At 70.0% G+C, this 55,903-nt stretch carries 50 protein-coding genes (2 of these 50 running past the window's edge); 25 read left to right on the top strand and 25 right to left on the bottom strand.

From position 1 onward, the window contains the following. From odhB to QWY80_RS13540, 5 genes are all read left to right on the top strand, one after another. A protein-coding gene (gene odhB / locus QWY80_RS13560; protein ID WP_290232394.1) for a 2-oxoglutarate dehydrogenase complex dihydrolipoyllysine-residue succinyltransferase crosses the window boundary here: on the top strand, positions 1-1,250 show its 3' portion. It extends 289 nt beyond the left edge of the window; only the last 1,250 of its 1,539 coding nucleotides appear in the window; its start codon lies off the left edge, out of view; its stop codon occupies positions 1,248-1,250. A gap of 58 nt (positions 1,251-1,308) precedes the next feature. After that, positions 1,309-2,748, top strand: coding sequence for a dihydrolipoyl dehydrogenase (gene lpdA / locus QWY80_RS13555; protein WP_290232391.1), 1,440 nt, complete (start codon positions 1,309-1,311; stop codon positions 2,746-2,748). A 140-nt stretch (positions 2,749-2,888) separates the two neighbouring features. Then, positions 2,889-4,055 (top strand): ADP-forming succinate--CoA ligase subunit beta, encoded by a 1,167-nt coding sequence (gene sucC, locus QWY80_RS13550; protein WP_290232389.1) that lies wholly within the window; start codon positions 2,889-2,891, stop codon positions 4,053-4,055. Then, positions 4,055-4,927, top strand: a complete 873-nt coding sequence (gene sucD, locus QWY80_RS13545; RefSeq protein ID WP_290232386.1) for a succinate--CoA ligase subunit alpha — start codon at positions 4,055-4,057, stop codon at positions 4,925-4,927. The genes sucC and sucD overlap by 1 nt, the downstream gene beginning before the upstream one ends. 173 nt (positions 4,928-5,100) lie before the next feature. Next, entirely contained in the window at positions 5,101-6,849 is a 1,749-nt protein-coding gene (locus tag QWY80_RS13540; RefSeq protein WP_290232384.1) for a sodium:solute symporter family protein, read from the top strand. Between the two features lie 171 nt (positions 6,850-7,020). On the opposite strand, the gene siaD is transcribed toward QWY80_RS13540, so the two are convergent. The 4 genes from siaD to siaA are packed head-to-tail and all read right to left on the bottom strand — an operon-like array spanning position 7,021 to position 10,793. Continuing rightward, positions 7,021-7,809, bottom strand: coding sequence for a biofilm regulation diguanylate cyclase SiaD (siaD, locus tag QWY80_RS13535; RefSeq protein WP_290232382.1), 789 nt, complete (start codon positions 7,807-7,809; stop codon positions 7,021-7,023). Then, complete coding sequence (siaC, locus tag QWY80_RS13530) at positions 7,806-8,204, bottom strand: biofilm regulation phosphoprotein SiaC (protein ID WP_290232379.1); 399 nt, start codon at positions 8,202-8,204, stop codon at positions 7,806-7,808. The genes siaD and siaC overlap by 4 nt, the downstream gene beginning before the upstream one ends. An 8-nt stretch (positions 8,205-8,212) precedes the next feature. Continuing rightward, entirely contained in the window at positions 8,213-8,746 is a 534-nt protein-coding gene (gene siaB / locus QWY80_RS13525) for a biofilm regulation protein kinase SiaB (RefSeq protein ID WP_290232377.1), read from the bottom strand. A 46-nt stretch (positions 8,747-8,792) separates the two neighbouring features. After that, a complete protein-coding gene (gene siaA, locus QWY80_RS13520; RefSeq protein ID WP_290232374.1) occupies positions 8,793-10,793 on the bottom strand; it encodes a biofilm regulation protein phosphatase SiaA in 2,001 nt (666 codons plus the stop codon). 252 nt (positions 10,794-11,045) lie between these two features. Between siaA and QWY80_RS13515 the strand changes: the two genes are divergently transcribed. Together QWY80_RS13515 and QWY80_RS13510 are read left to right on the top strand one after the other, a co-directional pair. Continuing rightward, positions 11,046-11,387 carry a YbjQ family protein gene (locus QWY80_RS13515; RefSeq protein WP_290232373.1) on the top strand — a complete coding sequence of 114 codons (342 nt, stop codon included), beginning with the start codon at positions 11,046-11,048 and terminating at the stop codon, positions 11,385-11,387. A gap of 32 nt (positions 11,388-11,419) precedes the next feature. Further along, positions 11,420-12,208 (top strand): M48 family metallopeptidase, encoded by a 789-nt coding sequence (locus QWY80_RS13510; protein WP_290232371.1) that lies wholly within the window; start codon positions 11,420-11,422, stop codon positions 12,206-12,208. A gap of 58 nt (positions 12,209-12,266) precedes the next feature. Here QWY80_RS13510 and QWY80_RS13505 read toward each other — a convergent pair whose 3' ends face one another. Beyond that, positions 12,267-14,207: an exoribonuclease II gene (locus QWY80_RS13505; protein ID WP_290232369.1), complete on the bottom strand. Its 1,941-nt coding sequence runs from the start codon at positions 14,205-14,207 to the stop codon at positions 12,267-12,269. A 231-nt stretch (positions 14,208-14,438) separates the two neighbouring features. Here QWY80_RS13505 and QWY80_RS13500 point away from each other — a divergent pair, with 231 nt between their 5' ends. From QWY80_RS13500 to QWY80_RS13475, 6 genes are all read left to right on the top strand, one after another. After that, positions 14,439-15,173 (top strand): GntR family transcriptional regulator, encoded by a 735-nt coding sequence (locus QWY80_RS13500; protein WP_290232367.1) that lies wholly within the window; start codon positions 14,439-14,441, stop codon positions 15,171-15,173. Between the two features lie 14 nt (positions 15,174-15,187). Then, positions 15,188-16,291 (top strand): N-acetylglucosamine-6-phosphate deacetylase, encoded by a 1,104-nt coding sequence (nagA, locus tag QWY80_RS13495; protein ID WP_290232365.1) that lies wholly within the window; start codon positions 15,188-15,190, stop codon positions 16,289-16,291. Beyond that, the gene (locus tag QWY80_RS13490) at positions 16,291-17,310 is read left to right on the top strand and encodes an SIS domain-containing protein (RefSeq protein WP_290232362.1); all 1,020 of its coding nucleotides are present in this window, start codon (positions 16,291-16,293) and stop codon (positions 17,308-17,310) included. Before nagA ends, QWY80_RS13490 begins: the two co-directional genes overlap by 1 nt. Positions 17,311-17,353: 43 nt before the next feature. Continuing rightward, complete coding sequence (ptsP, locus tag QWY80_RS13485) at positions 17,354-19,936, top strand: phosphoenolpyruvate--protein phosphotransferase (protein WP_290232361.1); 2,583 nt, start codon at positions 17,354-17,356, stop codon at positions 19,934-19,936. Beyond that, on the top strand, positions 19,933-21,636 hold the full coding sequence (gene nagE, locus QWY80_RS13480; protein WP_290232360.1) for an N-acetylglucosamine-specific PTS transporter subunit IIBC: 1,704 nt from the start codon (positions 19,933-19,935) through the stop codon (positions 21,634-21,636). The genes ptsP and nagE overlap by 4 nt, the downstream gene beginning before the upstream one ends. 115 nt (positions 21,637-21,751) lie before the next feature. Then, positions 21,752-22,549, top strand: a complete 798-nt coding sequence (locus QWY80_RS13475; protein WP_290232359.1) for a Cof-type HAD-IIB family hydrolase — start codon at positions 21,752-21,754, stop codon at positions 22,547-22,549. Here QWY80_RS13475 and QWY80_RS13470 read toward each other — a convergent pair whose 3' ends face one another. From QWY80_RS13470 to QWY80_RS13450, 5 genes are all read right to left on the bottom strand, one after another. After that, on the bottom strand, positions 22,550-22,990 hold the full coding sequence (locus tag QWY80_RS13470; protein WP_290232358.1) for a universal stress protein: 441 nt from the start codon (positions 22,988-22,990) through the stop codon (positions 22,550-22,552). A gap of 100 nt (positions 22,991-23,090) precedes the next feature. Further along, on the bottom strand, positions 23,091-24,143 hold the full coding sequence (locus QWY80_RS13465) for a TIGR01620 family protein (protein ID WP_290232356.1): 1,053 nt from the start codon (positions 24,141-24,143) through the stop codon (positions 23,091-23,093). Then, positions 24,140-25,531, bottom strand: a complete 1,392-nt coding sequence (locus QWY80_RS13460; protein WP_290232354.1) for a YcjX family GTP-binding protein — start codon at positions 25,529-25,531, stop codon at positions 24,140-24,142. Before QWY80_RS13460 ends, QWY80_RS13465 begins: the two co-directional genes overlap by 4 nt. A gap of 23 nt (positions 25,532-25,554) precedes the next feature. Then, entirely contained in the window at positions 25,555-26,733 is a 1,179-nt protein-coding gene (locus QWY80_RS13455; protein WP_290232351.1) for an MFS transporter, read from the bottom strand. 14 nt (positions 26,734-26,747) lie between these two features. Next, positions 26,748-26,933 (bottom strand): hypothetical protein, encoded by a 186-nt coding sequence (locus QWY80_RS13450; RefSeq protein WP_290232349.1) that lies wholly within the window; start codon positions 26,931-26,933, stop codon positions 26,748-26,750. Positions 26,934-27,012: 79 nt separating this feature from the next. On the opposite strand from QWY80_RS13450, the gene QWY80_RS13445 reads away from it, so the two are divergent. Both QWY80_RS13445 and QWY80_RS13440 read left to right on the top strand, forming a co-directional pair. Beyond that, positions 27,013-27,564, top strand: a complete 552-nt coding sequence (locus tag QWY80_RS13445) for a DUF924 family protein (protein ID WP_290232347.1) — start codon at positions 27,013-27,015, stop codon at positions 27,562-27,564. 41 nt (positions 27,565-27,605) lie between these two features. Then, the gene (locus QWY80_RS13440) at positions 27,606-27,848 is read left to right on the top strand and encodes a GlsB/YeaQ/YmgE family stress response membrane protein (RefSeq protein WP_290232345.1); all 243 of its coding nucleotides are present in this window, start codon (positions 27,606-27,608) and stop codon (positions 27,846-27,848) included. A 60-nt stretch (positions 27,849-27,908) separates the two neighbouring features. On the opposite strand, the gene QWY80_RS13435 is transcribed toward QWY80_RS13440, so the two are convergent. The 3 genes from QWY80_RS13435 to QWY80_RS13425 form a co-directional block, all read right to left on the bottom strand. Then, positions 27,909-28,508 (bottom strand): hypothetical protein, encoded by a 600-nt coding sequence (locus tag QWY80_RS13435; RefSeq protein ID WP_290232343.1) that lies wholly within the window; start codon positions 28,506-28,508, stop codon positions 27,909-27,911. Positions 28,509-28,706: 198 nt separating this feature from the next. Further along, entirely contained in the window at positions 28,707-29,999 is a 1,293-nt protein-coding gene (gene gabT, locus QWY80_RS13430; protein ID WP_290232341.1) for a 4-aminobutyrate--2-oxoglutarate transaminase, read from the bottom strand. 34 nt (positions 30,000-30,033) lie between these two features. Continuing rightward, entirely contained in the window at positions 30,034-31,479 is a 1,446-nt protein-coding gene (locus QWY80_RS13425) for an NAD-dependent succinate-semialdehyde dehydrogenase (protein ID WP_290232339.1), read from the bottom strand. 197 nt (positions 31,480-31,676) lie between these two features. On the opposite strand from QWY80_RS13425, the gene QWY80_RS13420 reads away from it, so the two are divergent. Both QWY80_RS13420 and QWY80_RS13415 read left to right on the top strand, forming a co-directional pair. After that, positions 31,677-34,142 carry a DUF1266 domain-containing protein gene (locus QWY80_RS13420; RefSeq protein ID WP_290232338.1) on the top strand — a complete coding sequence of 822 codons (2,466 nt, stop codon included), beginning with the start codon at positions 31,677-31,679 and terminating at the stop codon, positions 34,140-34,142. Between the two features lie 348 nt (positions 34,143-34,490). Beyond that, entirely contained in the window at positions 34,491-35,120 is a 630-nt protein-coding gene (locus tag QWY80_RS13415; protein WP_290232336.1) for a C40 family peptidase, read from the top strand. Here QWY80_RS13415 and QWY80_RS13410 read toward each other — a convergent pair whose 3' ends face one another. Beyond that, positions 35,121-36,008 (bottom strand): LysR family transcriptional regulator, encoded by an 888-nt coding sequence (locus tag QWY80_RS13410; protein ID WP_290232334.1) that lies wholly within the window; start codon positions 36,006-36,008, stop codon positions 35,121-35,123. 106 nt (positions 36,009-36,114) lie between these two features. Here QWY80_RS13410 and QWY80_RS13405 point away from each other — a divergent pair, with 106 nt between their 5' ends. Continuing rightward, positions 36,115-37,380 (top strand): MFS transporter, encoded by a 1,266-nt coding sequence (locus tag QWY80_RS13405; RefSeq protein ID WP_290232332.1) that lies wholly within the window; start codon positions 36,115-36,117, stop codon positions 37,378-37,380. Here the strand turns inward: QWY80_RS13405 and msrA are convergent. After that, positions 37,308-37,919 (bottom strand): peptide-methionine (S)-S-oxide reductase MsrA, encoded by a 612-nt coding sequence (gene msrA / locus QWY80_RS13400; RefSeq protein WP_290232330.1) that lies wholly within the window; start codon positions 37,917-37,919, stop codon positions 37,308-37,310. The genes QWY80_RS13405 and msrA overlap by 73 nt on opposite strands. A 149-nt stretch (positions 37,920-38,068) precedes the next feature. On the opposite strand from msrA, the gene QWY80_RS13395 reads away from it, so the two are divergent. Then, positions 38,069-40,297: a dihydrolipoyl dehydrogenase family protein gene (locus QWY80_RS13395; RefSeq protein WP_290232327.1), complete on the top strand. Its 2,229-nt coding sequence runs from the start codon at positions 38,069-38,071 to the stop codon at positions 40,295-40,297. After that, a complete protein-coding gene (locus tag QWY80_RS13390) occupies positions 40,297-40,929 on the top strand; it encodes a CDP-alcohol phosphatidyltransferase family protein (RefSeq protein ID WP_290232326.1) in 633 nt (210 codons plus the stop codon). Before QWY80_RS13395 ends, QWY80_RS13390 begins: the two co-directional genes overlap by 1 nt. A 55-nt stretch (positions 40,930-40,984) precedes the next feature. On the opposite strand, the gene QWY80_RS13385 is transcribed toward QWY80_RS13390, so the two are convergent. Then, positions 40,985-41,467 carry an FKBP-type peptidyl-prolyl cis-trans isomerase gene (locus QWY80_RS13385; protein WP_290232324.1) on the bottom strand — a complete coding sequence of 161 codons (483 nt, stop codon included), beginning with the start codon at positions 41,465-41,467 and terminating at the stop codon, positions 40,985-40,987. 236 nt (positions 41,468-41,703) lie between these two features. Between QWY80_RS13385 and QWY80_RS13380 the strand changes: the two genes are divergently transcribed. Then, entirely contained in the window at positions 41,704-41,985 is a 282-nt protein-coding gene (locus QWY80_RS13380; protein WP_290232323.1) for a hypothetical protein, read from the top strand. A gap of 78 nt (positions 41,986-42,063) precedes the next feature. Here the strand turns inward: QWY80_RS13380 and QWY80_RS13375 are convergent, their stop codons facing one another. Further along, on the bottom strand, positions 42,064-42,531 hold the full coding sequence (locus QWY80_RS13375; protein ID WP_290232320.1) for an outer membrane lipoprotein: 468 nt from the start codon (positions 42,529-42,531) through the stop codon (positions 42,064-42,066). Positions 42,532-43,151: 620 nt separating this feature from the next. Between QWY80_RS13375 and QWY80_RS13370 the strand changes: the two genes are divergently transcribed. Next, the gene (locus QWY80_RS13370) at positions 43,152-43,373 is read left to right on the top strand and encodes a hypothetical protein (RefSeq protein ID WP_290232318.1); all 222 of its coding nucleotides are present in this window, start codon (positions 43,152-43,154) and stop codon (positions 43,371-43,373) included. A gap of 137 nt (positions 43,374-43,510) precedes the next feature. On the opposite strand, the gene QWY80_RS13365 is transcribed toward QWY80_RS13370, so the two are convergent. The 8 genes from QWY80_RS13365 to QWY80_RS13330 form a co-directional block, all read right to left on the bottom strand. Continuing rightward, complete coding sequence (locus QWY80_RS13365) at positions 43,511-45,103, bottom strand: isocitrate lyase (RefSeq protein WP_290232316.1); 1,593 nt, start codon at positions 45,101-45,103, stop codon at positions 43,511-43,513. 327 nt (positions 45,104-45,430) lie between these two features. Beyond that, a complete protein-coding gene (locus tag QWY80_RS13360; RefSeq protein WP_290232314.1) occupies positions 45,431-45,859 on the bottom strand; it encodes a GNAT family N-acetyltransferase in 429 nt (142 codons plus the stop codon). A 3-nt stretch (positions 45,860-45,862) separates the two neighbouring features. Continuing rightward, positions 45,863-47,032: a cupin domain-containing protein gene (locus QWY80_RS13355; RefSeq protein ID WP_290232312.1), complete on the bottom strand. Its 1,170-nt coding sequence runs from the start codon at positions 47,030-47,032 to the stop codon at positions 45,863-45,865. A 185-nt stretch (positions 47,033-47,217) separates the two neighbouring features. Further along, entirely contained in the window at positions 47,218-48,582 is a 1,365-nt protein-coding gene (gene purB, locus QWY80_RS13350) for an adenylosuccinate lyase (RefSeq protein ID WP_290232609.1), read from the bottom strand. 228 nt (positions 48,583-48,810) lie between these two features. Continuing rightward, the gene (hflD, locus tag QWY80_RS13345) at positions 48,811-49,452 is read right to left on the bottom strand and encodes a high frequency lysogenization protein HflD (RefSeq protein ID WP_290232310.1); all 642 of its coding nucleotides are present in this window, start codon (positions 49,450-49,452) and stop codon (positions 48,811-48,813) included. Beyond that, positions 49,449-50,561, bottom strand: coding sequence for a tRNA 2-thiouridine(34) synthase MnmA (gene mnmA / locus QWY80_RS13340; protein ID WP_290232308.1), 1,113 nt, complete (start codon positions 50,559-50,561; stop codon positions 49,449-49,451). The genes hflD and mnmA overlap by 4 nt, the downstream gene beginning before the upstream one ends. 196 nt (positions 50,562-50,757) lie before the next feature. Next, on the bottom strand, positions 50,758-51,207 hold the full coding sequence (locus tag QWY80_RS13335) for an NUDIX domain-containing protein (protein ID WP_290232306.1): 450 nt from the start codon (positions 51,205-51,207) through the stop codon (positions 50,758-50,760). Further along, positions 51,204-51,854, bottom strand: a complete 651-nt coding sequence (locus tag QWY80_RS13330; RefSeq protein ID WP_290232304.1) for a pseudouridine synthase — start codon at positions 51,852-51,854, stop codon at positions 51,204-51,206. The genes QWY80_RS13335 and QWY80_RS13330 overlap by 4 nt, the downstream gene beginning before the upstream one ends. Before the next feature lie 285 nt (positions 51,855-52,139). On the opposite strand from QWY80_RS13330, the gene QWY80_RS13325 reads away from it, so the two are divergent. From QWY80_RS13325 to clpA, 3 genes are all read left to right on the top strand, one after another. Next, positions 52,140-54,374, top strand: a complete 2,235-nt coding sequence (locus QWY80_RS13325) for an NADP-dependent isocitrate dehydrogenase (RefSeq protein WP_290232302.1) — start codon at positions 52,140-52,142, stop codon at positions 54,372-54,374. Between the two features lie 197 nt (positions 54,375-54,571). Further along, positions 54,572-54,922, top strand: coding sequence for an ATP-dependent Clp protease adapter ClpS (gene clpS, locus QWY80_RS13320; protein WP_290232300.1), 351 nt, complete (start codon positions 54,572-54,574; stop codon positions 54,920-54,922). Between the two features lie 143 nt (positions 54,923-55,065). Further along, positions 55,066-55,903, top strand: partial view of an ATP-dependent Clp protease ATP-binding subunit ClpA gene (gene clpA / locus QWY80_RS13315; RefSeq protein ID WP_290232298.1) — the beginning only. 1,439 nt of this gene lie beyond the right edge of the window; 838 of the gene's 2,277 nt are visible here — the first part of the coding sequence; the start codon lies at positions 55,066-55,068; the stop codon falls past the right edge of the window.

The raw sequence follows: 55,903 nt of genomic DNA, 5'->3' as shown, positions 1-55,903 counted from the left end.
CCAAGGGCGACGCCAAGCCGGCCGCCGGCGGCAAGCAGCACGAGGTGAAGGCCCCGACCTTCCCCGAATCGATCCAGGAAGGCACCGTGGCCAGCTGGGCCAAGCAGGTCGGCGAGGCCGTCAAGCGTGACGAGGTGCTGGCCGAGATCGAGACCGACAAGGTGGTCCTCGAGGTGGTGGCCCCGGTCGACGGCGCCCTGGCCGAGATCAAGGCCGAGGAGGGCAGCCAGGTCACTTCCGAGCAGGTACTGGCCATCTTCACCGAGGGAGCCGGTGGCGCCGATACCACCGCCGACGAGGAGCCTGCGGCCTCCGCCGACGACGGTGCCAGCGACGAGAAGGTGGGGGACAAGATCCTCGCCCCGGCGGCCCGCAAGCTGGTCGCCGAGCACGACCTCGACGTCAACCGGATCGAGGGCACCGGCAAGGGGGGCCGCGTGCTCAAGGAAGACGTGCAGAAGGCCATCAAGGACGGTAGCGCCAAGAAGGCCGCGGGGCCCGCCGGCGGTGCCAAGGCCGCCGCGGCGCCGGCCCCGGCCGTCGAGGGCGAGCGGCCCGAGAAGCGCGTGCCCATGAGCCGCCTGCGCCAGACCATCGCCAAGCGCCTGGTCCAGGCCCAGCAGACCGCCGCCATGCTCACCACCTACAACGAGGTGGACATGGGCGCGGTGATGGACCTGCGGGCCCAGTACAAGGACACCTTCCTCAAGGCCCACGACACCAAGCTGGGCTTCATGGGCTTCTTCGTCAAGGCGGCCAGCGAGGCGCTCAAGCGCTTCCCCGACGTCAACGCCTCCATCGACGGCAGCGACATCGTCTACCACGGCTACCAGGACATCGGCGTGGCCGTGTCCACCGACCGTGGCCTGGTGGTCCCGGTGCTGCGCGATACCGACAGCATGAAGATCGCCGACGTCGAGAAGGGCATCGTCGACTTCGGCAAGCGTGCCCGCGACGGCAAGCTGGGCATCGACGAGATGCAGGGCGGCACCTTCACCATCACCAACGGCGGCATCTTCGGCTCGCTGCTGTCCACGCCGATCCTCAACCCGCCGCAGACCGCCATCCTGGGCATGCACAAGATCCAGGAGCGCCCCATGGCGGTGAACGGCAAGGTCGAGATCCGGCCGATGATGTACCTGGCCCTCTCCTACGATCACCGCATGATCGATGGCAAGGACGCGGTACAGTTCCTGGTGACCATCAAGGAGCTGCTGGAGGACCCGGCACGCCTGCTGCTGGACATCTGAGCGGCCGGATAGCGAATTCGGCGACGCCTGAAACCCCAAGACATGCAAGGGAGCCAACATGGCCGACAAGTTTGATGTAATCGTGATCGGCGCGGGCCCCGGCGGCTACGTGGCCGCCATCCGCGCCGCTCAGCTGGGCCTGAAGACCGCCTGCGTCGAGAAGTGGCTGAACAAGGAAGGCAAGGTCGTCCACGGCGGTACCTGCCTGAACGTGGGCTGCATCCCGTCCAAGGCGCTGCTGGAGGCCTCCCACAAGTTCGTCGAGGCCAAGCACGAATTCGGCGACCTGGGCATCCAGACCGGCGACGTCCAGATGGACATCACGAAGATGATGGCCCGCAAGGACCAGATCGTGAAGAACCTCACCGGTGGCATCTCCGGCCTGTTCAAGGCCAACGGGGTGACCCCGATCGACGGTACCGGCAAGGTCATCGGCAGCAAGCAGGTGGAGGTCACCGACAAGGACGGCAAGGCCGCCACCTATGACGCCGACAACATCGTCATCGCCGCCGGCTCGGTGCCGGTGGAGATCCCGCCGACCCCGCTGACCGAGGGCCTGATCGTCGATTCCACCGGCGCCCTGGAGTTCGACGAGGCGCCCAAGCGCCTGGGCGTGATCGGCGCCGGCGTCATCGGCCTGGAACTGGGCAGCGTGTGGAGCCGCCTGGGCAGTGACGTCACCGTGCTCGAGGCCCTGGACAGCTTCCTGCCGATGGTCGACAAGGACGTGGCCAAGGAGACCCAGAAGTCGCTCAAGAAGCAGGGCCTGGACATCAAGCTGAGCGCTCGCGTCATCGGCTCCGAGGTCAAGGGCCAGGAAGTCGTCGTCAAGTACAGTGACGGTAACGGCGACCAGGAGATCACCTTCGACAAGCTGATCGTCTGCGTCGGCCGCAAGCCCTACACCAAGGGCGTGGTCGCCGACGGCCTGGGCATCGAGCTCGACGAGCGCGGCTTCATCCAGGTGGACGACCAGTGCCGCACCAGCGTGCCGGGCGTCTACGCCATCGGCGACTGCGTGCGTGGCCTGATGCTGGCCCACAAGGCCTCCGAGGAGGGCATCATGGTGGCCGACATCATCGCCGGCCACAAGGCGGAGATGAACTACGATGCCATCCCCAGCGTCATCTATACCTTCCCCGAGGTGGCCTGGGTCGGCCTGACCGAGCAGGATGCCAAGGCCAAGGGCATCGAGGTGAAGACCGGCGCCTTCCCGTATGCCGCCAGCGGCCGGGCCATGACCAACAACGCCACCGAGGGCGTGGCCAAGATCGTTGCCGATGCCGAGACCGACCGCGTGCTGGGCATGCACATCGTCGGCCAGCATGCCGGCGAGCTGATCGCCCAGGGCGTCATCGCCATGGAGTTCGGTTCCAGCGCCGAGGACCTGGCGTTGACCTGCTATGCGCACCCGAGCCTCTCCGAGACGGTGCACGAGGCGGCGCTCGCCGTCGAGGGTCACGCCATCCACATGGCCAATCGCAAGAAGCGCAAGTAAGCACGACAACGAGCGCCGCCGACCGGCGGCGCGCCCCTTCCGGCGATGCATCGGAAGGGACGGTGGCGGCCCGCCGACCGTGCCCCGAGGGGCGCTGACGGGTCGCCGTTCGAGTCACATGCAACCAATGGCATGAACCGATGAACCTTCACGAGTATCAGAGCAAACAGCTGTTTGCCGACTATGGTCTGCCGGTGTCCAAGGGCTTCGCCGTGGACACCCCCGAGGAAGCCGCGGAAGCCTGCAAGAAGATCGGCGGCGACATGTGGGTCGTCAAGGCCCAGGTCCACGCCGGTGGTCGCGGCAAGGCCGGCGGCGTCAAGCTGATCAAGAGCCCGGAAGAGGCCAAGGCCTTCGCCGAGCAGTGGCTGGGCAAGAACCTGGTGACCTTCCAGACCGACGCCAACGGCCAGCCGGTCGCCAAGATCCTGGTCGAGAACTGCACCGACATCGCCTCCGAGCTCTACCTGGGCGCCGTGGTCGACCGCGCCACCCGTCGCGTGGTGTTCATGGCCTCCACCGAGGGCGGCGTGGAGATCGAGAAGGTCGCCGAGGAGACCCCCGAGAAGATCCTCAAGGCCGAGATCGACCCGCTGGCCGGTGCCCAGCCGTACCAGGCCCGCGAGCTGGCCTTCCAGCTGGGCCTCGCGGGTGACCAGGTCAAGCAGTTCACCAAGGTCTTCCTGGGCCTGTCCAAGCTGTTCCACGAGAAGGACCTGGCACTGCTCGAGATCAACCCGCTGGTGATCACCGAGGAAGGCAACCTGCACTGCCTCGACGCCAAGGTGAACCTGGACGGCAACGCCCTGTATCGCCATCCGGACCTGCAGGCCATGCGCGATCCCTCCCAGGAGGACGAGCGCGAGGCCGAGGCGGCCGCCTGGGAACTCAACTACGTCGCCCTGGAAGGCAATATCGGCTGCATGGTCAACGGCGCCGGCCTGGCCATGGGCACCATGGACATCATCAAGCTCAACGGCGGCCAGCCGGCGAACTTCCTCGACGTGGGCGGCGGCGCCACCAAGGAGCGCGTGGCCGAGGCGTTCAAGCTGATCCTCTCCGATGACTCCGTGAAGGCCGTATTGGTCAACATCTTCGGCGGCATCGTGCGCTGCGACATGATCGCCGAGGGCATCATCGGGGCCGTCGAGCAGGTCGGGGTCAACGTGCCGGTGGTGGTGCGCCTCGAGGGTAACAACGCCGAGCTGGGTGCCGAGAAACTGGCCTCCAGCGGACTGAACATCATCGCTGCTACCAGCCTGACCGATGCGGCTCAGCAGGTCGTCAAGGCAGCGGAGGGCAAGTAATGAGTATCCTGATCGACAAGCACACCAAGGTCATCTGCCAGGGCTTCACCGGTGGCCAGGGGACCTTCCACTCCGAGCAGGCGATCGCCTACGGCACCCGGATGGTCGGCGGCGTGACCCCGGGCAAGGGCGGCCAGGAGCACCTGGGCCTGCCGGTGTTCAACACCGTCAAGGAAGCCGTGGCCGAGACCGGTGCCGAGGCCAGCGTGATCTACGTGCCGGCCCCGTTCTGCAAGGACTCCATCCTGGAGGCCGCCAACGCCGGCATCAAGCTGATCGTCTGCATCACCGAGGGCATTCCCACCCTCGACATGCTCGACGTCAAGGTCAAGTGCGACGAGCTGGGCGTGCGCCTGATCGGGCCCAACTGCCCGGGCGTCATCACCCCCGGCGAGACCAAGATCGGCATCATGCCCGGCCACATCCACAAGCCGGGCAAGGTCGGCATCGTGTCGCGCTCCGGCACCCTGACCTATGAGGCGGTCAAGCAGACCACCGACCACGGCTTCGGCCAGTCCACCTGCGTGGGCATCGGCGGCGACCCGATCCCGGGCTCCAACTTCATCGACATCCTCGAGATGTTCGAGAAGGACCCGGCCACCGAGGCGATCGTGATGATCGGCGAGATCGGCGGCACCGCCGAGGAAGAGGCGGCGGCCTACATCAAGGCCAACGTCACCAAGCCGGTGGTCTCCTACATCGCCGGCGTCACCGCCCCTCCGGGCAAGCGCATGGGCCACGCCGGGGCGATCATCTCCGGCGGCAAGGGCACCGCGGACGAGAAGTTCGCCGCCCTGGAGGACGCCGGGGTCAAGACCGTGCGTTCCCTGGCCGAGATCGGCGACGCCCTGAAGGAAGCCGCCGGCTGGTAAGCCGCGCGTTTCCGCCAAGGCAGCGAGAAAGGGCACCTCCGGGTGCCCTTTCTCGTGGGTGGTGGCGATGTCGTGATCGCATCGAGCCGTGACGCTGTCGAGACGATAGCGTGTCCCGAGTCCCGCAATATATGCGGCCGGTTTTCCCTCAACAACACCGATCGAGACACGCCATGGTCTACACCGTCGCCATCCTGATCAGCCTCGTTGGCTATTTCGTCATCGGCCACCTGGCCGGTCGCCGGGTCAAGCACCTCGACGACTATTTGGTCGCCGGCCGCAACGCCCCGACCTTCCTCATCCTCGGCACCCTGGTGGCCAGCTATCTGAGCACCAGCGCCTTCCTCGGCGAGACCGGCTTCGCCTACCAGGGGTATCCCTTCGTGATGCTGATCTTCGCCGCTATCAGCACCGCCGGCTGCCTGCTCGGGGCCCTGGCCTTCGGGCGTTACCTGCGTCGCAGCGGGGCGCTGACCGTGCCCGAGTTCTTCGGCAAGCGTTTCGCCTCACGGCGTGTCCAGGCCATCGCTGGCCTGACCACCGTGCTGGGCCTGGGCGCCTACCTGCTGGGCGTGATGCAAGGGGCCGGGATCATGTTCGCCGAGCTGACCGGCCTGCCCTACTGGGTGGGACTGGTGCTGGTATGGCTGACCTATACCGGTTTCATCCTCTATTCGGGGTCTCCCGGGGTGATGCTCACCGATACCGTGATGTTCGTGATCTTCTCGCTGGCCGCGGTGGGGGGCTCGGTCTACATCATCCAGGATCTCGGTGGCTGGAGCGGCGTCATCGAGGGCTTGCTGACTCAGCAGGCGCGGCCCGACATCGCCCTGTGGCACGGCGTGCTGGAGGGGCCGGAGGCGAGTTTCGCCACGCCCGGCGAGGCGCTGGTCTGGAGCCTGACGCTGGGACTGGTTTGGGCGGCCGTGCTGGCGGCGAGCCCCTGGCAGTCGAGCCGCTACCTCATGGCGCGCAACGAGCACGTGGTGATGCGCTCGGCCATGCTCACCGCGGTGGCTCTGGCGATCTTCTACGCCCTGATGATGGTGACCGGTGCGGCGATCAACCTCTATGACGCCGGGCTCGACTCCGAGCGGGCCATGGTCTGGGCCGCCCTCAATGTCCTGCCGGCCTGGCTAGGCGTGGTCATCCTCACCGGCGTGTTCGCCGCCGGCCTTTCGTCCTGCTCGACCTTCCTGTCGATCATCGGCTTCAGTATCTCCAATGACATCCTGCCGGTCTCGCGTAGCGAGGGGGCGGCCATGCGCACCAGCCGCATTGCCGTGCTGGGGGCCGGGCTCGTCGCACTGATCCTGGCGTTGTTCCAACCGCCGGCGGTGATGGTAGTGGTGTGGTTCGCGGCGACCCTGTTCGCCTCCTCCTGGGGGCCGGTGGCGCTGATGAGCATCTGGAGTCGGCGCATCACCGCCGCGGGCGCCGGCTGGGGGCTGGCCGTGGGCTTCCTCGGCAACCTGATGCTGTCGTTGCTCGACCAGGCGGGCTGGATTGCGCTGCCGGTCTACCTCCATCCGGTGGTGCTGAGTACCCTGGCCGCCGTGCTGGCGATCCTTGTCGCCTCGCGGCTTACCTCCGTCAGCGAGGCCGAGCGGGACTATCTGGTCTTCCTGCACCGTCATGATCGGGAGGCGGAGGCGCGTCTCGCGGGGGGGACCCGCTGGGTCGCCCTGTGCACCATGCTGGTCGGCATCGCCGTGGGGCTCTTCCTGTGGCGCCACTACGCCGTCACGCTGGCCGGGTTCGCCGAGTCCTTCGGCCTGGGCGCGGGCGCGGTAACCGGCGCCTACCTGCTGGCCGCCGGTTGCGGGGGCATGCTGGTCGTGGCCGGTGCGGTCGGCTATCGGGTCGCCAGGTCCCCGGCAACGCGCCGCGGTGCCGGTGTCCCCGTGAAGGCCGGTGGCTGAGACCGCGATGGGCAAGCCGCACTGCCCCAGGGCGAGACGAGAGGCCACCTTCGGGTGGCCTTTTGCATATTGGGCTGCGGGCTACCTCCTGGCGGCAGCATGTCCTGCCAGCCTAGGGCCTGCATGCGACAGGTCGACGACAAGCGTCCCGTCAGGGGCTCGGGCGCGCCGTTAGCTGGGCGGTGGGGCCGTCAGGCTGCGATTCCGGCCGTCGCGCTTGGCTTGCAGGAGAGCCTGGTCGGCGCGTTGCAGGGTCTCGTCGGGGGCCTCGCCGGCGAAGTGCTCGCTCAGGCCAGCGCTGAGGGTGACCGAGAGACGCCGCCGGCCGGCAGCGATGCACACCGCGGCGACCCGCCGACGCAGCCGTTCCACGATCTCCCAGGCCTCGCTCACCGCGGTGTCGGCGAGCAGCAGGACGAACTCCTCGCCCCCCCAGCGACCGCATAGGTCGTAGTCGCGCAGCTCCTCGCGCATGGTCGCGGCGATGGCGACCAGCAACCGGTCGCCGACGTCATGCCCATGGCGGTCGTTGATGGTCTTGAAGTGATCGATGTCCAGCAGCACCAGGGTGTAGCCGCGTCGCGTCGCGTCGTGCTCGCGCAGCCGCTCGTCGATCAGGCGCCGATTGGCCAGCTGGGTGAGCGGGTCGTGAGTGGAAGCCTGGCGCAATGCCTGGTTGCGCTCGCGCATCATGGCCTGGTAACCGTCGGAGATGCGCGACAGCTTCTGCTGGCGGCGCAGGACGCGTTCATAGCGCTTCTGGGTCACCTGGCGCGCCTCCAGTGCCAGCTGCTGGTAGCGGTCGGAGATACTGATCAACCGCTCCAGCTGTTCCTGCTGGGCACGATACTGCCGGTAGAGCGCCTGCAGGGCGTCCTGCAGGGGATGCCCCGCATGGCTGGGGTCCTCGAGGAGCATCGCGACCCGCTCCAGCAGGGCCTCCTCGTCGCGCTTGTTCATGCCGGTGCCGCCGCCGGGACGATGGCGAAGGGATAGCTGCAGTCCTCGCGGAACTCGTCGGCGAGCTCGGCGATGCGCTCGTTGCGCGGGTCGTAGCGCCATTCCACGGAAACCGCTCGCCCCTTCTCGTGGGCGTCCTCCAGGAGGTCGAAGATGTCCATCATCGCCTTGACCGAACTGGTGTTGAGGTAGACCAGGGCCAGTTCCAGGCGCAGCGGGCGCCGTTCGGTCTCCAGGAAGCGGCGTACCCAGGCGATGACCTGATCGAAGAGCTCGTAGGAGTTCTCCGGGTAGGAGTCGCCCTGCATGGCCAGGCGGCCGGCCTGCCAGTGGCTCTGGATGGCCGGCGTGGACTGGCTGCCGGGGATGTCGAGGTCGGGAGTCATGGTAGTCATGGCAAGCATCAGATCGTGGCTGTCAGGCTAAAGAAACTTTGCCGGCTGGGCAACGGCTGCAGGGAGGCCTCGAGCGGGTGCGAGGACTTGCGCGCCATGTCGAGCAGCCCCAGCCCGGCGCCGGCGTCGCCCTCGGCGTCGCGCGGACGGCGTAACTGGCGCTTGTAGGCGGCCTTGAGCTCGGCCCTGTCCAGCGCGGCCAGGGACTCGATGGTGCGGACCAGGCGCTCGCCGTCGGCCTCCTCGACCAGGTTGCCGGCCGAGACCAGGTAGTGCCCCTCGGCGTCCTGGGCCACCGCCACCGTGGCCGAGGCCTGCCGGTCGTCGTAGCCCTGGCGACGGGCGTAGTGGCGGATGTTCTGGGTCATCTCGATGTAGACGGCGAAGACATCCATGGCCGACGAGGGCGTGGCCTGCTGGGTGTCCAGGTAGTTGCGCAGCGCCTTGCCGATCTCCTCGATCAGGCTGCGCGAGATGGGGCCGTTGAAACACAGCATGATGCGATCGCGCTCGTAGCTCTCCCGCATGCTCAGCAAGTCCATGGTCGCTCCTCGTTGGCGCCCGCGGCGGGGCGGCGTCGTCTGATGGTCAGGCATCATCCTCCTGCGGTTCGATGCGAAAGACCAGCAGGGTGATGTCGTCGCGCTGGGGCAGCGCGCCCTGATACCCGCGCAGGGCTGCCTCGTAGGCCTGCAGTTGCGCCTCCAGCGGGCGGGCGGCCTGGGACCGCACCAGGGCCTCGAAGCGCCGGTTGCCGAAGCCGAAGCCCTCGTCGCCGCCCGCCTGGTCCAGGAAACCGTCGCTGCACAGGACATGGCTCCAGCCGGGCCGCAAGGGGGCGCGCCGGTTCTCGTAACGGACCGGGCGGCGATGGCCCAGGGCCCGCCGATGCCCCTCGAGGCGCTCGAGGGTCGTGCCGTCGCTGGCATAGAGGTCGATCTTGGCCCCGGCATGGGTCAGCGTGCCGGCAGCGGGGTCCACCCACACCAGGCCGATGTCCATGGTGGTGGCGATGGAGGAGGGCAGGCGATCGGCGGGCAGCAGCTCGCGGCCCTGGCGGTCGATCTCGTTGAGCAGGGCGGCCGGATCGTCGGCGCCTTCCTGGGCGATGGCGTGGTCGATGATGGCCCGGGCCAGCATGGTCATCAGCGCCCCGGGCACGCCGTGGCCGGCGCAGTCCACCACCCCGAGCAGGTAGCCGCGCTGGGTGGCCCGGAACACGTAGAAGTCGCCGCCCACCACGTCGCGGGGTTTCCACAGCACCCCGTAGCGGTGGGACAGATGACGCGCCAGCTGGCCGTCGGGGAGAATGGCGCGCTGGATGATGCTGGCATACTGGATGGAGGCCTCCAGCTTGCGGTGGACGGCGACCAGGTTCGCATGCGTCGTTTCCAGCGCCTGGGTGCGCTCCCTGACCTGTCCCTCCAGGTCGCGGGTGTAGCGCTCCACCTGGCGGGCCATGTGCGAGAAGGCCCGCGACAGCTCGCCGATCTCGTCCTGGCGCCCGGTGGGCAGCCGCGACTGGTAGTGGCCACCGGCGATGGCCTGGGCGGAGAGCTTCAGGCGATGCAGGGGCGCGAGGACCAGGCGGTGGGTGGTGTAGGCGAAGGCCGCCACCATGATGGCCAGGATCAGCACCAGGGCGATGACCATGGGCCAGAACCAGCGCCTGTCGAGCAGCGGGGCGGCCTGGAGGTCCAGGGCGGTGACCAGCAGCCACTGGAGCTCGGGGATATAGCCCACCGAAAGCAATCGTGGCTCCCCCTCCAGGTGCGCCTGCAGGGCATGGAGCTCGCCGGGACGTCGCCGGGCGTCGTGCATCGCCTGGCGCAGGGCGTCGCGTTCGGCGTCCGAGGCGAGCAGCGGCGGGAGGCGGTGCCCCGTGTCGATCGCGAAGGGCGGCCGGTCCGTACCGAAGGCGATGCGCTCGGTGTCGGGATGGACCTGGATGATGCCGCGGGGGTCGACGATCATCGCCGTCATGCCGGGGGCGCTGGCGCGGATGAAGCGGTCGAGGAAGCCCTGGAGGTCGAGAGCGGTGCCGGCCAGGCCCAGCGGCTCGCCATCCTCGCGGACCTTGACGTTGATCCATACCCGGGGGCGCTCGAAGGCCCGGTCGATCCTGAGATCGTAGGTCGAGGTCCTGGCCATGGTGTCGAAGTACCAGGCGGCATCGGGCTCATCGCGGGAAAGGCGCTGGCGTGCCGCCGGTGCGGCGCCGTCCCGGAAGTGGTAGTCGCCGCTGGCATGCCGGACGATGAAGTGGTTGCGTCCGGTGAACTGCTGACGGAAGCCCTCCGCCTCGGCCTGGAAGCGGCGGCGCGCCGCCGGATCGTCGGGATCGGCGAGCCACTCCCTCGTCACCACCGAACCGGCGAAGCGTCGCACCAGGGCGAGCTCCCGGGAGACGGGGGCCATGATCCGCTGCATCTGCAGCAGGGTGTACTGCTCGGCATAGGCCCCGGCGAAGTGGCGTCGCACCTCCTCGACGGCCTTCCAGCCGATCAGCGCGGCGGGGATCAGCGCCAGCAGGCAGGCCAGCAGTAGGCCCGCGACGGACTTGCCGCGCAGGCCGAAGAGAGTCGCCATGTCTCGCTTCCCTGAGTGGCATCCAATGCCCCTAAGGTATCTGAATCGTGCCGCCGGTGCCCGTGCGAGGATAAACGCAGCGGCCGATTGTCTGCATTCGCCTCGGGGCATGTAGGAGATCGCCTACGGCGGGAGATGCCCTGGTCGCTTCGGCCACCCTGCCGTCTTCCCGTTCCGGCGAGAGGGTGGATAATGGGTGACGGTCGCCACCCCCAGGGTGGCTCAGGGAGACAACCAGAGGAGGAGATTCCCATGTCCGACCGCGTGATCATCACCACGTCCTCGCACCTCGAGGGCTACCGGGTCACCGAGCATCTCGACGTCGTTTCCGCCGAGTGCGTCTTCGGGATGAACGTCTTCAAGGACCTGTTTGCCGGCCTGCGAGACTTCTTCGGTGGTCGCAACAAGTCCTCCCAGAAGGCCCTGCGCGAGGCGCGCATCGCCTGCCTCGACGAGCTGCGCCGCGAGGCAGGCGAGCTCGGTGCCAACGCGGTGATCGGCGTGGACCTCGACTACAGCGAGATCTCCGGTGGCGGCAAGTCGATGCTGTTCCTGGTGGCCACGGGGACCGCCGTTAAGGTGGCCCGGGCCTGAAGGGCCCGGAGCCGACCAGGAGGGCCCCTCGGATGGCGAGACGCCTTCTCGTGCCGCTGCTGCTCGCGGCACTGCTCGCGGGCTGCGAGGAGACCCCCACCGGGCGCTCGCGGCTGGCGCTGGTACCCGACATGCTGATGCGCGACCTGGGCGAGCAGACCTTCGTGGAGATGCGCCGCCAGCGCCCCGTGTCCAACGACTCGGCGACCAATCGCCTGGTGCAGTGCGTGGCGCGAGCGGTGGTGGGGGCGGCTCGGGAGGCCTATCCGGATGTCGAGATGCCCGCGGAGTGGGAGGTGGTGGTGTTCGAGGACGCCTCACCCAATGCCTTCGCCGTGCCGGGTGGGCGGATCGGGGTACACCAGGGGCTGCTGGCGGTGGCCGGGACACCGGCGCAACTGGCCGCGGTGATCGGCCACGAGGTGGGTCATGTGCTGGCCGATCATGGCAACGAGCGGCTGACACAGCAGCTCGGCATCAAGGCCGTCCTGCTGGTGGTGGGGCTGTTCAGCGAGGGAGAACTGGCCGGTGAGACGCTGATGCGGGCCCTGGGGCTCGGCGCGCACCTCGGCATCGCCCTGCCGTTCAGTCGTACCCACGAGGAGGAGGCCGATATCATGGGACTGACGATCATGGCCCGAGCCGGCTTCGATCCCCGCGAGAGCCTCGTCCTGTGGCGCAACATGGCGGCCGCCGGCGGCGGTCAGCCCCCCGAGTTCCTTTCCACCCACCCGGCCCATGCGTCGCGCATCGAGGCCTTGCAGGCCCACATGGACACGGCGCTCGAGAAGTTCCGGGCCGCCACACCGGCAGGCTGTTAGCATCGGACGACGAACGGCGACCCGAGGGTCGCCGTTCGTGCAGGGGGCGGGGGAGGGCTCAGTCCGCCGGACGGGCCACCAGCGAGCGGGTCGCCTCGCGGGCCTCGACGAGCACCACGCGGATATGGTCGCCGAGCTTGAAGCGCTCCTCGTTCTCCACCTGGATGCGCCCCTCCTTATCGTCGATGGCCACCTTGTCGCGATCGCTGTGCAGGGTGGGGGCCGGCACGAAGGCGGTGGCGCCGTTGGCGGTGAGGCGCACGCGCATGCCGCCGCGGTTGACCTGGATGACCTCGGCGTCGAAGGTCTGCTGGGCCTCGGCGGCGGGAGTCAGGTAGCGCACGTAGAGCCAGTCCTTGACGTCGCGCTCGGCCATGCGGTTGAGGCGGCGACGCTCGGTGAGCTGCTCGGTGAGCGCGAGGCTGGCCTCGGCCGGCGCCTGCTCGCCCTTGAGCACCCGCTTGATCAGGCGGTGGTTGACCATGTCGCCGTACTTGCGGATCGGCGAGGTCCAGGTGGCGTAGGCGGGCAGGCCCAGGCCGAAGTGCGGGCCGGGTTTGGCCGACATGCTGGTGAAGCCCTGGAAGCGGCGCAGGCGGTGGTCCAGCCAGGCGTCGTCACGGCCCTCCAGCTCGCGCTTGAGCTCCTTGTAGCGGGGCAGCTCGGTGAGCGCCTCCAGCGCCACCTCGATCTCCTGGCTGGCCAGGAAGTCGCGGGCGGCCTCCGCCTTGTCGCTCTCGAAGGCGCGGTGGACGTTGAAGATGCCATGACCCACGTGCTCGGCCAGCAGGTCGGCGCAGCAGGCATTGGCGGCGATCATCGCCTCCTCGATCATGCGATTGGCGATGCGCCGCTCCTCGGTGCGGATGTCCAGGACGTTGCCGGCCTCGTCCAGGTCGAAGACATAGTCGGGGCGGTCCTTGAACACCAGGGCATGCTCGGCGCGCCAGGCGCTGCGCGCCTGGGTCAGGTCGCGCAGGGCCTGGAGCTGCTCGCCGATGGCCTCGTCCGGGGCCCAGTCGCCCTGGCCCTCCAGCCAGTCGGAGATGCGCTCGTAGGCCAGCTTGGCGTGGGACCGGGCGGTGGCGGCGAAGAAGCGGTAGTCGCCCAGGCTGCCGTCGGCGTTCACCGTCAGGGTACAGGCCAGCACCGGGCGGTCCCGGCCCTCCCACAGCGAGCAGAGGTCGTCGGCCAGCTGCTCGGGCAGCATGGTGACGTTCTGGCCGGGCAGGTAGACGGTGAAGGCGCGGGTGCGCGCCTCGAGGTCCGCCGCGTGGCCCTCCTCGACATAGGCGGTGGGGTCGGCGATGGCCACCGTGAGGTCCCAGCCGCCCTCCGTACGCGGCACGATGCGCAGGGCATCGTCCATGTCGCGGGTCTTCTCGCTGTCGATGGTGAAGAAGGGCTCGGCGGTGAGGTCCTCGCGGGCGAGGCCCTCGTCGCGCAGCGGCCAGTCGTCACCGGCATCGGGGCACGCCTGCTCCAGGGCGTGGCGGGCCAGGGTCACCCGCCACGGCACCGCCGGGTCGTCGGCCTTGGCCACCAGCTCGTCGATCTGGGTGAAGAAGCCGCGGTCGTCGGCCTTGAGCGGGTGGCGCACCAGGCGGGCCACCACCCAGTCGGCGTCATCGATGCTCGCCTCGTCGAGGCTGCGCTTGAGGCGCGCCTTGAGGGAATTCTTGATCGAGGGGTGGTCGGGCACCACCGCCAGGCGTCCCTCGCGCTTCTGCACCCGGGCGATGAAGCGGTCCAGTCCCTGCTCGATCAGGGTGTCCGGCTCGACGCTCTTCTTGTCGCCCTCCTCGTGGAGGACCGCCGCCACCCGGTCGCCATGCAGCACCTGCTTCATGGCGGGGGGCGGCACGAAGTAGGACTCGCCCTCGTCGGTCTCCAGGAAGCCGAAGCCCTTGTCGGTGGCCTTGATCACGCCCTCGACACGGGGCGTGTTGGAACGGATCTGTTGCTTGAGCTGAGCAAGCAGGGCGTTGTTCTGCAGCATGGTCACGAATGGTGGCGGGGTAAGGGGGCCACTATACGGATTCCCGTGGCCGGCGCCAATCACACACGATCCGAAGTTTTCTTTATTGCTGGCGACTCAAGGGCCTGCGGGCCTTGCCGGCGGCACGGCGTCCGGTATTCGACCAAGGTGGCATTCAATTGGTATTCAACTGGTATCAATGTGGTTCTATAGTGGTATCAACAACGGCTACCGATGCTGCGGGAGAGACCCATGGACGAGCGCTTCGCCCAGTTGCGACTGGACCCCCAGGGGGCGACCCCCCTCTATCAACAGCTGGCCCGCCAACTGGAGCAGGCCATCGAGGACGGCGCCTGGCAGGCCGGCGAGGCGCTGCCCTCGGAGCGCAACCTCGCCGAGGCCCTGGCGGTGTCGCGGATCACCGCCCGCAAGGCGCTGGACCGCCTGGCCGAGCTGGGGCTGATCCGGCGCAATCGCGGTTCGGGCACCTTCATCGCCCCGCGCCTCAACCAGTCGCTGACGCGGCTGGTGAGCTTCACCGAGATGCTCACCCAGCGCGGCTTCACGCCCCGCTCCCACTGGCTCGAGCGGCGCCTGGCCACCCCCGGGGTGGAGGAGGGCATGCGCCTGGGGTTGGGGGCCGACGCCCGGGTGGCGCGGCTGCGCCGCCTGCGCCTGGCCGACGAGGTGGTGATGGCGGTGGAGGAGAGCTGCCTGCCGGCCTCGGTGCTGCCCGACCCCCGGGCGGTGGAGGCCTCCCTCTATGCGGTGCTGGAGGCCGCCGGCAAGCCGGTGGCCCGGGCCCTGCAGCATGTCACCGCGATCAATGCCAGCGGCGAGCTCGCCGTCCTGGCCGAGGTGCCCGAGGGCCAGGCGCTGCTCAAGGTGACCCGCCTGGGCTACCTGGCCGACGGCACCCCGGCGGAGCTCACCGTCACCTACTGCCGCACCGACTACTACGACTTCATGGTCGAGCTCACCCGCTGAGCCGAGGAGACTCCATGCTGTACGGCAATATCCTGACCCCCGACGGCTGGCGACTGGGGGAGGTCCACTGGGCCGAGGGGCGCATCAGCCGCATCGGCGGCGAGCCGGTGGACCCCGAGGAAAACGACCTGCCGCGCATCCTGCCTGGCTTTATCGACCTGCATGTGCATGGCGGCGGCGGCGCCGACGTCATGGAGGGGCGCGAGGCGCTGGCCACCCTGGCCCGTACCCATGCCCGCTTCGGCACCACCCGGCTGCTGGCCACCACCATGACCGCCCCGGACGCCGACGTCCGCCGGGTGCTCGGCGAGATCGACGCCTATATGGCCGACCCCGATCCCCGTGCCGCCGGGGTGCTGGGCGTGCACCTGGAGGGGCCCTGGATCAATCCCGGCAAGCTCGGCGCCCAGCCCTCCCATGCCCGTCCGGGCCGGCTCGAGGAACTGGATGCGCTCTGTGCGCTGGCACCGATTCGCCTGGTGACCCTGGCCCCGGAACTGACCGGCCACCGGACGCTGATCCGCCACCTCGGCGAGCGCGGCATCCGGGTACAGCTGGGCCATACCCTGGGCAGCTACGAGGAGGGGGTCGAGGCCCTCGAGCACGGGGCCTGCGGCTTCACCCACCTGTTCAACGCCATGACCGGCCTGCATCACCGCAAGCCGGGCATGGTGGGGGCGGCCCTGGCCCATGCCGACTACGCCGAGCTGATTCCCGACCTGCTGCACGTCCATCCCGGCGCCATCCGCGCCGCCCTGCGCTGCATCCCCCACCTCTACGCGGTGACCGACTCCACCGCCGCCGCCGGCATGCCCGACGGCGACTACCGTCTCGGCGAGCAGACCGTGACCAAGTGCCTGGGCGGCGTGCGTCTGGCCGACGGCACCCTGGCCGGCAGCACCCTGACCATGGATCAGGCGCTGCGCAACCTGGTGGCGCTGGGCCTCTCCCTGGCCGAGGCCTCCGACCGCCTCTCCCGCTACCCGGCCGACTTCCTCGGCCTCACCGGGCTGGGGCGCCTGGCCGTGGGTGCCCCCGCCGACCTGGTGGTGCTCGACCCCCGACTCCAACTCCAAGCGGTCTTCGTCGAGGGCCGCGCCATCCGAGGAGACGCCTGATGTCCCTGATGCTCGATGAAGCCCGCAACGCCCCGGAGCGCATCCGTGGCCAGTTGCAACGCAACGCCGGCCTGCTCGCCGACCTGGGCGAGCACCTGCGCCGGCGACCGCCCGTCGGGGCGGTGACCGTGGCCCGCGGCAGCTCCGACCATGCCGCCGGCTACTTCGCCTACCTGTGCATGAAGCTCCACGGCATTCCGGTGGCCTCGTTGCCGCCCTCGCTGACCACCCTCTCCGGGGCCCCCTGGCGGCTCTCGGGGCAACTGGCCCTGGCGGTCTCCCAGTCGGGTCAGAGCCCCGACCTGGTGGCGACCCAGCGGGCCCTGGCCGAGGCCGGTGCCCATGCCCTGGCCCTGGTCAACACCCCGGAATCGCCGCTGGGCGCGGCCAGCCACCGGGAGGTGCCGCTGTATGCCGGTCTCGAGCGCAGCGTCGCCGCCACCAAGAGCTACCTGGCGACCCTCTCGGCCATGGCCCAGTTGCTGGGACACTGGCAGGAGGATCACCGCCTGCTCGACGCCCTCGCCGGTCTGCCCGAGCGCCTGACCCGGGCCGCCGAGGCGGACTGGTCGCCGGCCATCGAGGCCCTGGAGGCCGCCGATCGGCTGATGGTGATCGGCCGTGGCGCCGGCCTGGCCGTGGCCCAGGAGGCGGCGCTCAAGTTCAAGGAGACCTGCGCCATCCAGGCCGAGCCGTTCAGCGGTGCCGAGGTGCGCCACGGCCCCATGGCGCTGATCGGCCCGGGCTACCCGGTGCTGGTCTTCGCTCCGCCGGGGCCGGAGCAGGCCGGGCTGCTGGCGCTGGCCGAGTGGCTCGAGGGCGTCGGCGCCCGGGTGCTGCTGGCCGCCGATGAGGCCGTGCCCCGGCGACACCTGACCCTGGTGGACGCCGGCCACGAGGCGCTGCAGCCGCTCGCGGTGATCCAGAGCTTCTACGTCATGGTGGCCGGCCTGGCCGCGGCCCGGGGCAGCGATCCGGACCGCCCCCGCCACCTCCACAAGGTCACCCGCACCCTGTGAGCCGCCCCGCCCTCCGGCGACAACAACAATTCGGGAGTTTCCCATGACCGTATCCACATTGACCCTGCAGGCCCCCGTCGAGGGCGTGGTGGTGCCCCTGACCGAGGTGCCCGACCCGGCGTTCGCCGGCCTGGCCCTGGGGGAGGGCATCGCCCTGGATCCCCTGGGCGAGTGCCTGCACGCCCCCTGTGACGGCGAGGTGGTGCAGTTCGCCCGCACCCACCACGCCCTGACCCTGAGGACCGAGGCCGGGCTGGAGTTGCTGCTGCACCTGGGCCTGGACACTGTCGAACTCGGTGGCGAGGGCATCGAGCCGCTGGTCGCCGTGGGCGACCGGGTACGCGCCGGCGACCCCCTGTGCCGCTTCGACGCCGACCGCCTGGCCCGCGGCGCCACGGCCCTGATCACCCCCTTGGTGATCACCGAGCCCGCCGGCTGGCGGCTGCGTGAGCCGACCCATGGCGGAGGCGAGCGCGTCGCCCGGGGCGAGGCGCTGCTGGTGCTGGAGGCCGTCGCGGCGGCGAGTGCCGGGGACCAGGCCACCGGACCCGAGCTCGAGCGCCACCTGAGCCTGGCGCTGGCCGCCGGCCTGCACGCCCGGCCCGCGGCGCGGCTGCGGGCCATCGCCCGGGAGCATGGCGTGACCCTGACGGTGCATGCCGAGGCGGGCGAGGGCGGCGGCGATCGTCCCCGCGCCAGCGCCGAGAGCCTGAGCGCCCTGATGAACCTGGGCCTCGGCGAGGGCGCGGCCCTGCGGCTGACCGCCCGGGGCGAGCGCGCCGCGGCGGCCCTGGACGCCGCCGAGACGCTGCTCACCACCCCCGAGGCGGAGGAGCACGGCGCCCCCGCGGCGGCGACGCCCCTTCCGGCAGGCGAGCTGGGGGAGGGCGAGCTGGCCGGGCTGGTGGCGAGCCCTGGCCTGGCCCGAGGGCCGTTGGTCCACTACCGGCCGCCGCTGCCCAGGGTACCTCGGGACGGCGAGGGCGAGGCCCTGGAGGCACCGCGCCTCGACGCCGCCCTGGTGAGCGTCGGCGAGGCCCTGGCCCAGGCCGAGGCGGAGGCGACGGGCCAGGGCCAGGCCGCCGAGGCGGAGATCTTCGCCGCCCACCGCGCCTGGCTGGAGGATCCCGACCTGGCGGCCTCGGCCCGCGAGCGCATCCGCGCCGGACGCAGTGCCGGCCAGGCCTGGCGCGAGGCGCTGGACGCCGAGGCCGAGCGGCTCGCCGCCAGCGGCAACGCCCTGCTGGCGGGGCGGGTCGCCGACCTGCGCGACCTGCAGCGGCGGGTGATGGCGGTGCTCGGCGACGCGGCCGAGCCCGCCCTGCCCGAAGTCCCCGAGGGCGCCATCCTGGTGGCCGAGGAGCTGACCCCCTCCGAGCTGGTGGCCGTGGCCGCTCGCCATCCGGCGGGTCTCTGCCTGGCCGGCGGCGGTACCACCTCGCATGTGGCGATCCTGGCGCGGGCCCGGGGCATTCCCTGCCTGGCGGCCATGGGACCGGCGCTGCGGGAGGCGGCCGGCGAGCAGGCGGTGCTGGATGCCGACGGCGGGCGCCTGGAGACGGCGCCGAGCCCGGCCCGGCTGGCCGAGGTGGCGGCGCGGCTCGAGGCGCGGCGTCATCGGGCCGAGGCCGAGCGCGAGGCGGCCCGGGAGCCGGCGATCACCCGCGATGGCCGCGTGGTCGAGGTGGGCGCCAATATCGGCGGCGGCGAGGAGGCCCGCCTGGCCGCGCACAACGGTGCCGACGGCGTGGGCCTGATGCGCAGCGAGTTCCTCTTCCTGGAGCGCGACGGCGCCCCCGACGAGGCCACCCAGCGCGGCGAGTACCAGGCCGCCCTGGACGCCCTGGGCGGCAAGCCGGTGATCATTCGCACCCTGGACATCGGCGCCGACAAGCAGTTGCCCTACCTGCGCCTGCCGGCGGTGCCCAACCCGGCGCTCGGCATGCGTGGCATGCGCCTCTGGCACAGCCATCCCGGGCTGCTGGAGTCCCAGTTGCGGGCCCTGCTGCGGGTCGAGCCCCTGGCGAGCCTGCGCATCATGCTGCCCATGGTCACCGAGGCGGCCGAGCTGCGCGAGGTGCGCCGGCGCCTGGAGGCCCTCGCCGCCGAGCTGGGCCTCGCCGAGCGCCCGCGCCTGGGGGCCATGATCGAGGTGCCCAGCGCCGCGTTGTGTGCCGACGGCCTGGCCGGCGAGGCGGACTTCCTGTCCATCGGCACCAATGACCTGATCCAGTACACCCTGGCCATGGACCGCGAGGAGCCGGCGCTCAGCGCCCGGGCCGACGTCCTGCACCCTGCGGTGCTGCGGCTGATCCGGACCACCGTGGAGGGGGCCGCCGGGCGCTGCCCGGTGGGGGTGTGCGGGGCCGCCGCCGGCGACCCCCTGGCCGCGCCCCTGCTGGTGGCGTTGGGCGTCGACGAGCTCTCCGTGGAGCCGGCCCGGGTGCCGGCGGTCAAGGCCGCCCTGCGTCGCCTGGATGCCGGTGCCCTGGCCGGACGGCTCCCCGAGCTGCTGGACCTGGGCGAGGCCGCCGCGGTACGCGAGCGTCTCGCGGCCCTGCTGGCGGCGGACGCCGACGCGCACGACACCACAACGACAACGTCCCTCGAGAGGTGCCTGAAATGATCACCACGACCCTCGGCTCCCGCCTGATGGGCGGGCTGCAGCGGCTCGGCCGCTCCCTGATGCTGCCCATCGCGGTGCTGCCCATCGCCGGCCTGCTGCTGCGCCTGGGCCAGCCCGACCTGCTGGACATCGCCTTCATCGCCGGCGCCGGCGAGGCGATCTTCGCCAACCTGGCGTTGATCTTCGCCATCGGCCTGGCGGTGGGCTTCGCCAACGACGGCAATGGCGCCGCCGGCCTGGCCGGGGTGATCGGCTACCTGGTGCTGGATGCAGTGCTCATCGCCCTCAACCCCGAGATCGACATGGGCGTGCTGGCGGGCATCATCATCGGCAGCGTGGCGGGGCTGCTCTACAACCGCTACCACGCGATCAAGCTCCCCGAGTACCTGGCCTTCTTCGGTGGCCGGCGCTTCGTGCCCATCGCCACCGGGCTGGCCGCCGTGGCACTCGGCGTGCTCTTCGGCCTGGCCTGGCCGCCGGTACAGCACGGCATCGATGCGCTCGGCCGGTGGTTGATCGATGCCGGCGAGCTGGGCCTGTTCGTCTACGGCGCGCTCAATCGCCTGCTGATCGTCACCGGCCTGCACCATGTGCTCAACAGCCTGGTGTGGTTCGTCTTCGGCAGCTTCGAGGCGGCCTCCGGCACGGTGGCCAGCGGCGATCTCAACCGCTTCTTCGCCGGCGATCCCACCGCGGGCAGCTTCATGGCCGGCTTCTTCCCGGTGATGATGTTCGGCCTGCCGGCCGCGGCCCTGGCCATGTACCATGCCGCGCCGCAGGGCCGCCGTGCCCAGGTGGGCGGCCTGCTGCTCTCCCTGGCGCTGACCGCCTTCCTCACCGGGGTCACCGAGCCCATCGAGTTCACCTTCATGTTCCTGGCGCCGCTGCTCTACGGCCTGCATGCGCTGCTCACCGGCGTGTCCATGGCGCTGCTGCACTGGCTCGACGTCAAGCTGGGCTTCACCTTCTCCGCCGGCGCCTTCGACTTCGCCCTTTCCTACGGCCTCGCCACCAACGGCTGGCTGATGCTGCCGGTGGGGCTGGCCTATTTCGCCCTCTACTACACGGTGTTCCGCTGGGCCATCGCCCGCTTCGACCTGCCCACCCCGGGCCGCGAGCCCCAGACCGACGCGCCCTCCGACGCTGCCACGACCGCAGCCGGCGAGCGCGGACCGGCCTTCGTCGCCGCCCTGGGCGGGGCGGGCAATCTCGGCAGCGTCGGGGCCTGCACCACCCGGTTGCGCCTGGTGCTCGACGATCCCGACGCCGTCGACGAGGCGGCCCTCAAGGCGCTGGGCGCGCGTGGCATCCTGCGCCTGCAGGGTGGCGGCCTGCAGGTGATCCTGGGCCCCATCGCCGACGGGGTGGCCGACGAGATCCGCGCCGCCATGGCCGCCCAGGGCACGGCGCCCGTCGCCGCGTCCGTGGAGACGTCGACGCGCGAGGCCGGGGAGGCGACCCCGGCCATCGATGCCGAGGCCCGTGGCGATTGGCAGCGGGCCCTGGGCGGGGCGGACAACGTGCGTGCCGCCGCGGCGGTCGCCGCCACCCGGCTGCGGCTGGAACTGGCCGACGCCGCAGGCCTGGACGAGGCGGCCCTGGTGCGGCTCGGTGCCCGAGGCGTGCAGCGCCTGCAGGGGGGCGTGGTGCACGTGCTGCTCGGCGAACGGGCCCAGGCCGTGGCCCGGGGCCTGGCGTAACGCCGCGCCGGGGGACCATGCGTCGGCGGGGCGGCCGGGATGGGCCGCCCCCGCGGCGATGGGACACGGTGGGTGAATCGGTTAAGCTGTGGCGCACTGGAATCCGGAGAGTGCCATGACCCCACACCTGATCGTTTCCGACCTGGACGGGACCCTGCTGGATGCCGGCCACGGCCTGGCCCCGGCCACCGTCGACACCCTGCGCGCCCTGGCCGAGGCGGGCCACCACCTGGCCTTCGCCTCGGGGCGCCACTATCGCGACATGCTGGCCTTCCGCGAGCGCCTGGGGGTGCCGGTGCACCTGATCAGCACCAACGGCGCCTACTTGCACGATCCCCGGGGCGATCTGGTGGCCGCCCGCCACCTGGCGGTGCCCGTGGCCCGCGAGCTGATCGCGCTACCGCGTCCTCCCGAGGTGCGCCTCAACCTCTACCGCGACCATGACTGGCTGATCGATGCCGAGGCCCCCGAGCTGCTGGCCCTGCATGCCCACACCGGTTTCGGCTACCGGGTGGCCGAGCATGCCGAGCTGGACGGCGTGGGCGTGGGCAAGGTGCTCTACATCGGCGAGCCGTCGCGGGTGGCCGAGCTGGAGGCGCGGATCCGCGAGCGCCACGGCGCGGGGCTTCACGTCACCTACTCCATGGCCAACTCCCTGGAGGTGATGGCCGGCGGGGTCAACAAGGGCACGGCGCTGACCGCCCTGCTGGAGAGCCTGGGCCTCACGCCGGAGCGCTGCCTGGCCTTCGGCGACAACCTCAACGACACCGAGATGCTGGCCCTGGCCGGCGAGTCCCATGTGATGGCCAACGCCCACCCCGAGCTGCCCGGCCGAGTGCCGGACGCCCGGCGCATCGGCCATCACGCCGAGGGGGCGGTGGCCGCCCAGCTGCGCGAGCGCTTCGGGCTGTGATCAGTGCACCGTGATCACGGTGGCCGGGGCGGCGTGGGCCACCTTGTGGGAGACGCTGCCGACCACCAGGCCCTGAAAGTCGCCCAGGCCGCGGCTGCCCATGACGATGGCCTCGACGCCGCGTTCCTCGGCCTCGGCAAGGATCGCCCGGGCCGGCTCACCCTCGCCGAGACGGGATTCGACCCGGGTGGCACCCTGTTCGCGGGCGGCCTCGACGGCGCGGGCGAGCACCTCCTCGCCGACCCGCTGGCGCTCCGCCTGGCTCGCGTCCAGGGCCACGGCGCCGATCCCCCAGACCAGCAGGGCCTCGTGGGCGATCGGCTCGGGCACGTGAATCAGATAGAGGGTGCCGTCATCCGGCGAGAGCAGCCGACAGGCCACGGCAAGCGCCTTGCGAGCGTGTTCGGAACCGTCGACGGGGACCAGAATGGACGAGAACATGGGCTATCTCCTCGGGGCAGGATATCTTCCATCAGCGTAGCGGGTCTGCGTCCGGCGGGGAGGTGCGCGGTGCATCGAAAGCGAAGTTTCTTGACGTGGGTCAAGCGTTTCCGTCGGTGGGGCGGTCGCCCTCCCGCTCCAGGCGGCGGAGCTGCTGCCACAGCTCGCGGCGCAGGTCGGCCAGGCGCGGCGCCTCGTCCCCGGCGAAGGGCAGGGGGCGGGCGAGGCGCTGGGTGCGCAGCCCCAGCCGGGCGCTGAGCAGGCCGATCCCCAGCCCCTGGGCGGCACGGGTCGAGAGGCGGCCGGCCAGGTCCATGGAGAGCATCTCCATGCCCGCGTCGCCGGCCAGCTCGGTGGCGCCGGCGAAGGCCATCTGGCGCAGCACCTCGCGCAGCAGGCGAAGGCGCGCGGCGTAACCCAGCTCCAGGCCGTAGAGCCGGCACAGCCGGTCGACCATGGCCAGGCCGCGCCAGGCCACCAGCAGCATGTCCACCAGGGTCAGCGGGCTCACCGCCACCATCACCGCCGTCTCGCCGGACATTCGCGACACCAGCCGGCGCGCCGCGCGGTCGCGCGGGGCGAGCAGGTGGTGGTCGAGCAGGGTGCGCACCTCCGCCCCCGTATGGTGCGCCTGGCGGGCGCTCAGGAAGGCCTGCCAGTGGGGATGGTCGTCGTCCAGGGCCAGGGCCCGGCGCAGCGCCTCGGCGGTGGCGCCGGCCTCGCGGGCGTCGGCTCGGGGCAGGGCCGCCAGGCGCTCGCGCAGACGGTCGTGTCGCTTCAGGCGGCGTAGCCGCCACAGCTCGCGGGCCAGCGCCGAGCCGCCCAGGCCCAGGGCCAACAACAGCAGCAGGCTCCAGGCCCCGGCCAGCCAGTCGCCGCCCAGCCCGGCCCGGTAGAGGGTGTGGCCGGCCTCCACGGCGCCCAGCCCCAGGCCGGCGCCGAGCAGGCCGAGCAGTCCCCAGCGCCGCCGACGCGGCCGGGCCAGGTCGGCCTCCAGGGCCCGCTCGCCGGGAGCATCGGGCTCGGGCGCCAGCGCCCGGCTGGGCAGGTCGGTGGCGAAGGGCTCGGCGGGGCGCGGATCCGGCGTGGCCCCGGGAGCGGGCGGCTCGGGAGCGAAGCGCCGGCCGGGTCGCGGGTCGCGGGGCTCGGTCATTGCAGCTTGTCTCCGATCAGCCATTCCAGGGCGGCGTCCATGCGGATGTGCGGCAGGGCGCCGCCGTCCTGGGGCGGCGGGCGGAAGGCGGGGAAGTCGAAGCCCTGGCGGGCCCAGAAGGCGGCGTCCGGCAGGCGTTCGGGCAGCTCGCCGGGGAACAACAGCAAGGGCTCGCCGTCGAGGCCGGTGCCCTGCAGCGCCGGGCTGCGGCGCCCCTGGTGCTCCACCTCGCGGGCCTCGCTGGCGCGAATCGCCGCCAACGACAGGGCGCGCACCGGTACGTCGGCGAAGCGCAGGTCCTTGAGCGGCTCGGCGAGCAGGGCCTCGAGCAGTGCCACCATCCGCGGGTGCTGCTCCGGGGTGACGTGATCGGCCTTGGTGGCCGCGATGGCCAGGCGGTCGATGCGCGGGGCGAAGAGCCGCGAGAGCAGGCTGCGCTTGCCGTAATCGAAGCTCTGCATCAGGTTGGCGAGCGCCCGGGCGAGGTCCTGGAAGCGCTCGGGGCCGGCGTTGAGGGCGCCCAGCAGGTCGACCAGCACGATCTGGCGATCGAAGCGGCGGAAGTGGTCGCGGTAGAAGGGCCGGACGATGTGCTGCTGGTAGTGGCGGAAGCGCCGCGCCAGGGTGGCGTAGTTGCTCTCCTCGGGCAGGGCGGCGAGCGCGGCCGGCTCGGCCTCGGCGATCCCCGGCAGCGGGAAGAACTGCAGCACCGGGGCGCCGGCCAGGTCGCCGGGCAGCAAGAAGCGTCCCGGCTGCAGGTCGGCGAAGCCCGCCTCGCGGGCGGCGCGCAGCCCCTCGGCGTAGTGCTCGGAGATCTCGGCGAGCCGCGCCTCGTCGGCCTCGGCGGCGGGGTCCAGCGCCTCGGCCGCGGCCCGCCAGGCGGCGAAGTGGGCCTCCCGCTGGTGACCCTGCACGGCCTGCTGGCGCCGGCACCAGCTGGGGTAGTCGTGTTCCAGCAGCGGCAGGTCGAGCAGCCACTCGCCGGGATAGTCGAAGAGGTCCAGGGTCAGCTGGCGCGTCTCGCCGGCGAGCCAGCCGCGCCTTGCCGGGCGATGGCGGATCGCCAGGCGCAGCTCGCTGATGCCGCGGGTGGGCTCCGGCCAGCTCGGCGGCGTCTCCGCCAGGGCGGCCATCGCCGGGTCGTAGGGGAAGCGCGGCACGGCGAGGTCCTGCTGGTTGACGCGCCGCGCGCCCAGCAGGCGACCCTCACGGGCCGCCGGCAGCAGGTCGAGGCGCGCCTCCAGGCCGGCGTGGCGCAGCTGGTTGACCAGGGAGGTGAGGAAGGCGGTCTTGCCGGAGCGCGACAGGCCGGTGACCGCCAGGCGCAGCTGGCGGTCGCGGCCACGCTCGAGGAGGTCCTGGAACTCGCGTGCCAGTGGCTGGGGCATCCGTGGCGGCTCATCCTGAAAATTCAGTCACTAATGTGAGGGCGCCGGGCGGGATTGGCAAGCCGCCAGCGCAGCAGCGCGGCCGGGGGCAGCAGGCACAGCGGCAACAGCACCAGGTTGAGGGGCGACCAGCCCAACTGGCTCACCAGCGGGCCGGCGGCCAGGGCGGTGAGCGCTACGGTGGAGAAGACCAGGAACTCGTTGGCGGCCTGGGTGCGCGCCTTCTCGGCGGGGCGGTAGGCCTCGGTGAGCAGGCCGGTGGCCGGTAGGAAGGTGAAGTTCCAGCCCAGCCCGAGCAGCACCAGGCCGACATGGAAGCCCGCCAGGCCGCCTTCCCACTGGGCCACCAGGGCGCTGGCGGCCAGCAGCAGACAGCCGGCGATGATCATCCGCGGCGCGCCGAAGCGGCCGGTGAGCCGGCCGGTGACGAAGGAGGGCAGGAACATCGCCAGCACGTGCCACTGGATGGTGGTGGCCACGTGGTCGAAGTCGTGGCCGGCATGGTTCATGGCCAGGGGCGTGGCGGTCATGGCCAGGTTCATCACCCCGTAGCCGATCAGCGCCGCGCTCACCGCGGCGACGAACACCGGCTGGCGCAGGATCTCGCCCAGCGGCCGGCCCGGTCCGTCCGAGTGGGTGGCCTCGGCCGGGGGCAGGCGCAGCAGGACGAGGATCGCCAGGGCGACCAGGTAGAGGGCGCCCAGGCCCATGAAGCTGCCCAGGAAGGGCACCTCGCCCAGCCCCTGGCTGATCCGGGCCAGCCAGGGGCCGAAGAAGGCGGCCAGTACCCCGCCACCCATCACCAGGCCGATGGCCCGGTCGCGCAGCGGCGCCGGGGCCGCCTCCACGGCGGCGAAGCGGTAGAGCTGACCGAAGCCGATGCCGATGCCGATCAGCCAGGTGGCCAGCAGGAAGAGGCCGAAGCGTTCTCCCACCAGGGCCTGGAGCGCCAGCGCCACGCCGGCCAGGCCCACCAGGTTGCCGAGCACGAAGCCGCGCTTGCGCCCCAGGCGTCCCATGATCAGCGAGGCGGGGATGGTGGCACACATCAGGCCCAGCCACTGGGTGGCGACCGGGGCGGTGGCCCAGTTGGCGCTGGGCGCCAGGGCGGCGCCGATCAGCGGCGAGACGGCGATCAGCAGGATGTTGCCGCTGACCAGCAGGGCCTGGCAGAGCGACAGCAGGGCGACGGTGGCGGGCATGGGACATCCTCGTGTCAGGGGGTGGCCACCAGGGCGTAGAGGGTGGGGGAGGCGGCGATCAGGAAGCCGGCGCCGGCCAGCAGGCGCCCGGCGGCGCGATGGCGCTCGCCGCGGGCCAGCGTCAGCCCGGCCAGGCAGACCAGCAGGCCGACGACGTGCAGGGCATAGTTGAGCATCGACCAGATGGGATCCGGGTTCATGGCGCTCCTCGCTTGTGGTGTCACGGCGGGGATGGTATCAGGTGAACAGGGCGGCCACAGCACAGCGGAGGCGCGACACATGGCGACAGGTCCCGAGGCGCGAACGGTGCTGGACTTCTGGTTCGGCGAACTCGCGCCGGCTCAGTGGTTCCGCAAGGACCCGGCGCTGGACGCCGAGATCGGCCGGCGCTTCGGCGACCTGCCGGCGGCCGCCAGGCGCGGCGAGCTGTGGGGCTGGCGTCGATCGCCCGAGGGGCGGCTGGCCGAGATCCTGGTGCTGGACCAGTTCCCCCGCAACCTCCACCGCGACAGCCCGCTGGCCTTCGCCGGCGACCCGGTGGCGCTGGTACTGGCCCAGGAGGCGGTGGCCCGGGGCGCCGACCGGGCCTTGCCGGTGTCCTGGCGCGCCTTCCTCTACCTGCCCTACATGCACAGCGAGTCGCTGGTCATCCATGACGAGGCGCGGCGGCTCTTCGACCAGCCGGGGTTGGAGGAGAACCTGCGCTTCGAGCACCGTCACCGCGAGATCCTCGAGCGTTTCGGGCGCTATCCACACCGCAACGCCATCCTCGGCCGGGCCTCCAGCGCGGAGGAGCTGGCCTTCCTGGAGCGGCCGGGCTCGTCGTTCTGAGCCTGGCGTGTCTCACCCAAACGAGCGACAAGGAGAGCGAGATGGGAATCATTGCCTGGTTGATCATCGGTGGCCTGGCGGGCTGGATCGCCGGCCACATCATGCGCGGGGGCGGCTTCGGTATCCTCGGCAACATCGGCGTCGGGGTGGTGGGGGCCGTGATCGGTGGCGGACTGTTCAGCCTGCTGGGGCTGGAGGCCGGCGGCTTCATCGGTTCGTTGGTGACCGCCATCGTCGGCGCGGTGGTGCTGCTGTGGGTGATCGCCAAGGTGAAAAAGGCCTGAGACGGCTGACCTTCGGCGCCGGGCGCCTGGCCTCACTGGTCGGGCGCCGGCGTGCGGGGCTCAGCGAGTCGTCGGCGGCAGGATGCGCCGGTAGCGGTCCAGGCGGCGATCCAGCCAGGCCCCATCGGGCGCGGTCGCCTCGCGTTCCCCCGGCACCCTGACCTCGAGCAGGAAGCACCCCGGCGGCGCCCGGCCATCGCCCAGCCGCCGGGCAAGGGCCTCGGGCAGTCGCTCCGGGCGGCGCCAGGTGAGGCGCAGGGCCTCCCGGTCGAGCAGGTACTGGAGACGGGAGGCGTCCCTGAGCACCGTGGCGGCGCCGTGCGCCAGGCCCTGGGAGAGGCTCTCCAGGGTACGGTAGGCCGGCGCCCCGGCGGCCCGGCAGGCGTGCGTCCCGGCGACGAAGCAGCGCTCCCGCGCCTCGGGATCCTCGGGCCAGCGGCCGCCGGCCAGGCGCGCCGGCGTGGCGGGGTAGGCGAGCAGCACGGCTTGCGCCGGGGTACCGTCGGCGAGTCGCACCGCCTCGGCGGCGATCAGGCCCTGGCGCATCTCGCCGCGCAGCCAGCGGTAGTCGCAGGCCAACTGGACGCGGGCCCTGGCCGCCTGGAGGGTGTCGCCGGCGCCCTGCAGGGAGCGCAGCAGGGAGAGGGTTCGCAGTATCACGGTGTCGCCTCGTGGTGGACGCCGCCATCTTCCCGGCTGGACAACGTCCTGGCAAGAGAGCCGGCTGCAACCCGGAGGGATGATGGCGAGGGGCGCCGGGGACAGGTCGAAGAGGGGGGCCTATGGCCGCTGATCCGCCCCCGACGAGCACCGCCCGGCGCGGGGCCGGGCGGTGGGATCGGTGTGGCGGGTACCCGATCAGGCGGTGGCGGGCTGGCCGACCAGCTCCTTGAGGCACGCCTCGATGATGCCGAGGCCCTCCTCGAGCACCTCGTCCTCGATGGTGACGGGCATCAGGAAGCGGATGGTGTTGCCGTAGAGGCCGCAGGAGAGCAGGATCAGCCCCTTCTCGCGGGCCTTCTTGCACAGCGCCGCGGCCAGGTCGGCATCCGGGGTGTGCTTGGCCTTGTCGGTGACCAGGTCGATGGCCGCCATGGCGCCCAGGTGGCGACCGTTGTCGACGCAGTCGAAGTCCTGCTGCCAGCGGGCGAAGCGCTGGGCCAGCTTGTCGCCCAGCGCCTGGCTCTGCTCGAGGATGCCTTCCTGCTCGAAGACCTCCAGCACGGCCAGGGTGGCGGCGCAGGAGACCGGGCTGCCGGTGTAGGTGCCGCCCAGGGAGTTGGGGCCGGAGGCGTCCATGTGCTTGTCGGTGCCCACCACGGCGGAGATCGGCATGCCGTCGGCCATGCTCTTGGCCATGGTGATGATGTCCGGTTCGACGCCGCTGTGCTCGATGGCGAACAGCTTGCCGGTACGCCCGAAGCCGGATTGCACCTCGTCGACGATCATCAGCATGCCGTGCTCGTCGCAGATCTCGCGGATCGCCTGGAGGAAGCTGGCCGGGGCGGCATAGAAGCCCCCCTCGCCGAGCACCGGCTCGAGCACGATGGCCGCGGTGTCGCGGGGATTGGCGTCGGTCTTGATCGCCATCTTCAGGCCGCGGATCGCCTCGTCCTCGCTGACGCCGTGGTAGGGCACCGGGTAGGGGGCACGGAAGACGTTGCCCGGCATGGAGCCGAAGTCCCCGGCGTAGGGGGCGACCTTGCCGTTCATGGCCATGGTCATGAAGGTGCGGCCGTGGTAGCCGCCGTCGAAGCAGATGACGTTGTTCTTGCCGGTGGCGGCGCGGGCGACCTTGACGGCGTTCTCCAGGGCCTCGGCGCCGGAGTTGGCCAGCATCACCTTGGCGTGGCCGCGCACCGGGGTGACCTGGCTGAGCTTCTCGGCCACCTTCACGTAGCCCTCGTAGGGCATCACGGTCTGGCAGGTGTGCATCACGCGGTCGAGCTGGGCCTTGACGGCTTCCACCACCTTGGGGTGGCGGTGGCCGATGTTGAGCACGCCGATGCCGCCGGCGAAGTCGATGATGCGGTTGCCGTCGGCGTCCCACACCAGCGCGTTCTCGGCGCGGGCGGCGAACTGGGTCGCGGGGCTGGCGGCGCCGTTGGCGACGTAGCGCTTTTTGAGTTCGTTCAGTTCAGCGTTGTTCATGATGCCTCCTGGTGGAAAAGCGGGCGGCGGTCGCTCACAGGCCGCCGACACACACGTATTTTAGTTCAGTGAACTCGTCCAGGCCGTGGTGCGAGCCCTCGCGGCCCAGGCCGGATTCCTTGACGCCGCCGAAGGGGGCCAGCTCGGTGGAGAGCAGGCCCTCGTTGACCGCCACCATGCCATACTCCAGGCCCTCCATAACATGCCAGATGCGGCGATAGTCGCGGGCGTAGAAGTAGGCGGCCAGGCCGAACTCGGTGGCGTTGGCCATGGCGATGGCCTGTTCGTCCGTCTCGAAGCGGAACACCGGGGCCAGCGGGCCGAAGGTCTCCTCGCGGGCCACGCGCATCGCGTCGCTGACGTCGGCGATCACCGTGGGCTCGAAGAAGGTGCCGCCCAGGGCGTGGGGCCTGCCGCCGCACACCAGGCGCCCGCCCTTCTCCAGGGCGTCGGCGATATGCGCCTCGACCTTCTCCACCGCGGCGGCGTTGATCAGCGGCCCCTGGACCACGCCCTCGTCCAGGCCGTTGCCCACCTTCAGTTCCGCCACCCGGGCGGCCAGCTTCTCGACGAAGGCATCGTAGACCCCGGCCTGGACCAGCAGGCGGTTGGTGCACACGCAGGTCTGGCCGGAGTTGCGGTACTTGGAGGCGATGGCGCCCTCCACCGCCGCATCCAGGTCGGCGTCGTCGAAGACGATGAAGGGGGCGTTGCCGCCTAGCTCCATGGAGGCCTTCTTGACCGTGCCGGCGCACTGGGCCAGCAGCGCCTTGCCCACCGGGGTGGAGCCGGTGAAGGAGATCTTGCGTACCCGCGGGTCGGTGGTGAGGACCTCGCCCACCGCGGCGGGGCGGCTGGCGGTGACCACGTTGATCGCCCCGGCGGGGAAGCCGGCCAGCTCGGCCAGCCGCACCGCCGCCAGGGCGGTGAGGGGCGTGGCCTCGGCGGGCTTGATCACCACCGGGCAGCCCGCGGCCAGCGCCGGGGCGCACTTACGGGTGATCATCGCCAGCGGGAAGTTCCATGGCGTGATGGCGGCCACCACCCCGATGGGTTCGCGGAACACCAGGATGCGCTTGTCGGCGCCGTGACCGGGCAGCGTCTCGCCGGCCATGCGCTTGGCCTCCTCGGCGTAGAACTCCACGAAGGCGGCGCCGTAGGCCACCTCGCCGCGTGACTCTGCCAGCGGCTTGCCCTGCTCCAGGGTCATCAGCCGGGCGAGGTCCTCCTGGTGGGCCATCAGCAGGTCGAACCAGCGGCGCAGCAGCCCGGCGCGCTCCTTGGCCGTCCGCCGGCGCCAGGCCGGCCAGGCGGCCTCGGCGGCGGCCACGGCGTCACGGGTAGCCTCGGCATCGAGGTCGGGCACCTCGGCCAGGGTCGCGCCGCTGGCCGGGTCGGTGACGGCGAAGCGCGTCTCGGCATCGCGCCATTCGCCGCCGATGTAGGCCTTGGGGATCAGGATGTCGGGCAGGTCGGCCATGGTTCCTCCGGGAATTGTTGGCATATTTTACGCAGTGTGCATTATTTCAAACGCCTCGCCAAGCCCGGGACCGTCGCGGCGAGTGTCAGCGAAAAGCGTCGTGACCCATCGGCGACGGCGGTGCTTTCCGCTACACTGGGGCGCCAAAAATCCGCCGGCCGCGTGCCGCCCTTATCGTCCCGATGGCGAGGTGTGCCTTGATCGATCCCCTGAACGCCTGGTGGGCCCAGCAGCTGGTGCTATGCGACTGGGCCTTCGACCCCGACCCGCTGAGCGTGGCGCCGGAGGCCGCCCGTGCCCGACTCGGGGCGCTGGACGTGGGCGATCGCGGCGAGCTGGGCTGGCGGTTGCTCGAGGCGCTGGGGCCCGGCGGTAGCGGCGCCGACCCGTCGCGACTGCTGGATGCCCTGGAGCTGGTGGCGCTGGCCGGTTCCGCCGGCTGGCTGGGCGAGGCCGAGGCCAGGGCCTGGGCCCACTGGCTGGCCGGCGAGATCGCCGCCCACCACCGCGATCTCGACGCCTGGCTCGAGGCGCTGCTGCGGGCGCGCAGCGCCGAGGGCTGGGTGCGGGGCGACGACGGCTTCGCCGAGGCCTGCGAGGTCCTGTCGGTGCTCGAGCACGAGGGCGACGGCGTCACCTGGGAGCGGCTCGGCGAGTGGCTGGCGGTGCATGACCGCCCCGATGCACCCTGGCCCGAGACGGGCGGGGCCCCCGCCTGGCGGCTGCGTGCCGGCTTCGCGCCGGTGGTGGCGGTGCCCGCCGGCGAGCACGACTGGGGCGGGCTCGCCGCCTGGCTCGACGAGGCGTGGCAGATCCGCGACCGGGACGACCTGGTGCGGGCGCTGCTGTGGCTGGGCGCCCAGGGCGACCGCCAGGGCTGGGACCTGGATGCCACCCGGCTGCTGGCCCTGGGGGCGGACGACCGCCGGGCCTGGCTGGCGGGGCTGGAGGGGCCCGAGCGCCGCTACGGTCGGGTACTGCTCGGCTTCGTCGAGCATGGCGAGCCGCTGGAGTGGGCGGCCTGGGACTGGTTGCGCCTGGTGGACCTGGCCTGGGCCGGCGCCTGTCTGGGCTGGCTCGACGCCGAGGAGGCCGAGGACTTCGCCCTGCACGCCACCGATCTGGTGCTGCATCGCTACAGCGATTGGGCGGCCCTGGCCCGCGCCTACCAGCGGGGGCGCAGCCTCTCCGAGGGACGCGACCTGCTGCCGGCCTGCGATGCCGACTGGGGGCTGCTGCTGCAGTCCCCGGTGAGCCCCTGGCGAACGCCCCTGCAGGGGCTGGTGGCGCCCGCCTTGCTGGAGCGTTCGCGCCGGGCGGTCCGCGTCTGGCGGTCCGCGCCGCGACACTGGGTACTGGCCCTGGCCTCGGTGCGTGAGCCGGAGCTGGCGGCCCGCCAGGGGCCGACCATGGCGGTGGCCGCGGCACGCCGCGAGGAGGCCCGCCACTACCTCGCCGAGACCCTGGACCTGCACCCGGAGGAGGGCGTGGAGGCGCTGGTGCGCTACTGGCTGCCGGCCCAGGCCCACCACCTCAACCAGCTGGCGGCGGATGCCGCCCACGGCGCCCTGCCGCCCGCCGAGACCCCCTTCGGGCGACCGGAGCCGGCGGCGCTGGCCATGCGCGACGGCCTGCGTCGCGCCAGCCGCCATGCGGCCACCATCCACATGGCCGAGAAGTACGCCTTCTACCTGCAGATGGCCATGGACAGCGAGGCCTTCGACGCCGAAGGCCTCGCCGGGCTGGCCGAGGCGCTACGCGGTTCGTTGTGCCGCTTCTATCCCGATGCTCGGCGGTTGCTGGAGGCCTGGGCCGAGTGGGATGGCCTGCTGCCCGAAGAGGGCCAGCCCCCGCTGACCGCCGAGATCCGCTGGCACGCCGAGGACCCCGGCAGCCTCTTCCACTGGCTGGATTGGCAGGGCGGCGAGTGGCAGGAGCCGGCAGCACGGCCCAGCCTGTCGCTGTTCACCGCCATGTCACTGGTGGGGCCGCTCAACAGCCCGCCCTGGAGCCTGCCGCACCGTGAGAGCGAACGCGAGGCGCAGGCGATCCGCGAATGGATCGACGGCCACTATGGCCTGCACTCGGCGGAGGAACTGGACGACTTCCTGGACTTCCTGCTCGAGGCTGGTGACCGCCAGGAGTACCAGATCAACTATGCGCCCTATACCCTCAACGCCGCACGTCTCGCCTCGGAGATCGCCACCCTGGAGAGCGGTGAGTGTCGCGACGAGGAACGCGACCATCTGCTGCGCCTGCAACGGGTGCGCGACAACGAGGACGGTTGCAACGACACCGACCTCGCCGCCTGGGACGCGGCCCAGGCGGTGGATCTGGCCATTGCCGCTCGTCAGCTGGGCTGGCTGGATGCGGCCGCCTTCGAGGCGGTGCTGGAGCGTGCCCATGCGCTGGCCGCCGCCCACTACTCGGGATGGGAGTCCTACGCCCGGGGGCTCTATGCCGGCTTCTCCTTCTTCATGGGCGAGACCCCGGAACGCGAGAGCTTCCTGGCCGGCCTGCGCCAGGCCCTGGTGGCCTGGCTCAGCGCCGCGCCGCCCCTGGCCGGCCCCTGGGCGAGCCTGGAGTTTCCCGGTGCGCGGCCCCGCCACTGGGCCCCCATGCACATCGACACCCTGCCGGGGGATTCGCGCCTGCTGCACTGAGTGTCGGGACCGTCGTAATTCGGTGTGCTTTCACACTGCAACTCAACGGCAATTTGCGCAGCACCTGAGATCGAGCGGGTTGTAGGGGGCCTCTTCGGCTTCTTCCCGGCGCCCCTCGCGATAGGCAGCTGCGATAGCCTGGGTAGCAGACTCGCCAGATAGCCAAGGTTGGTATATAGTCTGGCCGGTTGAAGGATCACGGCTCCACCTGTCGGGAGCCATCGCCACAGCGAGCCGCCGACAGGCCGCTCTGGCAGGGATACCGGGACCGCCGGTACCCCTGCCACAGCGAACGATCCGCCGCCGGCGCTGCGGTGGGAGCGGCTCAAGGATCGAGGACGCTGCGGGATGCCAGTCACGCCCTTGTGCCGTGCCCTGCCGGTTTTGCTGTTGCCGGCCCTGCTGGCCGGCTGTGCCTCCACCGCCCACGAGGCAGCCTCGCGGGACGCCGAGGCACCCTACTTTGCCCGCCAGCTGCCCGGCCTGCCCGGTGGCTGGGACCCGATGATGTCCCCCGTGGACAACCCCATCCTCGAGGCACGCAGCCTCGGCAACCCGCCGCCGGCGCTGGTGCGGCAGGCGCTGCTGGCCCAGCACGAGCGCTGGATGGGAACTCCCTACCGTCTGGGCGGCACCACCCAGGGCGGCATCGACTGCTCGGCGCTGGTGCAGAACGTCTTCGAGGAGACCTTCCGCCTGCGGCTGCCGCGCACCACCGGCGAACAGGTCCGGGAAGGCTCGCCCATCGCACGCACCGAGCTGGCGCCCGGCGACCTGGTGTTCTTCCGCCCGCCCGGCCCCTACGACCACGTGGGCATCTACCTGGGCGAGGGGCGCTTCCTGCACGCTTCCACCTCGCGTGGGGTGATGATCTCCGAACTCGATGACGGCTACTGGCGGCGCCACTACTGGCAGGCCCGCCGCACCCTGGAGCCCACCACCCTGGCGCAGCGTCTGCTGACCAGCGGCGAGGGCTGATCACAGCGCTTCGCGGTGCACCATCACATAGTCCACGAAGGCCTGCTCGGCGCGCGACAGGTAGGCGCCCGGGGCCCAGGCCAGCGACAGTTCGAGCCAGGCCGGCGGGTCGAAGGAGACCGCCTCCAGGCTCGGTTCGTCCACCACCCGGCGCAGGAAGGTGGTGATGCCGAAGCCCTGGCGGACGATCGCCTTGGTCAGCGGGATCAGGTTGGACTCGAAGGCCACGTCGGCCGTCAGGCCGGTGCGCCGCGAGAGGGCGTCGACGAACTCGCGGTGGAAGTAGCCGTCTTGGAAGAGCACCAGGGGCTCGCGGAAGAAGGCCTCGGGGCTCACGGCCTCGCGCCCGGCGAAGGGATGCTCCCGCGGCACGCAGACCACCATCTCCTCGCTCACCAGCGGGCGTCGCGCCAGGCGCTGGCTGGTGGCGTCGTCGATCACCACTCCCAAGTCCAGCTCGCCGTCGGCGATCATGCGCTGCAACCGGCGGGCGCCGGCCTCCACCACGGTGAGGCGGATGCCCGGGTGGCGCGCCTTGAAGCCCATCAGCAGCGGTGGGAAGTAGTAGGAACCCAGCATCGAGGGGATGCCGATGCGTACCTCGCCCTTGACCAGGCCGTGCAGCTCGCGCATGGCCAGGTGGGCCGCCTCGGCCTGGTCGAGCAGCGTCCGGGCATGGCCGCGCAGCGCCTCGCCCTCCGGGGTCAGGGTGATGCGGCGCTCGTGGCGGTGGAAGAGGGTGAGCTCCAGGCGCCGCTCCAGGTTGGCGACGGTCTGGCTCACCGCCGACTGGGCCAGGTGCAGTTCGCGGGCCGCGGCGCTGAAGCCGCCGTGTTCGGCGACGGCCAGGAAGACTCCCAGGGCGCGCAGGTCGAAGGGCAGGGCCATGGCGATACCTATCATCAGAAACGATGGACCGTATCATTTTATTCTGTTTGGCTGATCGTTGTCGCCCGCGCGATCATGCCGGCGAATCTCCCATCGCCGAGGCGTCATGATCCGCATCCGTACCCGCGCCTGGTGGCGTGCCACCCTGGCCCTGGGGTTGGGCTCCCTGCTGGTGTTCCTCAACCTCTATGCGCCCCAGCCACTGCTCCCCGAGCTGCGCGAGGCCTACGGCGTCTCGACCCTGGGCGTGGGCCTGGTGATGTCGCTGGCGACCCTGGCGCTGGCGGCCTCGCTGCTGGTGTTCGGGCCCTTGTCGGACGCCATCGGCCGGGACGCCATCATGCGTCTGACACTGCTGGCCGCAGGGCTGCTGTCGCTGGCCCTGGCGCTGGCGCCGAACTTCGAGACCCTGCTGGCGCTGCGCGCGCTGCAGGGCCTCGTACTGGGCGGGCTGCCGGCGGTGGCCATCGCCTGGATGGGCGACGAGTTCGAGCCGGACGCCATGCTCGCCGCCGTGGGCCTCTACATCGGTGCCAATACCCTGGGCGGGATCAGTGGCCGTGTGGTGGGCGGGGCGGTGAGCGAAGTGGCGGGCAGCTCGGCCAGCTTCCTGGCGGTGGGGCTGATCACCCTGGTCGGGGTGGCGCTGTTCTGGCGGCTGCTGCCGCCGGCCCGGGGTTTCGTGCCGCGGCGCTTCGAGCTGCGCGGTGCCCTCGCCGACCTGGCGGGACACCTGCGCACCCCGCCGCTGCTCGGGGCCTACCTGCTGGGTGGGCTCAACTTCCTGATCTTCATCAACCAGTACAGCTACGTCACCTTCCGCCTGGCGGAGGCGCCCTTCGGGCTGGGGGCGAGTCTGCTTGGCCTGATCTTCCTCACCTACCTGGGCGGTACCCTGGGCTCGTCACTGTCGGGTCGCCTGGCGCGTCGCCTTCCGCCGCCGGCCTGCATGATGCTGGGCATCGCTATCCTGATGGCGGGCACCCTGGCGACCCTGGTGGAGCACCTGACGGTGATCCTGCTGGGCCTGACCGTCAACGCCTTCGGCTTCTTCCTGGCCCACTCCATGGCCTCCGCCTGGGTGGGCCGCAACGCCCGGCGGGCGCGGGGCAGTGCCTCGGCGCTCTACTTGGTGTTCTACTACGTCGGGGCGAGCCTCGGCAGCTTCTGGCTGGAGCCCTTCTGGCGCCTCGGCGGCTGGCCGGGGGTGGCGCTGGGCTCCTGGCTGGTGCTGGGCGTCACCCTGGGCATCGCCGCCTGGCTCTGGCGCCGCGCACCCGCCGCCGGCCAGGGGGAGGCTCAGCCGAGTCCGCCGGCCTCGTCGCCCCAGACCTCTTCCAGGCGATCCGCACGGCCGCAGGCGGACTTGTAGAAGTTGTAGCGCACCGGGTTCTCGCGGTAGTAGTCCTGGTGGTAGTCCTCGGCCGGGTAGAAGGCCTCGAAATCGTCGATCTCGGTGGCGATCTCGCGGTCGAAGCGCTCCTCGAGCTCGGCCCGGGTGGCCTCGGCCAGCTCGCGCTCCTCGGCGTTCATGGGAAAGATCGCGCTGCGGTAGGAGTCGCCGGCGTCGCAGAACTGGCGGTTCTCGGCGAAGGGGTCGATGTTGCGCCAGAAGACGTGGAGCAGCCGTTCGTAGTCGACCACCTCGGGATCGTACTCCACCGCGACCACCTCGGCGTGGCCGGTGCCGCCGGCCACCACCTGTTCGTAGGTCGGGTCCTCGACATGGCCGCCGCTGAACCCGGAGGTGGTGGCGATGACGCCCTCCACGGGGTCGTAGGCCTCCTCCATGCACCAGAAGCAGCCGCCGGCGAAGACGGCGGTGGCGGTGTGGTCGTCGGCTTGGGCGGACAGGCCGGACAGGGCGAGCAGGAGCGCCCAGGGGAGGGCGGCGAGCTTGAAACCTGGCATGGGGCTTTCCTCGGGTCCGGATCTCTTCCTTGGAGGTTGTCCGCGTTTTCGGGTTCCGTATAACCTCTGTTTAATATCTGCGGTAAGGTAGGCGGGGCGGTGACGACAGAGGGGGAGCGCCCCACAGCCCACCCGACAAGGAGCTCGACGTGACCCGACGACGCCTGCTGCTGCTCGCCCTGATCGCCGCCCTGGTGGCCGCCTACTTCCTCAGCGGGGCCGACGAGGCCCTGAGCTTGCAGAATCTCCAGGCCGAGCAGGCCCGCTTCCAGGCCTGGCTGGCCGAGGACCCCTTGACGGTGATCGGCGGCTTCTTCGTCATCTATGTGGTGATGGCCGCCCTCTCCCTGCCCGGCGCCACCCTGCTCACCGTGCTGGGGGGTGCCCTGTTCGGCTTCTGGTGGGGGCTGCTGATCATCTCCTTTGCCAGCACCCTGGGGGCCACCCTGGCCACCCTGATCGGCCGTACCCTGCTGCGCGGGCCCCTGGAGCGACGCTTCGTCCGCCACCTCGAGCGCATCAACGCCGGCATCCGCCGCGAGGGCGCCTTCTACCTCTTCACCCTGCGGCTGATCCCGCTCTTTCCCTTCTTCGTGATCAACCTGGTGATGGGCCTGACGCGGATGCCCCTGTGGACCTTCTACTGGGTCAGCCAGCTGGGCATGCTGCCCGGCACGGCGGTGTTCGTGAACGCCGGGCGCGAGCTCGGCGAACTGGAGTCACTCTCCGGCATACTCTCGCCGGGGCTGATCGCCTCCTTCGTGCTGATCGGGCTCTTCCCCTGGCTGGCCCGGGCCCTGGTGGCCGTGGCCCGGCGCCGTCGCCTGGCGCAACGCTTCGCCCGGCCCCGTCGCTTCGACCACGATATCGTGGTGATCGGTGGCGGTTCGGCGGGGTTGGTGGCCAGCTATATCGCCGCGGCGGTGAAGGCGCGGGTGGCGCTGGTGGAGCGGGACCGCCTTGGCGGCGACTGCCTGAACACCGGCTGCGTGCCCTCCAAGGCGCTGATCCGGGCCGCGCGGCTGGTCGGGGAGGTCCGCGGGGCCGGCCGCTACGGGATTCGCAGCGCCGAGCCCGAGGTGGACTTCCCCGCGGTGATGGCCCATGTGCATCGGGCGATCCGCGAGGTCGAGCCCCACGACAGCCGCGAGCGGTATGAAGGCCTGGGCGTCGAGGTGGTTGCCGGCAACGCTCGCCTCGAGGATCCCTGGCGGGTGCGGGTCTCCGGCGAGACGGGCGAGCGGCTGCTGACCACCCGCCACGTGATCGTGGCCAGCGGGGCCCGGCCGCGGGTCCCGGACCTCCCGGGCCTCGACGAGATCGAGGTGCTCACCTCCGACAACCTCTGGCAACTGGAAACGCTCCCCGGTCGGCTGGTGGTGCTGGGTGGCGGGCCGATTGGCTGCGAGCTGGGCCAGGCGTTCGCCCGGCTGGGCAGTCGGGTGAGCCTGGTGGAAATGGGGGCGCAGTTGCTGCCCCGCGAGGACGCGGACGTCGCCCGGGCGCTGGCCGGACGCCTCGAGGTGGAGGGCGTGACGCTCTGGCTCGACTCCCGTGCCCTGCGCGTCGAGGCCGACGAGGCGGGGCATCGCCTGGTGGTGGAGCGACGTGATGCGGCGGGCGAGCCGCTCGCCGAGGCACTGCCCTTCGACCGGCTGCTGGTGGCGGTCGGCCGCGGGGCCGACGTCACGGGGCTGGGGCTCGAGGCGCTGGGCGTCGAGACCCGGCCCGACGGCACCCTGGCGGTGGACGAGACCCTGCAGAGCGTGCTGCCCAACGTCTGGGCCTGTGGCGACGTGGCCGGTCCCTTCCAGTTGACCCACGCCAGCGCCCATCAGGCGTGGCACGCTACGGTCAACGCCCTGTTCGGCGAGTTCAAGCGTTTCCGGGTCAGCTACCGCGCCCTGCCGGCGGTGACCTACACCGAGCCCGAGGTGGCGCGGGTGGGGCTCTCCGAACGGGAGGCACGCGACAGGGGCATCGAGGTCGAGGTGACCCGCTACTCGCTCGCCGACCTGGACCGCGCCATCACTGAGGGGCTCACCGAGGGGTTCGTCAAGGTGCTGACGGTGCCGGGCAAGGACCGCATCCTCGGCGCCAGCGTGGTGGGCCACAACGCCGGAGAACTGCTGGGTGAGTTCACCTTGGCCATCACTCACGGCATCGGTCTCAACAAGCTGCTGGGCACCGTGCATCCCTATCCGACCTGGTCCGAGGCGGCCAAGGCCACCGCCGGGGTGTGGAAGAATGCCCACAAGCCGGCACGCGTACTGGTCTGGCTGGAGCGCTACTTCCGCTGGCGCCGCGGCGTGGGCAGGGAGATGCCGCAGAAGACGAGCCGTGAGGATCGAGCCGCGCCGGGCGGGGAGGGCGGCTGATGCTGGATCGCTGGACCATGCCGCTGACCCAACGACCCTTGCGGTGGTTGGCCCGGGGACTGCTCCGGGCGGGCGTCGGTCCCGACTCGGTGACCGTCACGGCTTTCGCGGTGGGCATGCTGGCGCTGCCGTTGCTGGCCCTGGAGTGGTACCTGCCGGCGCTGGCGGCGATCCTGGCCAATCGCCTCGGCGACGGGGTGGACGGCGCCCTGGCTCGGCTCGCGGAGCGCGCCAGCGACGCCGGCGGCTTCCTCGACATCGGCCTGGACTTCGTCTTCTATGCCGCGGTGGTACTGGGCTTCGCGCTGGCCGACCCGGCGACCAACGCCCTGCCGGCGGCGCTGTTGTTGTTCGCCTTCATCGGCACCGGCACCTCCTTCCTGGCCTTCGCCATCATGGCCGGCCGCCACGGCCTGGAGCGCCCCGACTTCCCGCGCAAGGCCTTCTACTACCTGCACGGGTTGACCGAGGGCACCGAGACGGTGCTGGCCTTTGTGGCCTTCTGCCTGTGGCCGACGCACTTCCCCTGGCTGGCCAGCCTGTTCGCCGCGGCCTGCCTGGTGACCACCGCGACCCGGCTGTGGGGCGGCTATCGGAGTCTGAGGGGCGCCGCCGACGGCGAGTGCCCATAAAGAAAGGGGCAGCCCAGCGGCTGCCCCTCTCGTTCGACGGCGTTGATGGTCCGGCTCAGTGCTCGTGACCACCCTCGCCGTGCACATGACCGTGCTCGACCTCTTCCTGGCTGGCCTCGCGCACCGAGTCGATCTCGACGGCGAAGTTCAGGGTCTGACCGGCCAGCGGGTGGTTGCCGTCCACGGTGACGGTGTCGCCCTCGACCTTGGTCACGGTGACCATCAGCGGGCCGCCCTGGGTCTGGGCCTGGAACTGCATGCCCGGCTCGACGTTGTCGACGCCCTGGAAGGCGTCGCGCGGTACTTCCTGGACCAGTTGATCCTGCTTCTCGCCATAGCCCTCGGCGGGGGAGACGGTGGCGTTGAGCTTGTCGCCGGCTTCGCAGCCCTCAAGCTCCTTCTCGAGGCCCGGAATGATGTTGCCGGCGCCGTGGAGGTAGGTCAGCGGCTCGCGGCCTTCCGAGCTGTCCAGCACTTCACCTGCGTCGTTGGTCAGGGTGTAGTGGAACGCGACAACGGAATTCTGCGCAATCTGCATTGAAGAACCTTTCGGTGAGTGCATGTTCAAGACATGGTAACGCGTCCCGCGGGGCCCTGTCAGGGGGATGGACCATTTTCAGGATCGGGCCCGATATCCTGAGACGCGTTCACGCTTCGCGGGGCCCTGGGTCGGCGACCTTCGGATGGTTGCGTCCCTCGATGGCCGGGGCTAACCTAGCGGCCAAACTCTCGCTATCTCGCTACCCCATCGACATCCTTTGCGGAGACTCCCATATGACCCAAGTCGTGATCTGGCTGATCGCCTTCGCCGCGATCCTCGTCCTTTCCCTGATGCGCTGGTCTGCCCTCAGTCCCTCCCTGGACCGGGTGCTGCCCCGGGCGATGAAGACCGATGGCGACAACGGCGTCGTCTGGAGCCTGGCCCTGGCCATCCTGGGGGCTACCACCCTGGTGCGCCCGGTGGACGTGCTGATCACCGCCATCGTCATCGGCGTCCTGCTGGTGGTCGGCATCAAGCTCGGCGGCTGGGCGATGAACAAGGTCGATTTCCACTGAGGCGCCGTCCCGACGACCCGATACGCGAAGGCCCGCGGAGCGATCCGCGGGCCTTCTGCGTCATGGCCTGCGATCGGCTCAGTAGGGGGCTACGGTGACGTTGGCGCCGCTGCCGATCAGGCGGACCCGCTGGCCCACCTGGAAGTTCTGGTCGGCCTTCTGCACCACCACGACGTTCATGCCGTCGTCGCGGCGAATCTCCATCTCCCAGGCGGTGACCCGGTTGCTGGACTCCTCGATCCTGCTGCCGGCCACGGCGCCGCCGATGACGCCGGCCGCGGTGGCCAGCCGACGGCCGGAACCGCCACCGACCTGGTTGCCCAGCAGGCCACCGATCACGGCACCGCCGCCGGTGCCGACGATGCCGCCGGCACGGCTGTCGGCCTGGACCTGCACCTGGCGCAGGGCCTGGATGGTACCGAAGCGGACGGTCTGCTCGGCACCCACCTGGTTGCTGCTGTAGACGTTACCGCCCATCGGGGCGGTGTTGGCACAGCCGACGAGGGTCAGGGCACCGAGGGCGATGATGGGGAGAAGACGTTTCATGAATGACCTCCTGAGGCGTGTTGCGAGGCGGCGTGCCTCGATTGCGTGGTCCGGGAGGGAACGGCAGGCTGGTGAAGGGATTCATCCCGAGTCTATCCTGTCGGGTTTTACTTTGACCAGCGGCCGGCGAATGCTTGCCCGTATTCTAGTTGAGCAAATGCGCAAGGAGTTTGGAAGTCGCATGGCCAGGAGGCCTATTCCCTCCTCCGGAAGGAAGGTTCGATGGCGGTTCCCGTCGTGGGTGCCGAGACCTCTTCTGAAAATTACCGACAGTTTTGCGCTGCATCAGGCCGAAATGTAGTCGAGTTACAACCCGCGTTGCGCCCAAGGGGGCATTGTTGGCTGGCCCGGTCTGAACCATAGTCAAGGTACAGCGCAGGCAGAGCTTCGTTACCCCCGATTCGCTGCCCTGCACTGGGCTACATCCGAGGCGCTTCTCTTCATGATCCAGGCGCCAGAGGCGATGGTCTTTCCAAGCTTGTGACCATTTCGCAATTGCAGCACTGGGTGCTTACCCGGCCCAGCATGAGTAGCAAATACACAACCATGCCATCGCGGATGGCGGTCTCGCGACGAGACACTATCCCGGCAGCGGATGGCCACAGCATGAGGTGTTACACATGAACTGCATCGAACTGAGCCAACAAGCCGACCTCATTGCCAGCAGCTTCAGCAAGCAGGATCTGGCCAAGCTGGTGCTGGCCCTGAAGAGCAATCGGGAGTCCCTGCAGCATGCCGTCGAGGTGATTGATACCATCGACAGCCGCCTGGGATGCACGCTCGACGAAGCCTGGGATGAAGTGCTGACCGGTGACTCGCAGTTGCAAGTCGAGGAGGAATAAGGCGCCTTTTCCCTGACCGGTAATCTCTGCCCACCCCGCCATCAGGCGGGGTGGGCTTTTTCATGGCGGCGGCGATGGGACGAAAAAAGGGAGGCCGAGGCCTCCCGAAGGTTCCAGGCGCTGATGCGCCGCCATGCTCAGAACTGGTTCATGGTGTTGTCCTTGCCCCCGGCCTTGAGGGCCGCCTCGCCGTGGAAGAACTCCTTGTGGTCGTCGCCGATGTTGGAGCCGGCCATGTCCTGGTGCTTGACGGTGGCGATGCCCTCGCGGATCTCGCGGCGCTGAACCCCGGCCACATAGGCCAGCATGCCCTCGTCACCGAAGTAACCGCGGGCCAGGTTGTCGGTGGACAGGGCCGCGGTGTGGTAGGTGGGCAGGGTAATCAGGTGGTGGAAGATGCCGGCCTCGCGGGCGCCGTCGCGCTGGAAGTTGCGGGTCCACTCGTCGGCCAGGGCCGCCAGTTCGGTGGCGTCGTACTTCTCGTTCATCAGGTCGGCGCGGTCGTAGGCGGAGACGTCCTTGCCCTCGGCCTCCCAGGCGTCGAAGACCTGCTGACGGAAGTTGAGGGTCCAGTTGAAGGACGGCGAGTTGTTGTAGACCAGCTTGGCGTCCGGGCAGACCTCGCGGATGCGATTGACCATGCCGGCGATCTGGCCGACGTGGGGCTTCTCGGTCTCGATCCACAGCAGGTCGGCGCCGTTCTGCAGGCTGGTGATGCAGTCCAGCACCACGCGGTCCTCCCCGGTGCCCGGCTTGAACTGGTAGAGCCCGGAGGCCAGGCGCTTGACCTTGACCAGCTTGCCGTTCTGCTTGATGACCACGTCGCCGTTGTCGATATCCGAGGCCGAGGTGATCTCGTCGCCATCCAGGTAGCCGTTGTACTGGTCGCCCAGGTCGCCGGGCTCCTTGGTCACGGCGATCTTCTGGGTCAGGCCGGCCCCCAGGGAGTCGGTGCGGGCGACGATCACGCCGTCCTCCACGCCGAGCTCCAGGAAGGCGTAGCGCACGGCGTTGATCTTGGCGATGAAGTCCTCGTGGGGCACGGTGACCTTGCCGTCCTGGTGGCCGCACTGCTTCTCGTCGGAGACCTGGTTCTCGAGCTGGATGCAGCAGGCTCCGGCCTCGATCATCTTCTTGGCCAGCAGGTAGGTGGCCTCGGCATTGCCGAAGCCGGCATCGATGTCGGCGATGATCGGCACCACATGGGTCTCGTGGTTATCGATCTGCGCCTCCAGTTCGGCCACCCGGGGCTCGTCGCCGGCCTTGCGGGCGGCTTCCAGGTCGCGGAACAGGTGGTTGAGTTCCCAGGCATCGGCCTGGCGCAGGAAGGTGTAGAGCTCCTCGATCAGTGCCGGGACGCTGGTCTTCTCGTGCATCGACTGGTCGGGCAGCGGACCGAACTCGGAGCGCAGGGCAGCGACCATCCAGCCGGAGAGGTAGAGGTAGCGACGCTTGGTGGTGCCGAAGTGCTTCTTGATGGAGATCAGCTTCTGCTGGCCGATGAAGCCGTGCCAGCAGCCCAGCGACTGGGTGTACCGGGAGCTGTCGGCGTCGTAGGCCGCCATGTCCTCACGCATGATCCTGGCGGTGTAGCGAGCGATGTCCAGGCCGGTCTGGAAGCGGTTCTGGGCGCGCAGACGGGCGGCATCCTCGGGGCTGATGTTCGCCCACCTGCCGCGCTGGGCCTCGCGAAGCTGGGTCAGTGCCTTGATATCGTCTCGGTATGACATGGGCCTTCCTCCTTCGGTTCGGGTCGGTCGCTCGCGGGTATCGGCGTATGCTGCACCTGCGAAACGCTTTCAGGTTCGTCCAGCGGCGGCGTCCTGTCTCTGCTGCCTTGGTCGAATAGCGATAAGTTTGAAACGAACGTTTTCATTGCGGCCTGGGGGTCATCATGAAACGGGCGTTTTTCTCTCGCCTTGAGTCGCACTATGGCCCATGAAGACTGGGGACAACAATGGTCACTTTGGGGCAGGAAGGGTTGTAGCTCGACTACAGAGAGGCCGATACAGGCCCCGAGCTGTAGTCTTTTTTCGTTTGAGGAAAGGTGAGCAGGCTCAGGAATCGGCCAGCGGAAGGCACATATTGCGGTGCGGAATTCCGGCATCGAGGAACTCGGGACCGAAGGCCTCGAAGCCGAGGCGTTCGTAGAAGGGCAGGGCGTGTGTCTGGGCGGCGAGCTCGATGCCGGCGTGGCCGTGGCGACGGGCGGTGGCGATGGCGGCGGCCATCAGGGCCTCGCCGATGCCCTGGCCGCGTGCCTCGCGCAGTACGGCGACGCGGCCGATATGGGCGTCGGGGAGCAGTCGCGCGGTGCCCACCGGCGTGCCGTCCAGCAGGGCCAGGAAATGGCGGCACTCGGGGTCGCGGCCGTCCCACTCCTCCTCGATGGGCACCCGCTGCTCCTCGATGAACACCACCCGGCGGATCTCGCCGGCCGCCTCGCCGAGCGCCTCCCAGTCGCCTTCACGGATCTCGAGTGTCATGCATCACTCCTCCTCGAACTCATCCGCCCAGGTCAGGCTGCCGGCGTCGAGCAGGGCGGCCAGCAGTTCGGCGGCGCCGTCGAACTCGAGCAGCTCGGCATCCAGCGGGGCGTCCGAGGCCAGGACCTGCGCCAGGGGCAGGGCGCACTCGGCGCCGTCGCCATCGGCGAACAGCGTGGCCCGGTCATTGCCCAGATCGCGCCAGGCGAAGCGCGAGCCGGGGCTGCGCAGCAGCTCCTCGCCGTCCTGTAGTGTCGCAACAAGCTCGGCGGGATCGGTGGGCTGCTCGTTGGGCACCAACTGGTCGACGTACTTGGGCTGGGTCATGACCCGGCCGAACCACTGGGCCAGCCGGGCGGGGTCGTCCAGGGTCTCGAGGATCAGCCGGCGCATGCGCTCCACGGCGGCGTCGTCGAGCTCCCCGGCATCCTCGGGCGGCGCCATGCCGGCGTCGGCGTAGCGCAGCGAGGGCGGCAGCTTGTCGCCCAGGAAATCGGCGAAGGAGGCGATCGCCTCGTCGGCAGAGGGCGCGCGGAAGCCCACCGAGAGGGTGAGGCAGTCGTCGGACTCGCTGACGCCGTGGTGGGCCCAGCCGGGCGGCAGATAGAGCATATCGCCCGGCTCGAGAATCCAATCATCTCCAGGTGCCACCTCGAAGCGCTCGAGGATGCGCAGGTCGATACCGGGAAGGATCGGGGCGTCGTCGGGGACCCGGCCGCCCAGCTGCCAGCGGCGCTGGCCCAGGCCCTGGAGCAGGAAGACGTCGTACTGGTCGACGTGGGGGCCGACGCTGCCGCCCGGCGGGGCGTAGCTGATCATGATGTCGTCGAGGCGCCAGCGGGGCAGGAAGGTGAAGTGCTCGAGCAGTTCGGCCGCCTCGGGCACGTAGTGGTCGACGGCTTGCACCAGCAGGGTCCAGTCGCGTTCCGGCAGGCGCGCGAAGGTCTGCTCGTCGAAGGGGCCGTGGCTGACCCGCCAGGGGCCCTGCGCTTCCACCAGGCGCGCCTCCACGCCCTCCTCGCAGGCCAGGCCGGCCAGCTCGTCGGGGTCCAGCGGACACTGGAAGTCGGGGAAGGCGCCTCGGATCAGCACCGGCTTCTGCTGCCAGTAGTCGCGCAGGAACTCGGCGGCGCTCAGGCCGCCGAGCATCGGGAGAGGCGAATCAGAGGACATAAGGACCACCTGTGTCCGGGATACGTTGAGCCGCGAAGGGCGTTGGCATCGCGGCTACCCCGGCGACAGGCCTGTGCGAGGGCGCTGTAAATACCTCCCTGTACGCTACCGATTCCTTCCCTGGAATCGGACCCTCTTCAGGCCTGTCCCCGGCGCCGCTCACCTTGCTGCTTACAGCTTCCAGCTTAAAGCTTGCGAGCTTGCTCGCCGGCGTTACCGATATAGCTGGCCGGGCTCAGCGCCTTGAGCTCGGCCTTCACGTCCTCGGGCAACTCCAGGGTATCGATGAAGGCGGCGAAGCCGGCCCGGTCGATGCGCTTGCCGCGGGTCAGCTCCTTGAGCTTCTCGTAGGGCTTCTCGATACCGTAGCGGCGCATCACCGTCTGGATCGGCTCGGCGAGCACTTCCCAGCTGGCGTCGAGGTCCTCGGCGAGGCGCGCCGGGTTGGCCTCGAGCTTGCCGATGCCCTTGAGCGAGGCCTGGTAGGCGATCAGGCCGTAGGCCAGGCCCACGCCCAGGTTGCGCAGCACCGTGGAGTCGGTGAGGTCGCGCTGCCAGCGGGAGATCGGCAGCTTCTGGGCCAGGTGGCCGAGGATGGCGTTGGCCAGCCCCAGGTTGCCCTCGGAATTCTCGAAGTCGATCGGGTTGACCTTGTGGGGCATGGTCGAGGAGCCGATCTCGCCGGCCACGGTCCTCTGCTTGAAGTAGCCCAGCGAGATGTAGCCCCAGACGTCGCGGTCGAAGTCGATCAGGATGGTGTTGAAGCGGCAGATCGCATCGAACAGCTCGGCGATGTAGTCGTGGGGCTCGATCTGGGTGGTGTAGGGGTTGAAGGTCAGTCCCAGGCCCTCGACGAAGGTGCGGGCATTGGCCTCCCAGTCCACCTCCGGGTAGGTGGCCAGGTGGGCGTTGTAGTTGCCCACGGCGCCGTTGATCTTGCCGAGGATCTCCACGGCCTCGATCTGCTTCAGCTGGCGACGCAGGCGGTAGGCGACGTTGGCCATCTCCTTGCCCAGGGTGGTGGGGCTGGCGGTCTGGCCGTGGGTGCGCGACAGCATCGGCTGGTCGGCGTGCTCCCGGGCCAGGCGGGCCACCTCGTCGGCGACCCGGTGCATCACCGGCAGCAGGGCCTGGAGGCCGTCGCTGAGCATCACGCCGTGGGAGAGGTTGTTGATGTCCTCGCTGGTGCAGGCGAAGTGCACGAACTCGGTCACGGCATGCAGCTCCGGCAGGCCCTCGATCTTCTCCTTGATGAAGTACTCCACCGCCTTGACGTCGTGGTTGGTGGTGCGCTCGATCTCCTTGATGCGCTCGGCATCGGTCACGGAGAAGTCGCGGAGCATGGTCTCGAGGAAGGCGGTGGCCTCGGCGGAGAGTGGTGGCACCTCGGTGATGCCGGCCAGCTCGGCGAGGCGCTGCAGCCAGCGCACCTCGACGGTGACCCGGGCGCGGATCAGGCCGAATTCGCTGAAGTGCTCGCGCAGGGCGGCGGCCTTGGCTTCGTAGCGACCGTCGACGGGGGACAGGGCGGTGAGGGCGGAGAGGGGCAGGGGGGCGGCTTGCATGGGTTAGCTTCCGGATCGTCGATTAAGGAGACACTGCTTAAATACCTGCGCGGGCGAATCGCTGCGTTACGCGCTGCTGGTGCGCCAGCCCGGTCGACATCCTCACCTAGTACCGCATAGGCTCCGGTGTCTGCGCTGCGGGCGCCTTGCGCTTCATCCCGCTCGGTCGATTTATTCAGTGTCTCCCAAGTGATGGAATGATAAGTAAATGGGTCAGCTTAGCTGGTCCAGGGCCTTCTTCAGGGCGCCGCGCTGGAAGACCAGCTTCCAGCGCCGGCCGCCCTGCTGGTGCCACAGCAAGGCGAAGCGGATGCCGGCCAGCAGGCAGGCACGCACCCGCTCGGGCATCATGCGGCTCTGCAGCAGCGAGGGGTCGCCCTGCACCACGATGCGGGTCTTGAAGGTGGAGACCGTCTCCTGATAGGCCTCGCCGAGGCTGGCGATGACGTTCTCGTGGGTGTTGCCGAAGTGCCCGGCCTGGCCCTGGATGCGCGATAGCTGGTTGCCGAGCTCGTCGAGCATGGCGGTGTTGCCGCGCAGCTTGTTCATCAGCAGCAGCAGCGAGAAGCCGTAGCGCAGCACCACCGGGTTGGCCTGCTTGCGGCCGACCACGGCGTCGAGCACCTCGAGGCCGCGACGCAGGTTGTTGGGATGGCCGCCGTAGATCGCCTCGAAGCTCTCCGGGTCGGTGTCCAGGGTGGCGTGGATCAGGGTGTCCCAGGCGCGCTGGTCCACCTGGCCGGTACGCGCCAGCTCGTCGACCAGGCTGGCCGACTGGAAGACGCCGGCCAGCGCCAGGGCCTGGCGGGTCACGGGGTCGTCCGGCACGCGATGGATCGGGGTGGACGCGGTCATGCGGCCACCTCCGTGGCGTTCCAGGTGTCGCGGATCACGCCGCCGCCCAGGCAGAGGTCGCCGTCGTAGAGGACCAGCGACTGGCCCGGCGTGACGGCGCGCTGGGGGCGGTCGAAGCGCACCTCGACACCACCGTCGGCGGCCACGCGCATGCGGCAGGGCACGTCCGCCTGGCGGTAGCGGGTCTTGGCGGTGACGCGGCCCTCCGTCGCTGGTGGCGCACCGGCGACCCAGTCCATGGCCTCGGTGGCCAGACTGTCGGTGTAGAGCAGTGGGTGATGCTTGCCCTGCACGGCGACCAGCACGTTGCGCTCGAGGTCCTTGGCGGCCACGTACCAGGGCTCCTCCGGGTAGTCGGCGAGCCCGCCGATGCCCAGCCCCTGGCGCTGGCCCAGGGTGTAGTACATCAGCCCCATATGCTCGCCGATGGTGTCGCCGTCCGGCGTCTCGATGGTGCCGGGCTGGGCCGGCAGGTACTGCCGGAGGAAGTCGCGGAAGCGCCGCTCGCCGATGAAGCAGATCCCCGTCGAATCCTTCTTCCTGGCCGTGGCCAGCCCATGGCGATCGGCGATGGCGCGCACCTCGGGCTTCTCCAGTTCGCCCACCGGGAAGAGGGTGCGGGCGATGGCGGCCTCGGGCACAGCATGCAGGAAGTAGCTCTGGTCCTTGTTGATGTCTCGCCCCTTGAGCAGCCGCGGTCGGCCGTCGCGCACGCCGCCGCGCACGTAGTGGCCGGTGGCGATCCGCTCGGCGCCGAGTATTTCGGCGTACTCCAGGAACACCTTGAATTTGATCTCGCGGTTGCAGAGGATGTCCGGGTTCGGCGTGCGCCCGGCCCGGTACTCGGCCAGGAAGTGCTCGAAGACGTTATCCCAGTACTCGGCGGCGAAGTTGGCGGTATGCAGCTCGATGCCGAGCTTCTCGCACACGGCCTCGGCGTCCGCCAGGTCGGCCTTGGCGGTACAGTACTCGGTGCCGTCGTCCTCGTCCCAGTTCTTCATGAACAGGCCTTCGACCCGGTAACCCTGCTCCAGCAGCAGCAGGGCGGACACGGAGGAGTCGACGCCGCCGGACATGCCGACGATCACCTTGCCTGGGGTGGCGGTCATGGGCGCCCTCGGAATCGGTGGATCCTAAATGGGCGAGGATTATACATGATGTGAGCGCCGAGCGCCGAGCGCCGAGGTCATACTGCGCTCCTTGCTCCTTGCTCCTTGCTCCTTGCTCCTTGCTCCTTGCTCCTTGCTCCTTGCTCCTTGCTCCTTGCTCCTTGCTCCTTGCTCCTTGCTCCTTGCTCCTTGCCCCTTACCGCTCGTGGATAACATCCATGGGGTAGAAGCGCCCGGCCAGGGCGTCGCGCACCCGGCGCAGGACCAGGGGGCTTCTCAGCCGGCGCTGGCGATCCAGGGCCTCCAGCTCCTCCAGGGGCAGCCAGTGCACGGCGTGGATCGCCGGGTCCAGGTCGTTGCCCATGTGGGCCAGGGCCATGCCCAGGAAGGCGTGGCTGTGGAAGGTGAGGCCGTCCGGTGCCTCATAGACGTACATGCCCAGGTAGTCGCTGATGCCGACCCGCCAGGCGGTCTCCTCCTCGACCTCGCGCAGGGCGGCGTCGCGGATCCGTTCACCCGGTTCCAGGTGGCCGGCGGGCTGGTTGAAGACGGTCTGGGTGCCGCCGCGATCCTCCTCCACCATCAGGAAGGAGCCGGCGCGTTCCACCACGCAGGCCACGGTGACATGGGGGTGCCAGCGGCTCATCGCTTGCCTCCTCTCCGGTGGTTGCTGCCGTCCGTGCCCGGCCGCTTGCCGCTGCGTCGGCGTGGCGTCGGGCCGTGGGACGGCGTCGGCGCGTGCAGGGTCTCGCGGCGCCACTCGCCGGGTGCCAGGTCGTCGAGCCGCCAGGGACCGATGGTTACGCGCACCAGGCGCAGCGTGGGGTGGCCGACGTGGGCGGTCATGCGGCGTACCTGACGGTTGCGTCCTTCGGTGATGGTCAGCTCCAGCCAGGTGGTGAGCGGATGGCGCCGCGGGTCCAGCGGTGGGTCGCGCTCGGGCAGGGCCGGGGTGGCGAGGCGGCGCACCTTCGCCGGCCGGGTCGGCCCGTCCTTCAGTTCGACCCCGTCGCGCAGCGCCTGCAGGGCGGTATCGCCGGGCTCGCCCTCCACCTGCACGCGGTAGGTCTTGGGCTGCTTGTGGTGCGGGTGGGCGATGCGATGGATCAGTTCGCCGTCGTCGCTGAGCAGCAGCAGGCCCTCGGAGTCGTGGTCGAGGCGACCCGACGGGTAGATGCCCGGCACCTCGATGTAGTCGGCCAGGGTGGCACGGCGCGAGCCATCCGCCCCGGTCCGGTCGGTGAACTGGGAGAGGACGCGGTACGGCTTGTGGAAGAGGTATAGGCGGCTCATGGGGGAATCTTACCCCGAGGCGACCCCGGATGGCAGGTGGCGCAGGGGGATCGGGGCCCGGATCCATTGCTCATGCGTCGTCTGCGGTGGACTGGTATACTGCGCCTCGCTCGCCGGGAGCGCCCTCGTCATTTCAGGACCTGCCGTGACCCGCCCCGAGGGCCGGAGTCGCCGGGCCGGCCGATGTCTCGTCGCCGGAGCGGGTCCCTGTTCACCCGACATCGTGAGCGAGCGCTGCCGATCCCGTTTCATGCCATTGCAGTGACCAGAGAGATCAACGCCAACATGTCAAAAACGCCGAAGATTATCTACACGCTCACCGACGAAGCGCCGGCCCTGGCCACCCATTCCCTGCTGCCGATCATCGACGCCTACACCGACTCCGCCGGCATCGCCGTGGAGACCCGGGACATCTCCCTGGCCGGCCGCATCATCGCGCAGTTCCCCGACTACCTGACCGACGAGCAGCAACTGGGGGATCACCTGGCCGAGCTGGGCGAGCTGGCCAAGACGCCCGAGGCCAACATCATCAAGTTGCCCAACATCAGCGCCTCGCTGCCGCAGCTCAAGGCCGCCATTCGTGAGCTCCAGGCGCAGGGCTACAAGTTGCCCGACTACCCCGACGAGCCGACCACCCAGGTCGAGCACGACATCCAGGCGCGCTACGACCGCGTCAAGGGCAGTGCCGTCAACCCGGTGCTGCGTGAAGGCAACAGCGACCGCCGTGCGCCGAGGTCGGTCAAGAACTACGCCCGCAAGTACCCGCACCGCATGGGCGAGTGGAGTGCCGACTCGCGCTCCCACGTGGCCCACATGAACGAAGGGGACTTCTATGGCAGCGAGAAGTCGGCCACCCTGGCGGCCGAGGGTGCGGCCAGGATCGAGCTGGTCACCAAGGACGGTAGCACCACCGTGCTCAAGGAGCAGACCCCGGTGCAGGCCGGTGAGGTGATCGACGGCGCGGTGATGAGCGAAAAGGCCCTCAGCGCCTTCGTCGCCGAGCAGATCGAGGATGCCAAGCGGCAGGACGTGCTCTTCTCCCTGCACCTCAAGGCCACCATGATGAAGGTCTCGGACCCGATCATGTTCGGCATGGTGGTCAACGAGTTCTACCGCGACGTGCTGGAGAAGCACGCCGAGGCGCTGGAGCAGGTGGGCTTCGACCCCAACAACGGCATCGGCGACCTCTACGCCACCCTCGCCAAGCTGCCCGAGGCCAAGCGGGCCGAGATCGAGGGTGACATCGAGGCGCTCTATGCCGAGCGTCCCCACCTGGCGATGGTCAACTCCCACAAGGGCATCACCAACCTGCACGTGCCGAGCGACGTGATCATCGACGCCTCCATGCCGGCGATGATTCGCGATTCCGGCAAGATGTGGGGCTCCGACGATGCCCTGCACGATGCCAAGGCGGTGATCCCCGATCGCTGCTATGCCGGCATCTACCAGGCCGTCATCGACGACTGCAAGCAGCACGGCGCCTTCGATCCCACCACCATGGGCAGCGTGCCCAACGTCGGCCTGATGGCCCAGAAGGCCGAGGAGTACGGCTCCCACGACAAGACCTTCCAGGTGCCCGCCGACGGCACCGTGCGCGTCGTCGACGAACAGGGCAGCCTGTTCTTCGAGCATGCCGTGGAGAAGGGCGATATCTGGCGCATGTGCCAGACCAAGGACGCCCCGATCAAGGACTGGGTCAAGCTGGCCGTGACCCGTGCCCGCGAGAGCGACACCCCCGCGGTGTTCTGGCTCGATGCCCAGCGTGCCCACGATGCGCAACTGATCAGGAAGGTCGAGGCCTACCTCGCCGAGCACGACACCAGCGGCCTGGACATCCGCATCATGGCGCCGGTGGAGGCGATGGAGTTCTCCCTGGCGCGCATCCGCAAGGGCGAGGATACCATCTCGGTGACCGGCAACGTGCTGCGCGACTACCTGACCGACCTCTTCCCGATCATGGAGCTGGGGACCAGCGCCAAGATGCTCTCCATCGTGCCGCTGATGAACGGTGGCGGCCTGTTCGAGACCGGCGCCGGTGGCTCGGCACCCAAGCACGTGCAGCAGTTCCTCGAGGAGAACCACCTGCGCTGGGACTCCCTGGGCGAGTTCCTGGCCCTGGCCGCTTCCCTGGAGCACCTGGGCAAGACCTTCGACAACGCCCGGGCCCGGGTGCTGGCCAAGGCGCTGGACGAGGCCAACGGCAAGTTCCTCGACAGCAACAAGTCGCCCTCGCGCAAGGTCGGCGAGCTGGACAACCGCGGCAGCCATTTCTACCTGGCCCTGTACTGGGCCGAGGCGCTGGCCGCCCAGGAGGAGGATACCGAGCTCAAGGCGCTGTTCGGTAAGCTGGCCGAGGAACTCTCCGCCAAGGAGTCGGTGATCGTCGAAGAGCTCAATGCGGTTCAGGGGCAACCGGTGGACATCAACGGCTACTACCACCCGGACCTGGCGCTGGCCGGCACCGCCATGCGGCCCAGCCGGACCCTCAACACTGCCCTGGAGCTGGTGGCCAAGCGCTGAGGCACCACCGCGAGCGCCGTCGTCGGCACTCGCCGTGCCCGGCCCCCGCCTGGCTTCCGGGCGGGGGCCGCTGCATTGTGGGCATGGCACGCTGCGGTATGGTGGAAGGCAAACATGAACCCGCTTGCCTCGACGGCGTCCAATGTCGGTTAGACTGATGGATGGCGAGCGGCCTGTCGCGACGGATGATGGTGGTTATGTTCGAGAGAGACCTGCGGTGCGGCATGACGCGCCCTCCGGGAACCGAGGAGGAGGGCGACCAGGCGGTGCAGACCGCCGAGCCGGAACTGGCCGAGCCGCCGATGTACAAAGTGGTATTGCACAATGACGACTTCACCCCCATGGAGTTCGTGGTGGAGGTGCTACAGACCTTCTTCCAGATGGATAGCGAGACCGCGGTGCAGGTGATGCTGACGGTGCACACGCAGGGCAAGGCGACCTGCGGCATCTTCACCCGCGACATCGCGGAAACCAAAAGCCATCAGGTCAATCAATACGCTAGAGAGTGTCAGCATCCGCTGCTCTCGGACATCGAGGCGACGGACTGACCCCCCGGACATGGTCGCGACGGGCGTGACACCGGCTGCCGTTGGCAGCAAGGCTTGCAACGGTGGCATTTGTGCCCGATGTTGATGATGCCGGACCTCGAAAGATCCGACGCAAAGCCCTGGGCGGCAAGAAGGGGACTGCCATGCTGAGCAAAGAACTTGAACTGACCCTGAACACGGCCTTCACCGTGGCGCGTTCCAAGCGTCACGAGTTCATGACCGTGGAGCACCTGCTGCTGGCTCTGCTGGACAATGCTTCCGCGGCAGACGTGCTGCGTGCCTGCGGGGCCAACCTCGACAAGCTGCGGTCCGACCTGCAGGACTTCATCAACTCCACCACCCCGCTGATTCCCGAGGACCAGGCGGATCGCGAGACCCAGCCGACCCTGGGCTTCCAGCGCGTGTTGCAGCGTGCCGTCTTCCACGTGCAGTCCTCCGGCAAGAGCGAGGTCACCGGGGCCAACGTGCTGGTGGCGATCTTCTCCGAGCAGGAGAGCCAGGCGGTCTACTTCCTGAAGCAGCAGAACGTGGCCCGGGTCGATGCCGTCAACTACATCGCCCACGGCATCTCCAAGGTGTCCGGCCATGGCCAGAGCCCCTCGTCCTCTCCCTCCAGCGATGCCGAGGAGGCCGAGGAAGGCGGTGAGACCGCCTCCAACCCTCTGACCGGCTATGCCACCAACCTCAACGAGCAGGCCCGCATGGGCAAGATCGACCCGCTGATCGGCCGCGAGCATGAGCTGGAGCGGGTGGTGCAGATCCTCGCCCGGCGGCGCAAGAACAACCCGCTGCTGGTGGGCGAGGCCGGCGTGGGCAAGACCGCCATCGCCGAGGGCCTGGCCAAGCGCGTCGTCGAGGAGGACGTGCCCGAGGTGATCGGCGATGCCGTGGTCTATTCCCTGGACATGGGCGCGCTGCTCGCCGGCACCAAGTATCGTGGCGACTTCGAGAAGCGCCTCAAGAGCCTGCTGGCCGAGCTGC

It is taken from the genome of Halomonas ramblicola (assembly GCF_030409215.1).
Lineage (GTDB): Bacteria > Pseudomonadota > Gammaproteobacteria > Pseudomonadales > Halomonadaceae > Halomonas > Halomonas ramblicola.
Note: the sequence above shows the minus strand (reverse complement) of the source record. Positions and strands in the feature narration are given on the sequence as shown.

Excerpts from the sequence above, each read along its gene's own strand:
- lpdA (WP_290232391.1), top strand. The coding sequence starts at position 1,309 with ATGGCCGACAAGTTTGATGTAATCGTGATCGGCGCGGGCCCCGGCGGC.
- sucC (WP_290232389.1), top strand. The coding sequence starts at position 2,889 with ATGAACCTTCACGAGTATCAGAGCAAACAGCTGTTTGCCGACTATGGT.
- sucD (WP_290232386.1), top strand. The coding sequence starts at position 4,055 with ATGAGTATCCTGATCGACAAGCACACCAAGGTCATCTGCCAGGGCTTC.
- QWY80_RS13540 (WP_290232384.1), top strand. The coding sequence starts at position 5,101 with ATGGTCTACACCGTCGCCATCCTGATCAGCCTCGTTGGCTATTTCGTC.
- siaD (WP_290232382.1), bottom strand. The coding sequence starts at position 7,809 with ATGAACAAGCGCGACGAGGAGGCCCTGCTGGAGCGGGTCGCGATGCTC.
- siaC (WP_290232379.1), bottom strand. The coding sequence starts at position 8,204 with ATGACTACCATGACTCCCGACCTCGACATCCCCGGCAGCCAGTCCACG.
- siaB (WP_290232377.1), bottom strand. The coding sequence starts at position 8,746 with ATGGACTTGCTGAGCATGCGGGAGAGCTACGAGCGCGATCGCATCATG.
- siaA (WP_290232374.1), bottom strand. The coding sequence starts at position 10,793 with ATGGCGACTCTCTTCGGCCTGCGCGGCAAGTCCGTCGCGGGCCTACTG.
- QWY80_RS13515 (WP_290232373.1), top strand. The coding sequence starts at position 11,046 with ATGTCCGACCGCGTGATCATCACCACGTCCTCGCACCTCGAGGGCTAC.
- QWY80_RS13510 (WP_290232371.1), top strand. The coding sequence starts at position 11,420 with ATGGCGAGACGCCTTCTCGTGCCGCTGCTGCTCGCGGCACTGCTCGCG.
- QWY80_RS13505 (WP_290232369.1), bottom strand. The coding sequence starts at position 14,207 with ATGCTGCAGAACAACGCCCTGCTTGCTCAGCTCAAGCAACAGATCCGT.
- QWY80_RS13500 (WP_290232367.1), top strand. The coding sequence starts at position 14,439 with ATGGACGAGCGCTTCGCCCAGTTGCGACTGGACCCCCAGGGGGCGACC.
- nagA (WP_290232365.1), top strand. The coding sequence starts at position 15,188 with ATGCTGTACGGCAATATCCTGACCCCCGACGGCTGGCGACTGGGGGAG.
- QWY80_RS13490 (WP_290232362.1), top strand. The coding sequence starts at position 16,291 with ATGTCCCTGATGCTCGATGAAGCCCGCAACGCCCCGGAGCGCATCCGT.
- ptsP (WP_290232361.1), top strand. The coding sequence starts at position 17,354 with ATGACCGTATCCACATTGACCCTGCAGGCCCCCGTCGAGGGCGTGGTG.
- nagE (WP_290232360.1), top strand. The coding sequence starts at position 19,933 with ATGATCACCACGACCCTCGGCTCCCGCCTGATGGGCGGGCTGCAGCGG.
- QWY80_RS13475 (WP_290232359.1), top strand. The coding sequence starts at position 21,752 with ATGACCCCACACCTGATCGTTTCCGACCTGGACGGGACCCTGCTGGAT.
- QWY80_RS13470 (WP_290232358.1), bottom strand. The coding sequence starts at position 22,990 with ATGTTCTCGTCCATTCTGGTCCCCGTCGACGGTTCCGAACACGCTCGC.
- QWY80_RS13465 (WP_290232356.1), bottom strand. The coding sequence starts at position 24,143 with ATGACCGAGCCCCGCGACCCGCGACCCGGCCGGCGCTTCGCTCCCGAG.
- QWY80_RS13460 (WP_290232354.1), bottom strand. The coding sequence starts at position 25,531 with ATGCCCCAGCCACTGGCACGCGAGTTCCAGGACCTCCTCGAGCGTGGC.
- QWY80_RS13455 (WP_290232351.1), bottom strand. The coding sequence starts at position 26,733 with ATGCCCGCCACCGTCGCCCTGCTGTCGCTCTGCCAGGCCCTGCTGGTC.
- QWY80_RS13450 (WP_290232349.1), bottom strand. The coding sequence starts at position 26,933 with ATGAACCCGGATCCCATCTGGTCGATGCTCAACTATGCCCTGCACGTC.
- QWY80_RS13445 (WP_290232347.1), top strand. The coding sequence starts at position 27,013 with ATGGCGACAGGTCCCGAGGCGCGAACGGTGCTGGACTTCTGGTTCGGC.
- QWY80_RS13440 (WP_290232345.1), top strand. The coding sequence starts at position 27,606 with ATGGGAATCATTGCCTGGTTGATCATCGGTGGCCTGGCGGGCTGGATC.
- gabT (WP_290232341.1), bottom strand. The coding sequence starts at position 29,999 with ATGAACAACGCTGAACTGAACGAACTCAAAAAGCGCTACGTCGCCAAC.
- QWY80_RS13425 (WP_290232339.1), bottom strand. The coding sequence starts at position 31,479 with ATGGCCGACCTGCCCGACATCCTGATCCCCAAGGCCTACATCGGCGGC.
- QWY80_RS13415 (WP_290232336.1), top strand. The coding sequence starts at position 34,491 with ATGCCAGTCACGCCCTTGTGCCGTGCCCTGCCGGTTTTGCTGTTGCCG.
- QWY80_RS13410 (WP_290232334.1), bottom strand. The coding sequence starts at position 36,008 with ATGGCCCTGCCCTTCGACCTGCGCGCCCTGGGAGTCTTCCTGGCCGTC.
- QWY80_RS13405 (WP_290232332.1), top strand. The coding sequence starts at position 36,115 with ATGATCCGCATCCGTACCCGCGCCTGGTGGCGTGCCACCCTGGCCCTG.
- msrA (WP_290232330.1), bottom strand. The coding sequence starts at position 37,919 with ATGCCAGGTTTCAAGCTCGCCGCCCTCCCCTGGGCGCTCCTGCTCGCC.
- QWY80_RS13390 (WP_290232326.1), top strand. The coding sequence starts at position 40,297 with ATGCTGGATCGCTGGACCATGCCGCTGACCCAACGACCCTTGCGGTGG.
- QWY80_RS13385 (WP_290232324.1), bottom strand. The coding sequence starts at position 41,467 with ATGCAGATTGCGCAGAATTCCGTTGTCGCGTTCCACTACACCCTGACC.
- QWY80_RS13380 (WP_290232323.1), top strand. The coding sequence starts at position 41,704 with ATGACCCAAGTCGTGATCTGGCTGATCGCCTTCGCCGCGATCCTCGTC.
- QWY80_RS13375 (WP_290232320.1), bottom strand. The coding sequence starts at position 42,531 with ATGAAACGTCTTCTCCCCATCATCGCCCTCGGTGCCCTGACCCTCGTC.
- QWY80_RS13370 (WP_290232318.1), top strand. The coding sequence starts at position 43,152 with ATGAACTGCATCGAACTGAGCCAACAAGCCGACCTCATTGCCAGCAGC.
- QWY80_RS13365 (WP_290232316.1), bottom strand. The coding sequence starts at position 45,103 with ATGTCATACCGAGACGATATCAAGGCACTGACCCAGCTTCGCGAGGCC.
- QWY80_RS13360 (WP_290232314.1), bottom strand. The coding sequence starts at position 45,859 with ATGACACTCGAGATCCGTGAAGGCGACTGGGAGGCGCTCGGCGAGGCG.
- QWY80_RS13355 (WP_290232312.1), bottom strand. The coding sequence starts at position 47,032 with ATGTCCTCTGATTCGCCTCTCCCGATGCTCGGCGGCCTGAGCGCCGCC.
- hflD (WP_290232310.1), bottom strand. The coding sequence starts at position 49,452 with ATGACCGCGTCCACCCCGATCCATCGCGTGCCGGACGACCCCGTGACC.
- mnmA (WP_290232308.1), bottom strand. The coding sequence starts at position 50,561 with ATGACCGCCACCCCAGGCAAGGTGATCGTCGGCATGTCCGGCGGCGTC.
- QWY80_RS13335 (WP_290232306.1), bottom strand. The coding sequence starts at position 51,207 with ATGAGCCGCTGGCACCCCCATGTCACCGTGGCCTGCGTGGTGGAACGC.
- QWY80_RS13330 (WP_290232304.1), bottom strand. The coding sequence starts at position 51,854 with ATGAGCCGCCTATACCTCTTCCACAAGCCGTACCGCGTCCTCTCCCAG.
- QWY80_RS13325 (WP_290232302.1), top strand. The coding sequence starts at position 52,140 with ATGTCAAAAACGCCGAAGATTATCTACACGCTCACCGACGAAGCGCCG.
- clpS (WP_290232300.1), top strand. The coding sequence starts at position 54,572 with ATGTTCGAGAGAGACCTGCGGTGCGGCATGACGCGCCCTCCGGGAACC.